Source organism: Micromonospora sp. RTGN7 (genome assembly GCF_033804645.1).
In the GTDB taxonomy this organism is placed as follows: Bacteria; Actinomycetota; Actinomycetes; order Mycobacteriales; family Micromonosporaceae; genus Micromonospora.
This window is the reverse complement of the sequence record NZ_JAPZLF010000009.1, coordinates 223,035-278,909: the sequence shown is the minus strand read 5'-3', so window position 1 is coordinate 278,909 and position 55,875 is coordinate 223,035. Positions and strand designations below refer to the sequence as shown.

General features: G+C 71.9%; 54 protein-coding genes and 1 pseudogene (2 of these 55 running past the window's edge). 20 read left to right on the top strand and 35 right to left on the bottom strand.

Annotation, left to right across the window (positions count from 1 at the left end):
- On the bottom strand, positions 1–356 hold the beginning of the coding sequence (locus SNR22_RS16410) for a cell wall anchor protein (protein ID WP_320067437.1). Its footprint begins 904 nt before the window's first position; only the first 356 of its 1,260 coding nucleotides appear in the window; it begins with the start codon at positions 354–356; its stop codon lies beyond the left edge, outside the window.
- 293 nt (positions 357–649) lie between these two features.
- Complete coding sequence (gene mqnC / locus SNR22_RS16405; RefSeq protein ID WP_320067436.1) at positions 650–1,840, bottom strand: cyclic dehypoxanthinyl futalosine synthase; 1,191 nt, start codon at positions 1,838–1,840, stop codon at positions 650–652.
- 170 nt (positions 1,841–2,010) lie between these two features.
- Between mqnC and SNR22_RS16400 the strand changes: the two genes are divergently transcribed.
- The 3 genes from SNR22_RS16400 to SNR22_RS29390 are packed head-to-tail and all read left to right on the top strand — an operon-like array spanning position 2,011 to position 3,681.
- Entirely contained in the window at positions 2,011–2,175 is a 165-nt protein-coding gene (locus SNR22_RS16400; protein ID WP_320067435.1) for a hypothetical protein, read from the top strand.
- Entirely contained in the window at positions 2,175–2,942 is a 768-nt protein-coding gene (locus SNR22_RS16395; protein WP_320067434.1) for an N-acetylmuramoyl-L-alanine amidase, read from the top strand. The genes SNR22_RS16400 and SNR22_RS16395 overlap by 1 nt, the downstream gene beginning before the upstream one ends.
- 10 nt (positions 2,943–2,952) lie before the next feature.
- Complete coding sequence (locus SNR22_RS29390) at positions 2,953–3,681, top strand: hypothetical protein (protein ID WP_413775647.1); 729 nt, start codon at positions 2,953–2,955, stop codon at positions 3,679–3,681.
- A 273-nt stretch (positions 3,682–3,954) separates the two neighbouring features.
- Here the strand turns inward: SNR22_RS29390 and paaE are convergent, their stop codons facing one another.
- From paaE to paaA, 5 genes are read right to left on the bottom strand one after another with little or no spacing between them, the layout of a single operon-like run.
- Positions 3,955–5,064: a 1,2-phenylacetyl-CoA epoxidase subunit PaaE gene (paaE, locus tag SNR22_RS16385; RefSeq protein ID WP_320067433.1), complete on the bottom strand. Its 1,110-nt coding sequence runs from the start codon at positions 5,062–5,064 to the stop codon at positions 3,955–3,957.
- Positions 5,061–5,537 (bottom strand): 1,2-phenylacetyl-CoA epoxidase subunit PaaD, encoded by a 477-nt coding sequence (gene paaD / locus SNR22_RS16380; RefSeq protein WP_320067432.1) that lies wholly within the window; start codon positions 5,535–5,537, stop codon positions 5,061–5,063. The genes paaE and paaD overlap by 4 nt, the downstream gene beginning before the upstream one ends.
- On the bottom strand, positions 5,531–6,256 hold the full coding sequence (gene paaC / locus SNR22_RS16375; RefSeq protein ID WP_320067431.1) for a 1,2-phenylacetyl-CoA epoxidase subunit PaaC: 726 nt from the start codon (positions 6,254–6,256) through the stop codon (positions 5,531–5,533). The genes paaD and paaC overlap by 7 nt, the downstream gene beginning before the upstream one ends.
- Positions 6,253–6,537 (bottom strand): 1,2-phenylacetyl-CoA epoxidase subunit PaaB, encoded by a 285-nt coding sequence (paaB, locus tag SNR22_RS16370; RefSeq protein WP_320067430.1) that lies wholly within the window; start codon positions 6,535–6,537, stop codon positions 6,253–6,255. Before paaB ends, paaC begins: the two co-directional genes overlap by 4 nt.
- Positions 6,534–7,604 (bottom strand): 1,2-phenylacetyl-CoA epoxidase subunit PaaA, encoded by a 1,071-nt coding sequence (paaA, locus tag SNR22_RS16365; RefSeq protein ID WP_320067429.1) that lies wholly within the window; start codon positions 7,602–7,604, stop codon positions 6,534–6,536. Before paaA ends, paaB begins: the two co-directional genes overlap by 4 nt.
- Before the next feature lie 372 nt (positions 7,605–7,976).
- Here paaA and SNR22_RS16360 point away from each other — a divergent pair, with 372 nt between their 5' ends.
- Together SNR22_RS16360 and SNR22_RS16355 are read left to right on the top strand one after the other, a co-directional pair.
- Positions 7,977–8,936: a hypothetical protein gene (locus tag SNR22_RS16360; RefSeq protein ID WP_320067428.1), complete on the top strand. Its 960-nt coding sequence runs from the start codon at positions 7,977–7,979 to the stop codon at positions 8,934–8,936.
- Entirely contained in the window at positions 8,936–9,880 is a 945-nt protein-coding gene (locus SNR22_RS16355) for a hypothetical protein (RefSeq protein ID WP_320067427.1), read from the top strand. The genes SNR22_RS16360 and SNR22_RS16355 overlap by 1 nt, the downstream gene beginning before the upstream one ends.
- Before the next feature lie 70 nt (positions 9,881–9,950).
- Here SNR22_RS16355 and SNR22_RS16350 read toward each other — a convergent pair whose 3' ends face one another.
- Positions 9,951–10,802 (bottom strand): menaquinone biosynthesis protein, encoded by an 852-nt coding sequence (locus SNR22_RS16350; protein WP_320067426.1) that lies wholly within the window; start codon positions 10,800–10,802, stop codon positions 9,951–9,953.
- Positions 10,803–11,131: 329 nt separating this feature from the next.
- On the opposite strand from SNR22_RS16350, the gene SNR22_RS16345 reads away from it, so the two are divergent.
- Complete coding sequence (locus SNR22_RS16345; RefSeq protein ID WP_320067425.1) at positions 11,132–13,144, top strand: AAA family ATPase; 2,013 nt, start codon at positions 11,132–11,134, stop codon at positions 13,142–13,144.
- Between the two features lie 139 nt (positions 13,145–13,283).
- Positions 13,284–14,048 carry a VOC family protein gene (locus SNR22_RS16340; protein ID WP_320067424.1) on the top strand — a complete coding sequence of 255 codons (765 nt, stop codon included), beginning with the start codon at positions 13,284–13,286 and terminating at the stop codon, positions 14,046–14,048.
- Positions 14,049–14,083: 35 nt separating this feature from the next.
- Here the strand turns inward: SNR22_RS16340 and SNR22_RS16335 are convergent, their stop codons facing one another.
- The 4 genes and pseudogenes from SNR22_RS16335 to SNR22_RS16320 form a co-directional block, all read right to left on the bottom strand.
- Complete coding sequence (locus tag SNR22_RS16335) at positions 14,084–14,902, bottom strand: ABC transporter ATP-binding protein (protein ID WP_320067423.1); 819 nt, start codon at positions 14,900–14,902, stop codon at positions 14,084–14,086.
- Entirely contained in the window at positions 14,899–15,981 is a 1,083-nt protein-coding gene (locus SNR22_RS16330) for an iron ABC transporter permease (RefSeq protein WP_320067422.1), read from the bottom strand. Before SNR22_RS16330 ends, SNR22_RS16335 begins: the two co-directional genes overlap by 4 nt.
- A gap of 41 nt (positions 15,982–16,022) precedes the next feature.
- Positions 16,023–16,958 (bottom strand): ABC transporter substrate-binding protein, encoded by a 936-nt coding sequence (locus tag SNR22_RS16325; RefSeq protein ID WP_320067421.1) that lies wholly within the window; start codon positions 16,956–16,958, stop codon positions 16,023–16,025.
- A gap of 379 nt (positions 16,959–17,337) precedes the next feature.
- A pseudogene (locus SNR22_RS16320) lies at positions 17,338–18,651 on the bottom strand (M14 family metallopeptidase); the annotation flags it as partial.
- Between the two features lie 216 nt (positions 18,652–18,867).
- Here SNR22_RS16320 and SNR22_RS16315 point away from each other — a divergent pair.
- Entirely contained in the window at positions 18,868–20,208 is a 1,341-nt protein-coding gene (locus SNR22_RS16315) for a peptidase C39 family protein (protein ID WP_320067420.1), read from the top strand.
- Positions 20,209–20,330: 122 nt separating this feature from the next.
- On the opposite strand, the gene SNR22_RS16310 is transcribed toward SNR22_RS16315, so the two are convergent.
- From SNR22_RS16310 to mqnE, 3 genes are all read right to left on the bottom strand, one after another.
- Positions 20,331–20,597, bottom strand: a complete 267-nt coding sequence (locus tag SNR22_RS16310; RefSeq protein ID WP_320067419.1) for a DUF4229 domain-containing protein — start codon at positions 20,595–20,597, stop codon at positions 20,331–20,333.
- 69 nt (positions 20,598–20,666) lie between these two features.
- Complete coding sequence (locus tag SNR22_RS16305) at positions 20,667–21,101, bottom strand: hypothetical protein (protein WP_320067418.1); 435 nt, start codon at positions 21,099–21,101, stop codon at positions 20,667–20,669.
- Positions 21,102–21,123: 22 nt separating this feature from the next.
- A complete protein-coding gene (mqnE, locus tag SNR22_RS16300) occupies positions 21,124–22,293 on the bottom strand; it encodes an aminofutalosine synthase MqnE (RefSeq protein ID WP_320067417.1) in 1,170 nt (389 codons plus the stop codon).
- Between the two features lie 241 nt (positions 22,294–22,534).
- On the opposite strand from mqnE, the gene SNR22_RS16295 reads away from it, so the two are divergent.
- Positions 22,535–24,094: a C40 family peptidase gene (locus tag SNR22_RS16295; protein ID WP_413775646.1), complete on the top strand. Its 1,560-nt coding sequence runs from the start codon at positions 22,535–22,537 to the stop codon at positions 24,092–24,094.
- 686 nt (positions 24,095–24,780) lie between these two features.
- On the opposite strand, the gene SNR22_RS16290 is transcribed toward SNR22_RS16295, so the two are convergent.
- Positions 24,781–24,969 carry a hypothetical protein gene (locus SNR22_RS16290; protein ID WP_320067415.1) on the bottom strand — a complete coding sequence of 63 codons (189 nt, stop codon included), beginning with the start codon at positions 24,967–24,969 and terminating at the stop codon, positions 24,781–24,783.
- Between the two features lie 832 nt (positions 24,970–25,801).
- On the opposite strand from SNR22_RS16290, the gene SNR22_RS16285 reads away from it, so the two are divergent.
- The 3 genes from SNR22_RS16285 (at position 25,802) to SNR22_RS16275 (ending at position 29,094) form a co-directional block, all read left to right on the top strand.
- On the top strand, positions 25,802–26,206 hold the full coding sequence (locus tag SNR22_RS16285; protein ID WP_320067414.1) for a hypothetical protein: 405 nt from the start codon (positions 25,802–25,804) through the stop codon (positions 26,204–26,206).
- A gap of 198 nt (positions 26,207–26,404) precedes the next feature.
- A complete protein-coding gene (locus SNR22_RS16280; protein ID WP_320067413.1) occupies positions 26,405–28,366 on the top strand; it encodes a DEAD/DEAH box helicase in 1,962 nt (653 codons plus the stop codon).
- A 98-nt stretch (positions 28,367–28,464) separates the two neighbouring features.
- A complete protein-coding gene (locus SNR22_RS16275; RefSeq protein ID WP_320067412.1) occupies positions 28,465–29,094 on the top strand; it encodes a putative glycolipid-binding domain-containing protein in 630 nt (209 codons plus the stop codon).
- Positions 29,095–29,162: 68 nt separating this feature from the next.
- Here SNR22_RS16275 and SNR22_RS16270 read toward each other — a convergent pair whose 3' ends face one another.
- Together SNR22_RS16270 and SNR22_RS16265 are read right to left on the bottom strand one after the other, a co-directional pair.
- Positions 29,163–30,254: a PLP-dependent cysteine synthase family protein gene (locus SNR22_RS16270; protein WP_320067411.1), complete on the bottom strand. Its 1,092-nt coding sequence runs from the start codon at positions 30,252–30,254 to the stop codon at positions 29,163–29,165.
- Between the two features lie 77 nt (positions 30,255–30,331).
- A complete protein-coding gene (locus SNR22_RS16265) occupies positions 30,332–30,790 on the bottom strand; it encodes an Lrp/AsnC family transcriptional regulator (protein ID WP_320067410.1) in 459 nt (152 codons plus the stop codon).
- Positions 30,791–31,058: 268 nt separating this feature from the next.
- Here SNR22_RS16265 and SNR22_RS16260 point away from each other — a divergent pair, with 268 nt between their 5' ends.
- Complete coding sequence (locus SNR22_RS16260) at positions 31,059–31,325, top strand: BldC family transcriptional regulator (protein ID WP_320067409.1); 267 nt, start codon at positions 31,059–31,061, stop codon at positions 31,323–31,325.
- 124 nt (positions 31,326–31,449) lie between these two features.
- Here the strand turns inward: SNR22_RS16260 and SNR22_RS16255 are convergent, their stop codons facing one another.
- Positions 31,450–32,079 carry a UbiX family flavin prenyltransferase gene (locus SNR22_RS16255; RefSeq protein ID WP_320067408.1) on the bottom strand — a complete coding sequence of 210 codons (630 nt, stop codon included), beginning with the start codon at positions 32,077–32,079 and terminating at the stop codon, positions 31,450–31,452.
- Between the two features lie 125 nt (positions 32,080–32,204).
- On the opposite strand from SNR22_RS16255, the gene SNR22_RS16250 reads away from it, so the two are divergent.
- Positions 32,205–33,173, top strand: a complete 969-nt coding sequence (locus SNR22_RS16250) for a terpene synthase family protein (protein ID WP_320067407.1) — start codon at positions 32,205–32,207, stop codon at positions 33,171–33,173.
- A 3-nt stretch (positions 33,174–33,176) separates the two neighbouring features.
- Here SNR22_RS16250 and mqnP read toward each other — a convergent pair whose 3' ends face one another.
- Positions 33,177–34,091, bottom strand: coding sequence for a menaquinone biosynthesis prenyltransferase MqnP (gene mqnP / locus SNR22_RS16245; RefSeq protein ID WP_320067406.1), 915 nt, complete (start codon positions 34,089–34,091; stop codon positions 33,177–33,179).
- Positions 34,091–35,551, bottom strand: a complete 1,461-nt coding sequence (locus SNR22_RS16240; protein ID WP_320067405.1) for a menaquinone biosynthesis decarboxylase — start codon at positions 35,549–35,551, stop codon at positions 34,091–34,093. The genes mqnP and SNR22_RS16240 overlap by 1 nt, the downstream gene beginning before the upstream one ends.
- A gap of 146 nt (positions 35,552–35,697) precedes the next feature.
- Here SNR22_RS16240 and SNR22_RS16235 point away from each other — a divergent pair, with 146 nt between their 5' ends.
- Positions 35,698–36,570, top strand: coding sequence for an alpha/beta hydrolase (locus SNR22_RS16235; RefSeq protein ID WP_320067404.1), 873 nt, complete (start codon positions 35,698–35,700; stop codon positions 36,568–36,570).
- 41 nt (positions 36,571–36,611) lie between these two features.
- Here the strand turns inward: SNR22_RS16235 and SNR22_RS16230 are convergent, their stop codons facing one another.
- Complete coding sequence (locus tag SNR22_RS16230) at positions 36,612–36,800, bottom strand: DUF397 domain-containing protein (RefSeq protein WP_320067403.1); 189 nt, start codon at positions 36,798–36,800, stop codon at positions 36,612–36,614.
- Positions 36,791–37,579 carry a helix-turn-helix transcriptional regulator gene (locus SNR22_RS16225; protein ID WP_320067402.1) on the bottom strand — a complete coding sequence of 263 codons (789 nt, stop codon included), beginning with the start codon at positions 37,577–37,579 and terminating at the stop codon, positions 36,791–36,793. The genes SNR22_RS16230 and SNR22_RS16225 overlap by 10 nt, the downstream gene beginning before the upstream one ends.
- A 236-nt stretch (positions 37,580–37,815) precedes the next feature.
- Between SNR22_RS16225 and SNR22_RS16220 the strand changes: the two genes are divergently transcribed.
- Positions 37,816–38,109 (top strand): hypothetical protein, encoded by a 294-nt coding sequence (locus tag SNR22_RS16220; RefSeq protein ID WP_320067401.1) that lies wholly within the window; start codon positions 37,816–37,818, stop codon positions 38,107–38,109.
- 139 nt (positions 38,110–38,248) lie between these two features.
- Complete coding sequence (locus SNR22_RS16215) at positions 38,249–38,686, top strand: VOC family protein (RefSeq protein WP_320067400.1); 438 nt, start codon at positions 38,249–38,251, stop codon at positions 38,684–38,686.
- Between the two features lie 64 nt (positions 38,687–38,750).
- Here the strand turns inward: SNR22_RS16215 and SNR22_RS16210 are convergent, their stop codons facing one another.
- On the bottom strand, positions 38,751–38,918 hold the full coding sequence (locus SNR22_RS16210; RefSeq protein ID WP_320067399.1) for a hypothetical protein: 168 nt from the start codon (positions 38,916–38,918) through the stop codon (positions 38,751–38,753).
- A 166-nt stretch (positions 38,919–39,084) separates the two neighbouring features.
- On the opposite strand from SNR22_RS16210, the gene SNR22_RS16205 reads away from it, so the two are divergent.
- Entirely contained in the window at positions 39,085–40,440 is a 1,356-nt protein-coding gene (locus SNR22_RS16205) for a hypothetical protein (protein WP_320067398.1), read from the top strand.
- 80 nt (positions 40,441–40,520) lie between these two features.
- Here the strand turns inward: SNR22_RS16205 and SNR22_RS16200 are convergent, their stop codons facing one another.
- The 7 genes from SNR22_RS16200 to hemL all read right to left on the bottom strand — a co-directional run bounded on the left by SNR22_RS16200 (position 40,521) and on the right by hemL (position 48,210).
- Entirely contained in the window at positions 40,521–41,927 is a 1,407-nt protein-coding gene (locus SNR22_RS16200) for a DUF1996 domain-containing protein (RefSeq protein WP_320067397.1), read from the bottom strand.
- A gap of 138 nt (positions 41,928–42,065) precedes the next feature.
- Positions 42,066–43,046, bottom strand: coding sequence for a c-type cytochrome biogenesis protein CcsB (gene ccsB, locus SNR22_RS16195; RefSeq protein ID WP_320067396.1), 981 nt, complete (start codon positions 43,044–43,046; stop codon positions 42,066–42,068).
- Positions 43,046–44,740, bottom strand: a complete 1,695-nt coding sequence (locus tag SNR22_RS16190) for a cytochrome c biogenesis protein ResB (protein WP_320067395.1) — start codon at positions 44,738–44,740, stop codon at positions 43,046–43,048. Before SNR22_RS16190 ends, ccsB begins: the two co-directional genes overlap by 1 nt.
- On the bottom strand, positions 44,740–45,645 hold the full coding sequence (locus SNR22_RS16185; protein ID WP_320067394.1) for a cytochrome c biogenesis CcdA family protein: 906 nt from the start codon (positions 45,643–45,645) through the stop codon (positions 44,740–44,742). Before SNR22_RS16185 ends, SNR22_RS16190 begins: the two co-directional genes overlap by 1 nt.
- Positions 45,645–46,220, bottom strand: coding sequence for a TlpA disulfide reductase family protein (locus SNR22_RS16180; RefSeq protein WP_320067393.1), 576 nt, complete (start codon positions 46,218–46,220; stop codon positions 45,645–45,647). The genes SNR22_RS16185 and SNR22_RS16180 overlap by 1 nt, the downstream gene beginning before the upstream one ends.
- The gene (locus SNR22_RS16175; protein WP_320067392.1) at positions 46,220–46,867 is read right to left on the bottom strand and encodes a histidine phosphatase family protein; all 648 of its coding nucleotides are present in this window, start codon (positions 46,865–46,867) and stop codon (positions 46,220–46,222) included. Before SNR22_RS16175 ends, SNR22_RS16180 begins: the two co-directional genes overlap by 1 nt.
- A 5-nt stretch (positions 46,868–46,872) precedes the next feature.
- Entirely contained in the window at positions 46,873–48,210 is a 1,338-nt protein-coding gene (hemL, locus tag SNR22_RS16170) for a glutamate-1-semialdehyde 2,1-aminomutase (RefSeq protein WP_320067391.1), read from the bottom strand.
- A gap of 144 nt (positions 48,211–48,354) precedes the next feature.
- On the opposite strand from hemL, the gene SNR22_RS16165 reads away from it, so the two are divergent.
- Entirely contained in the window at positions 48,355–48,690 is a 336-nt protein-coding gene (locus tag SNR22_RS16165; protein WP_320067390.1) for an STAS domain-containing protein, read from the top strand.
- 221 nt (positions 48,691–48,911) lie between these two features.
- Here SNR22_RS16165 and SNR22_RS16160 read toward each other — a convergent pair whose 3' ends face one another.
- Both SNR22_RS16160 and SNR22_RS16155 read right to left on the bottom strand, forming a co-directional pair.
- On the bottom strand, positions 48,912–50,495 hold the full coding sequence (locus SNR22_RS16160; protein WP_320067389.1) for an ABC transporter permease: 1,584 nt from the start codon (positions 50,493–50,495) through the stop codon (positions 48,912–48,914).
- Positions 50,492–51,409: an ABC transporter ATP-binding protein gene (locus SNR22_RS16155; RefSeq protein WP_320067388.1), complete on the bottom strand. Its 918-nt coding sequence runs from the start codon at positions 51,407–51,409 to the stop codon at positions 50,492–50,494. The genes SNR22_RS16160 and SNR22_RS16155 overlap by 4 nt, the downstream gene beginning before the upstream one ends.
- A gap of 62 nt (positions 51,410–51,471) precedes the next feature.
- On the opposite strand from SNR22_RS16155, the gene SNR22_RS16150 reads away from it, so the two are divergent.
- Positions 51,472–51,996 (top strand): helix-turn-helix domain-containing protein, encoded by a 525-nt coding sequence (locus SNR22_RS16150; RefSeq protein WP_320067387.1) that lies wholly within the window; start codon positions 51,472–51,474, stop codon positions 51,994–51,996.
- Positions 51,997–52,081: 85 nt separating this feature from the next.
- Here SNR22_RS16150 and SNR22_RS16145 read toward each other — a convergent pair whose 3' ends face one another.
- Complete coding sequence (locus SNR22_RS16145) at positions 52,082–52,636, bottom strand: two-component system response regulator (protein ID WP_320067386.1); 555 nt, start codon at positions 52,634–52,636, stop codon at positions 52,082–52,084.
- Positions 52,633–55,875: the 3' portion of a HAMP domain-containing protein gene (locus SNR22_RS16140; RefSeq protein WP_320067385.1), read on the bottom strand. It continues 1,125 nt past the right edge of the window; only the last 3,243 of its 4,368 coding nucleotides appear in the window; the start codon falls outside the window, past its right edge — the gene reads right to left on this strand; it ends in the stop codon at positions 52,633–52,635. Before SNR22_RS16140 ends, SNR22_RS16145 begins: the two co-directional genes overlap by 4 nt.

The window sequence follows — 55,875 nt, the reverse complement described above, 5'->3', positions numbered from 1 at the left end:
CCGAAGTCCTCGCTGGTGCCGGCGGCGAGGTCGCCGAGCAGGCAGGTGAAGGCGGTACCCGAGACGTCGCAACCGTCGGGGACGACCACGCCGACCCGCTTGGTCAGGCCCTTCGTCTCCACGGTGACCCGGACGGCCCGGGCGGTCACCGAGGCGCGGGTGTTGTCGACGGTGAACTTGAACGGCTTGGCCTTGGCCGCCTCGACGCCCCTGGCCAGGTTCTGGCTGATCGGGACGAGCGCCAGGTCGGCCTGGTCGTCGGCCTGCGCCGGGGCTGCCACGGTGGCCACGCCACCGCAGGCCAGCAGCGCCACAGCACCGGCACGGGCCAGAGCCGAACGGTGGAACGAGGTCATGGATCCCCCGGGGTTAGGGAAGGGCGCAGGGTTGCGGAACCGAAGAGGGCGGGATGGTTGCCCATCCCGCCCTCCACTGCTGTGCATTATGTGAACGGCCCCCACGGGCCGATGGAGGACGAAACCTCGTCGCGGGGGACGTTAGCGACCCGGGCTGGCCTGCGCGACCCTTCCGGGCAACAGGACGCACACCACGTCCGACAGGCCGAGAAGAACTGTCCGGACCGCTGATCGGCTCACCGGCCGACCGGCCGGTGAACGCTTGCCCAGCGTGCTCGCCGGGGCGCGCTGGGTCAGTTGACCTCGACCAGCGGCAGTGACTTCCCGGCCCCGCCGCCGGGCATGGCGATGGACGAGAAGTGCGAGACCACGCGCTCGTCGGTCGGGTCGTCGGCCGGGGTGTGGTGCACCGCGAGCCGGCGGTAGAGGGTGTCCCGCTGGGCCGGAATGCGGTCGGCCGAGCGGATCATGCCGATCAGCTCGTGCAGGTTGGACCGGTGCCGGGCACCGGCCGAGGAGATGACGTTCTCCTCCAGCATGATCGAGCCGAGGTCGTCCACGCCCATGTGCAGGGCGAGCTGGCCGACGTCCTTGCCGGTGGTCAGCCAGGACGCCTGCAGGTGCGGAACCGTCTCGAAGAAGAGCCGGGCCACCGCGACCAGCCGCAGATATTCCAGGGTGGTGGCCTGGGTGCGACCCTTGAGGTGGTTGTTCTCCGCCTGATAGGTCCACGGGATGAACGCCCGGAAGCCCCCGGTGCGGTCCTGCACGTCGCGGATCATCCGCAGGTGCTCGATGCGCTCGGCGTTGGTCTCACCGGTGCCCATCATCATCGTGGCCGTCGACTCCAGGCCCTGCCGATGGGCCAGCTCCATGACCTCCAGCCAGCGCGCGCCGGACTCCTTGAGCGGCGCGATGGCCTTGCGGGGCCGCTCCGGCAGCATCTCGGCGCCGGCGCCGGCGATCGAGTCCAGCCCGGCGGTCTTGATCCGGGAGATCGCCTCGTCGAGGCTGAGGCCGGAGACCTTGGCCATGTGCAGGATCTCGCTCGGGCCGATGGAGTGGATGACGAGCTGCGGGTACGCCTTCTTGACCGAGGAGAACAGCTCCTCGTAGTACTCCACGCCGTAGTCCGGGTGGTGGCCGCCCTGGAGCATGACCTGGGTGGCGCCCAGCTCGACCGCCTCGCCGCAGCGGCGCAGGATCTCCTCGGTCGGGTGGGTCCAGCCCTCCCGGTGCTTGGGGGCCCGGTAGAACGCGCAGAACTTGCACGCCGTCACGCAGACGTTCGTGTAGTTGATGTTGCGGTCGATCAGGTAGGTGACGATGTTGTCCGGGTAGCGTCGTCGGCGCACCGCGTCGGCCGCCTCACCGAGGGCGTGGAAGGGCGCCTCGGTGTAGAGCAGCAGGGCCTCCTCGGGCGTGATCCGCCCGCCGTCGGCGCCGCGCTGCAGGATGTCGTCGATCTCCCGGCTCACCGTCACGCTTCCGAGCGTACGCCCGCCACCCGCCCCGACCCTCGGGGGTGCGCCGGACCGTGACCCATCCCCCACCCACTTCCCGCCCAGCCGGGGGAAACTGTCCAGGGTTTACCGGGGCAAGGCCGGGTGCGATCGGGGTTACCGAAGACGCATAGAAGTTCTACTATGTCTTCATGATCACTGACTCCCCGGCTCCTCAGAAACACCCGGTCCGGCGACGTACCCTCCTCGGATTGGTCCCGCTGGTGGCCGGCGGCCTGATCGTGGCCGCGACGGCCCCGCCCGCCAGCGCGGCCGACCTCGCACCGGAGTGCCTCGCCGATCTACTGACCCCCTGATGGCGACCATCCCATGGCTCGCTGACGTGCTACGCGGGGCCGGGGTCGCGGTGGTCGAACACGGCAACTGGCTGGGTCGGGTGGCCGGCAGCTCGTTCAACCCGATCGGCGTGCTCTGGCACCACACCGCGTCCACCTCCAGCGCCGCCAATCCGCACCCCGCCCTGAACATCTGCATCAACGGCCGGTCCGACCTGCCCGGCCCGCTCTGTCAGGCGCTGGTCGACTACAACGGCGTCTTCCACGTCATCTCGGGCGGACGGGCCAACCACGCCGGCGCCAGCCGAGGCAGCGGCCCCATCCCGGCCGGCGACGGCAACACCCTGATGGTCGGTTGGGAGATCGACTACAACGGGGTCAACCAGGCCATGACCAACGCCCAGTACTCCGCCTCGGTGCTCGCGACCGCCGCCGTGCTGCGACAACTCGGCCGGGATGCCAGCCACGCCCGGGGCCACCGGGAGACCAGCACCAGCGGCAAGATCGACCCCTCCTTCATCGACCTCGACTCGATGCGCGCCGACGTGGCCCGCCAGCTCGCCGGCAACCCACCCCTCGACCTGACGGAGAACGACATGAAGCTGATCCAGTCCACCAACCGGGGCATCGCGCTGGTCGGCCCCGGCTACTTCCGGTCGCTCAGCAACAACGAGGAGGTGTACGCCGCCGTCGCGCTGGTCGGCAACCCCCTGATCGGCAACGACCGCCAGTTCGACCTGTGGCGCAGCATCGCCTTCGACGGCCAGGTCAAGGCCCCCTCGGCCTGACACCCCGACGATGAACACGTACTCCCGCCGCCAGGCGCTCGCCCTGGCGTCCACCGGAGCCGCCCTGGCCGCCACGGGCGTCGGGCTGTCCCAGGCCACCTCCGGCGAGCCGGCCCAGGCGGCCTGTCCGTCGATCCCGCCGAACGCCGACGACGCCGTCCTGACCGCCGTCTACCAGGTCGCCACCGGCCTGTCTGCCAACGAGCGGGTGCTGCTCGCCGGCTTCGAGGCCGGCTGGGTGGAGTCGCGGATGAACAACCTGCCCTGTGGCGACTCCGACTCGCTGGGCGTGTTCCAGCAGCGCCCCTCCCAGGGCTGGGGCACACCCGCGCAGATCATGAACGTGTCGTACGCGGCCAACTCGTTCTTCGTCCGGGCCATCCCGCTGGCCGCCGCCAACCCCGGCTGGTCAGCCGGGCGGGTGGCGCAGGGCGTGCAGCGCTCCGCCTTCCCGGACCGCTACGACGCCGCGCAGGCCACCGCGCAGGCGCTCATCGCCCGGGCCCGCGGGCAGACCACCCCGCCCCCGCTCGACCTCTGGAAGGACGACATGAGGCTGATCCAGTCCCCCGGCCGGGGCATCGCCCTGATCGGGGCCGGTTACTTCCGGCAGCTCAACAACAACGAGGAGGTGACCGCCGCCGTCGCGCTGGCCGGCAACCCCCTGGTCGGCAACGACCGCCAGTTCGACCTGTGGCGCAGCATCGCCTTCGACGGCCGGGTCAAGGCCCCGAGCTGACGCCCAGACGGGTGGCGGGGCCCGGGGAGGACGGCGGGGTGCTGCTGGTACCCGCCGACCCGCTCCGGCCCCGCCGCCCGGAACCACACTTCGCGCCGGAGGCGGCGACCGCCCGGGAGGCCGGCGTGCCGGTCGCGGTCGTCGACCACGACGCGCTCGTCCGGGGCTCGACCAGGTCGAGGGTCAAGCAGGCGGGACCCGTCAGCGCCGCGACGCGAGCGTTGATCGACGGCGGACCAGTCGATCTCCTCGCTGAACACGTCAGCGCCGGCGTCAGGCGTCGTAGTCGACCGTAAGCGTGTCGGTGACCGGGCTGGACTGGCAGGTCAGGACGTATCCGGCGGCGACCTCGTCCGGTTCCAGGGCATAGTTACGGGCCATCGTCACCTCGCCGTCGACGACCTTCGCCCGGCAGGTCGAGCAAACCCCGCCCTTGCACGCGTACGGCAGCTCGGCGCGCACCCGCAGCGCCGCGTCGAGGACCCGCTCCTCCCGGCCCATCGTGAAAGACGACGACCGGCCGTCGAGCACGATCGTCACCTCCGCCCCGGCACCGGGCCGGTCGGCCGGGCGGCGCGGCGGCGCGGGGGCCTCGGCGACGTGGAACAACTCCGTGTGCACCGCCGACTCCGGCACGCCGCGCTCCGCCAGCACCGCCTTCGCGTCGACCACCATCCCGTACGGGCCGCAGAGGAACCACTCCTCGATCGCGTCGCCCGGCACGATGGTCTCCAGCAGCCGACCCAGCCGCCCGGCGTCGATCCGGCCCGACAGCAGCGGCGACTCGCCCCGTTCGCGGGAGAGCACGTGCACCAGGTGCAGCCGGGTCGGGTACCGGTCCTTCAGGTCCGCCAACTCCTCGGCGAACATCACCGAGTTCGCCGAGCGGTTGCCGTACACCAGGGTGAAGGTGCTGGCCGGCTCGACGGCCAGAGCGGTGGCGACCAGCGCGAGCACCGGGGTGATGCCGGAGCCGGCGACCACCGCGCCGTAGCGACGGGCCCGGTCCGGCGCGAACGCCGTGGTGAAGTGCCCGAGCGGGGGCAGCACCTCGACGGTGTCGCCGCCGCGCAGGGCGCCGCAGGCGTACGCGGAGAACGCGCCGCCGGGGATCTCCCGCACCCCGATCCGCAGCCGGCCGTGCCGGGCCAGGTCGTCGGGCGTCGAGCAGATCGAGTACGACCGCCGCACGTCCTCGCCGTCCTCCCCGACGTGCCGCACGGTGAGGTGCTGGCCGGCGCGGAACGCGAAGGTCTCCCGAAGCTCCTCGGGCACGGCGAAGGTGACCGCCACGGCGTCGGCGGTGAGCCGGTCGACGGCGGCGACGGGCAGCGGGTGGAAGGCCGGCCGGCGACGGACCGGGCGGGTGATCGTGACAGTCACAGCGCCTTCAGGTGGTCGAAGGGTTCGGAACAGGAACGGCAGCGCCAGAGCGCCTTGCAGGCGGTGGAGCCGAACCGGCTGACCTGCTCGGTCTCCGGGGAGCCGCACTGCGGGCAGCGCACGGCGAGGGTCAGCGGCACGACGGCGCCGGACCGGACCGGGGCCGGCGGGGCGATGCCGGCGGCGGCAAGCTTGGCCCGGCCGGTGTCGGAGATCCAGTCGGTGCTCCACGCCGGGCTGTAGACCGTGCGGACCTCGGCGTCCGGGTGGCCGGTGGCGGCGAGCGCGCGCCGGATGTCGGCGCGGATCACGTCCATCGCCGGGCAGCCGGTGTAGGTGGGGGTGATGGTCACCGTGACCCGGCCGGTGGCCGGGTCGGACTCGACCGCCCGCAGGATGCCGAGCTCGTCGATGGTGATCACCCGGATCTCCGGGTCCACCACCGCCGCCGCAGCCTCCCTGGGACCTACCATTTCGCCCCCGGGTGGGCGCGATGCAGCACCTGCATCTCGGTGAGCAGGTACGACAGGTGCTCGGTGTGCAGGCCGTCCCGCCCGCCGGCCGGCGCCCCGCCGCCCGCCGGCCGGGTCAGCGTGGCCTCGGCGAGGATCGGGTCGACGGCGGCGTCGAACTCCGCGCGCAGCACGCTCGGGTCGATCGGTGCGCCCGGGAACGGCGCGAACAGCTCGGAGACGTACGGCCAGAGTTGGTCGAACGCGGCCCGCATCCGGCGGTGCGACTCGGCGGTGCCGTCGCCGAGCCGCCGCACCCAGAGCGAGGCATGGTCGAGGTGGTACGCCGACTCCTTGCGCGCCTTCGCCCCGATCGCGGCGAGCCGCTCGTCGGCGCAGCCGGCCAGCGCGGTGTACAGCGGGAGTTGGTACGCCGACAGGAGGAACAGCTTCGCCATGGTCACCGCGAAGTCGCCGTTGGGCAGCTCGACCAGCAGGCAGTTGCGAAACTCCCGGTCGTCGCGCAGGTACGCCAGCGCGTTCTCGTCCCGGCCGGCGGCCTCCAGCTCGCCCGCGTACGTGAGCAGCAGGCGGGCCGCGCCGAGCTGGTCGAGGGCGATGTTGGCCAGCGCGACGTCCTCCTCCATCTCCGGCGCGCGGCTGGTCCACTCGCCGAGCCGCTGGGCGGCTACCAGGGCGTCGTCACCGAGGGCGAGGGCGAAGTCGAAGGGGCCGTTCACAGGTGGGACACCCCGTCCGGGACCTCGTAGAAGGTGGGGTGGCGGTAGACCTTGTCGGCCGCCGGGTCAAAGAAGGAGTCCTTCTCGTCAGGGCTGGACGCCGTGATCGCGCCGGCCGGCACCACCCAGATGGAGACGCCCTCCTGGCGGCGGGTGTAGAGGTCCCGGGCGTTGCGCAGGGCCAGCTCGGCGTCCGGGGCGTGCAGGCTGCCGACGTGGGTGTGTGCCAGCCCACGCCGGGCCCGCACGAACACCTCCCAGAGCGGGGACTGCTCGGTCATGCGGCTACCTTCTCCTTCTTCTCCGCCTGCTTGGCCGCGTACGCCGTGGCAGCCTCGCGCACCCAGGCACCGTCGGCATGGGCGCGGCGGCGGTGCTCCATCCGCTGCTGGTTGCACGGCCCGTTGCCCTTGATCACCCGCATCAGCTCGTCGTAGTCGGGCTGGGTGTAGTCGTGCGCCTGCCGCTCGTCGTTCCAGCGCAGGGCGGGGTCGGGCAGGGTGAGGCCGAGCATCTCGGCCTGCTGTACGCACATGTCCACGAAGCGCTGCCGCAGTTCGTCGTTGGAGAACCGCTTGATCTTCCACGCCATGGACTGCTCGGAGTGGGTGGAGTCGCCATCCGGTGGGCCGAACATGGCCAGCGACGGGTACCACCAGCGGTCCACCGCGTCCTGCGCCATCGCCTTCTGGGCTCCGGTGCCGTGGGCCAGGGTGTGCAGGATCTCGTATCCCTGCCGCTGGTGGAACGACTCCTCCTTGCAGACCCGGATCATGGCCCGCGCGTACGGCCCGTAGGAGCAGCGGCACAGCGGGACCTGGTTGACGATGGCCGCGCCGTCCACCAGCCAGCCGACCACGCCCACGTCTGCCCACGTCAGGGTCGGGTAGTTGAAGATCGAGCTGTACTTCTGCCGCCCGTCGAGGAGGAGCTGTACCAACTCGTCCCGGCTGATGCCGAGGGTCTCCGCGGCGGCGTACAGGTATAGGCCGTGCCCGGCCTCGTCCTGCACCTTGGCGAGCAGGATCGCCTTGCGCTTGAGCGAGGGTGCCCGGCTGATCCAGTTCGCCTCGGGCTGCATCCCGATGATCTCGGAATGTGCGTGCTGGGCGATCTGCCGGATCAGCGTCTTCCGGTACGCCTCGGGCATCCAGTCGCGGGGCTCGATCTTCTGGTCGGCGTCGATCACATCGGTGAAGTACGCCTCGAGGTCGGCGTCCGGGCCGGAGGGCGCATCGCCCCGCTGCCGGGCCGCCGCCTTCCGCAGCGCCGCCTCCGCCGCCTCCACCTCGCCGAGCAGGCCACCGCCGGGCGTGTCCTCCGGGGCGGAGAAGTCGTTGCCATACATGACACGAGTGTTACAGCTCGCACCTTTCGGCACCAGAGGGTGTCACAGGTTTCCGAAGCGCCTCCCGTCACAAACCGATCACCCTCCGCATTCCCAGAGGTCAGCGACGGGGTATGACATGGGTCACCAGTCAAAGATGAATACCCCCCAAGATGGGCGTACGGGGGCACTATGCCGCCTTCATAGCAAGTTGACAGGCGTCGGATTCTGGCGCAAAGGCTCGCCGGACGTAGACTTTGCCGGTCACACCGATCGGCTGCCGACGATTGCCAGCGCCAGACGGAGGCCAGTTCCCCCGGCCTCGGCGATCACGCCGGCCCCTTCGGAAAACGACCGGGCCCCCCGGCCCTGACATCTGGAGTTCACCCACTCATGCGACCTCGCGTGGCCATGGTGCTCGCCGTCGTGGCGATCCTCCTCGGCAGCGCCATGTTGGTTCCCGCCGCGTACGCCCGGCTCTCCGCCGACGACACCGGCGGAGCCGGCGGGGGTGGCGGAGGCACGGAGAGCGTGGCGGCCCCGGAGCCGGCCGCCCCACCGCCGCCGACCCTGGCCGCCGGCCCGGTCTCGGTCAACTTCTCCGGCGAGTTCTTCGCCTGGGCCCTGCTGGACCGGAGCACCGACACGATCTCCGGCTCGAAGAACCTGGCCTCGGCCAACTCCACCGAGTCGATGATCAAGGTCTGGTTCGCCGCCGACTACCTGCGGCAGTTCGGCGACAAGTCACTGACCGCCGAGCGGCGCAAGCAGATCACGACGGCGATCCGGGACAGCAACGACGACGCGGCAAACGCGCTCTACTCGGCGGCCGGCAAGGCTGCGACGATCAAGCGGATGGTCAGCACCTGTGGGCTGACCGACACCAAGCCCGGCACCGTGCCCGGCTACGTCGGCTGGTGGAGCTTCACCCGGATGTCCCCCCGGGACGCGGTCCGGCTCGGCGACTGCGTCGCCGACGGCAAGGCGGCCGGCGCCAAGTGGACGCCGTACGTGCTGGACGAGATGAGCAAGGTTCGCGGCGGCGTCAAGGAACAGAAGACCCGCTCCGGCGGCGGCAAGTGGGGAATCGTCGACGGCCTCCCCGCCGAGATCAAAGCGCAGGGCCCGGTCAGCATCAAAAATGGCTGGACGCCGCTGAACTACGATGGGAATTGGCACGTCAACTGCCTCGCGGTCACCGAGAAGTGGAGCCTCGCCGTCATGCTGCGCTACCCGCTGAAGAGCGGTCTGGCCTACGGCGCGAAGGTTTGCGCCGGTGTGGCCACCCAACTCATCACCCCACAGCCGGGCGCCGCGCTGAAGGTGCCCCAGCAGCCGGTCGGGAAGCTCTGATGGCGGGTAGGCGCCGGGCCGGCGGCGGGGATGCCTCGCCACTGCGGCTGATCGCCGTCGCCGTCGTCCTGCTCGGGCTGGTGCTGGTATCGCTGCGGCTGCTTCCAGGATCCCCGCTGGCCTCGCCGGCCGTCGCCCAATGGGGTGACCCCTCCGCGCCGGCTGACCGCGCGGCCGGCAACGCGCCGGGCCGCAGTTCACGCTCGGCACCGACCGCCAGCCCGTCGCCGTCGCTGGAGCCGCTGCCGTTCGCCGACAAGCAGATCGACCTCGACATCGAGGGCTGGTACGCCTGGAGCGTGCTGGACACCCGCACCGGGGAGATCATCGGCTCGAAGAACATGGACGAGACCAGCACCACCGCGTCGCTGATCAAGGCCTGGATCGTCGCCGACTACCTGCGCCGGGCCGACACGGCCGGGGAGAAGCCCAGCGACGCCAAGCTCGCCGACGCCACCCGGATCATCCGCGACAGCGACAACACCCGGGCCGAGCAGTTCTACAACTCCGTCGGCCGATCCGCGTCGATCAAGCGACTGATCTCCATCTGCAAGACCACCGACAGCAGCGTGGCGGCCGACGGGGGCTGGAGCCGGACGGACCTCTCCCCCCGGGACACCGCGCGCCTCGGCGCGTGCATTGCCGACGGCCGGGCGGCCGGCCCGAAGTGGACGAAGTGGCTGATCAACGAGATGCAGCTGGTCCGGGGCGCCGGCGACTTCGGCATCCGCAAGGCCTTCCCGGAGGCGGAGCAGAAGAAGATCGCCATCAAGAACGGTTGGATCGACCGGACCAAGGAGCAGGAGATGCACATCAACTGCCTGGCCATCGGCGACAACTGGACGATGGGCGTGATGGTCCGCTACCCGATCAACATGGGCTACGAGTACGGCATGAAGAACTGCCAGAAGATCACCGAGGCGGTACTGCGCTCGGCCTCCTGACGGCAGGCCCCGTGGCCCCTTCACGGCCGGGCCACGGGGTGGCGCTCGGCGCCGCGCGCAGGCCGCGCCGTCAGCCGGCGAAGAACTCCGGGCCGCCCTCGGGCAGGGCCGGGGCCTCGCCGATCTCGGCGGCCCGGCGGGCGAACTCCCGCAGCCCGGCCACCTGCCGTTCGCCGAGCGAGAAGTCCAGCGCCCGGAAGTACGTGGCCAGGGTCTCCGCGTCGAACGGCTCCCAGCGGGCGGCCGCCTCGGCGACCTGGTCCAGCTCCGCCAGGCAGAGGTCGCGCGAGCGTAGGAACGCCTCGTGCACCTCCTTCACCCGGCCAGGGTGGGCGGCGGCGTAGTCGCGGCGTACCGCCCAGACGGCGAAGACCATCGGCAGCCCGGTCCACTCCCGCCAGGCCTGCCCGAGGTCGGTGACCTCCAGCCCCTTGCGGGGCGCCTCGTAGAGCGCCCGCAGCGCCACGTCGCCGATCAGCACCCCGGCGTCCGCCTCCAACAGCATCTGCGTCAGGTCGGGCGGGCAGCGGAAGTACTCGGGACGTACGCCGTACCGCTCGCCGAGCAGCAGCCGGGCCAGCAGCACCCCGGTACGCGAGGTCGAGCCGAGCGCCACCCGACCGTGGTCCAGCTCGGCCAACGGCCGGGTCGACACCACGTTGACCGAGAGCACCGGGCCGTCGCTACCCACCGCGAGGTCCGACAGCAGGAGCAGTTCGTCGGCGTGGCGCAGGTACTCCACGAGCGAGATCGGCCCGATGTCCAGGTCTCCGGCGACCAGCGCGGCGCTCAGCGAATCCGGCGAGTCCTTGCGCAGGTCGACGTCGATCAGGGCGCCGGAGCGCATCAGACCCCAGTAGATCGGCAGGCAGTTCAGGAACTGGATGTGTCCGACCCGGGGGCGGGCGATGCGGTCAGCCATGCTTCGACCGTATCCCCGGGGGCCGTCCAGGGCTCAACCGGCGGCCTCCGGAGTGGCCAATTCCGCATCACCCGGCCCGGGGGCCACCGAGCCCTGGCTGGCGGCGGCCACGCGCTCCGCGCGAGCCCCCCATGATCCTGGCGCCGGGGCAGCCCGGCCAACCGATGGCCCGTCCCGGTAAACCGCCTGCCGGGCAACGGGACGGGGCGTAGACTGTGCGCCCCGCCGACGGCCGCGGTGTCGAGCACCGCAGCGGACGTCCCCGCGCCGGCTCCCGCGCCGGAAACGCGAGCGGCAGCGTTCGTTCCCCGCGCCGAGGAGTAGGTCGGATGACCCTGCACGCCCCCGTTTCACTCGACACCGAACTGGCCTCCGAACGGGCCCACCTGGACGCGTCCCGCGCCGCGCTGGCCCGCATGCGGGAACGGACCGAGGCGCTCTTCGCCACCGGCCACAACGTCGCCGGCGACGCGTACACGGCCGAGATGCTGGGGCGCACCCTGTCCCGCCGCGTCGCCGAGTTGGCCGACCAGCCCCACACCCCGCTGTTCTTCGGCCGGCTCACGTTCGGCGACGAGGAGCACCACGTCGGCCGCCGCCACGTCACCGACGACCTCGGCGAGCCCATGGTCCTGGACTGGCGGGCACCGGTGTCCCGAGCGTTCTACCGGGCCAGCGCCCGTGACCCGCAGGGCGTCACCGTGCGCCGTCGCTTCGGCTTCGACCGCGGCGCGCTGACCAGCTTCGAGGACGAGCGCCTCGACCGGGGCGAGGAGCTGGGCACGGCCAGCCGCATCCTCACCGCTGAGATCGAGCGCCCCCGCGTCGGGCCGATGCGGGACATCGTCGCCACCATCCAGCCGGAACAGGACGAGTTGGTCCGCGCCGACCTGGCCGACTCGATCTGCGTGCAGGGGGCACCGGGCACCGGGAAGACGGCGGTCGGCCTGCACCGGGCGGCGTACCTGCTCTACCTGCACCGGGAGCGGCTGCGCCGCTCCGGGGTGCTGATCGTGGGGCCGAACCGGGCGTTCCTGTCGTACATCGCGGCGGTGCTGCCGGCGCTCGGCGAGGTCGAGGTCGAGCAGGCGACCGTGGAGGACCTGATCGCCCGGGTGCCGGTGCGGGCGGTCGAGGACCCGGCGGCGGCGATCCTCAAGCACGATCCGCGGATGGCCGAGGTGCTGCGCCGGGCGGTCGAGTCGCGGATCGCCGCGCCGACCGAGCCGATCATGGTCTCCGACGGGTCGTTCCGCTGGCGGATCGGCCTCGACCCACTGCACCGGCTGGTCGAGGAGACCCGCCGGGAGGGGCTGCCGTACGCCACCGGGCGGGAGCGGGTCCGGGCGCGGGTGGTCGGCCTGCTGCAACGCCAGGCCGAGGCACGCCGGGCGGAGTCGCCGGGCGACCCCTGGTTGCGCCGGATGGGGAAGTGTCGCCCGGTCACCGACTTCCTGGACGCGGCCTGGCCGGCGCTCACCCCGGAGGGGCTGGTGCACACCCTGCTCGCCGACCCGGCGGCGCTCGCGACGGCGGCCGACGGCGTGCTCACCGACGCCGAGCAGGCGCTACTGACCTGGGCGAAACCGGCCCGTACCCCGAAGGCGACGAAGTGGACGGCCGCCGACGCGGTGCTCGTCGACGAGGCCGCCGGTCTGCTGGAACGCCCCACCGGCTTCGGGCACGTCGTGGTCGACGAGGCCCAGGACCTCTCCCCCATGCAGTGCCGGGCCCTTGCCCGACGCAGCGAGCACGGCTCGGTCACCCTGCTGGGCGACCTGGCGCAGGGCACCGCCCCGTGGGCTGCCCGGGACTGGCGGGAGTCCCTGGCCCACCTGGGCAAGCCGGACGCGGTGGTGGTGCCGCTGAGCATCGGCTTCCGGGTCCCCGCCGCCGTGGTGGCGTTCGCCAACCGGCTGCTGCCGGCACTCGCGGTGGACGTGCCGCCGGCCGAGTCGCTGCGCCGCGACGGCGCGCTGGACGTGCGTACCGTCAACGACCTGGTGGCGGCGACGGTGGCCGAGGTGCGGGCGGCGCTGACGCACGACGGCTCGGTCGGCGTGATCGCCGCCGACGACGCGGTGGACGGGCTGCGCGCGGCGCTGGCCGCCGCCGGCATCGACACCGCGACCGCCGACGACGTCGAGACTGCCACGCGCGTCACGGTGGTGCCCGCGACGCTGGTCAAGGGCCTGGAGTACGACCACGTGGTGACCGTCGAGCCGGCCGCGATCGTGGCCGCCGAGCCGCGCGGCCTGCACCGGCTCTACGTGGTGCTCACCCGGGCGGTCTCCCGGCTGACGGTGCTGCACACGGCCCCGCTCCCCGCCCCGCTGGGGTGAAAGGAAGGGCACCTTCCTAACGCCCCGCGCTCGCCGGGTCGGGGCAGTTCGTCCCGTTCCGATCCGTTCGGCGGGGCCGCGGTGCCAGAATGCGGGCAGGGCGTCCCGCCGGGCCGCCGCCGCAGGAAAGGGGATCAGCGTGAGCAGGGTCCCACCGGGCACGCCGTGCTGGGCTGATCTGGCAACCCCGGACCTGGCGAGCGCGCGGCGCTTCTACCCGGAGCTGTTCGGCTGGACCGGCCGGGTCGCACCCCAGCCGGAGGCCGCCGGGTACACCACCTTCCTGAGGGACGGCCGGTCGGTCGCGGGCGCCGGGCCGCCGGGCACCCCGGACCAGGTGCCGATCTGGTCGACGTACGTGGCGACCGACGACGCGGACCTGGCCACCACTCGGGTGGAGGCGGCCGGCGGGCAGGTGCTGGTCGCCCCGTTCGACGTGTTCGACCAGGGCCGGATGGCGGTCTTCGCCGACCCGGCCGGGGCGGTGTTCAGCGTCTGGCAGCCGATGGCCCACCCCGGGGCGGAGCTGTTCGACGTCCCCGGAGCGATGAGCTGGAACGAGCTGGTCACCCCCGACCCGGAGGGCGCGAAGGTCTTCTACGAGCTGGTCTTCGCCTGGCATCCGGAGGAGCGGCCGATGGGAGCGGTCACGTACACCGGGTGGCGACTCGGCGATCGGATCGTCGCCGGCATGACGCCGCCGTTGGCCGACGACTTCCCGGCCGACCTGCCCGCGTACTGGACCGTCTACTTCGCCGTGACGGACGCCGACGCCACCGCCGCCCGGGCCGCCGAGCTGGGCGGCACGATTCTCGTCCCGCCCCACGACATCTCCCGGGGCCGCCTCGCCGCTCTCCGAGACCCGCAGGGCGCGCTCTTCTCCGTCATCGCCTTCGCCGACTGATCCCGGGCGGGCGCGTTAACAGGGTGCCCTTCCACTCACCGGGGTCGGACGGGGACCACGAGGGGGCCGTGCTCGCCGGGGAGGACGCGAACCGAGGCGCGGTAGTGCCGCGCCAGCAGGTCCTCCGTGAGCACGTCACGCGGCGGTCCGGCGGCGGCGACCCGGCCGGCGTCCAGCAGGACCATCCGGTCGGCGTACTCGCCGGCGAGGGAGAGGTCGTGCATGGTGGCGAGGACGGTGAGGCCGTGCTCGCGGCGGAGCTGGTCCACCAGCTCCAGCACCTCCTGCTGGTGGCCGATGTCCAGGGCGCTGGTCGGCTCGTCGAGCAGCAGCAGGGTGGCGCCCTGAGCGAGCGCCCTGGCCAGGAAGACCCGCTGCCGCTCGCCGCCGGAGAGGGTGGACAACTCCCGGTGGCCGAAGGCACCGAGGTCGAGGCCGTCCAGCACGTCCCGCACGGCGGCCAGGTCGGCGGCGGATTCCCGGCCCAGCGCCGGGATGTACGGGGTTCGGCCGAGCAGGACGTAGTCGAAGACCGACATGCCGGCCGGGACGACCGGGGACTGGGCGACGGTGGCCACCACCCGGGCCCGGTCGCGGCGGCGTAGCGCCTCGCTCGGCGTACCGAAGAGGGAGATGGCACCCGGTGCGGGCAGCAGGCCGCCGACGGCGCGCAACAGGGTCGACTTGCCGGCGCCGTTCGGGCCGATCACGGTGACCCAGCCGCCCGCGGCGACGGTCAGGTCGACGCCGCGCAGGATCGGCGCGCCGTCCAGGGTGATGTGCAGGTCCCGCACCTCGACGGCGGGCGCGGCGGAGCCGACGGTCGTCGGGCGGAGGGCGGGCGGGGCGCTCACGTCAGCATCCGGCGGGTGGTGCGCAGGACCAGGACGAAGAACGGGCCGCCGAGCAGCGCGGTGACCACGCCGATCGGGATCTCCGCGGGGGCGGCGGCGGTCCGGGCGACCACGTCGGTCAGCGCCAGGAACGCCCCGCCGAAGAGCAGGGAGAGCGGCAGGATCACCCGGTAGCTCGACCCGGCGAGCAGCCGCACGGTGTGCGGGACGATGATCCCGACGAAGCCGATCAGCCCGGACGCGGAGACGGCCGCGGCGGTGCCGAGCGAGGCGGCGGCGATCAGCAGGTACCGGGAGCGCTGCGGGTGCAGGCCGAGACTGATCGCCTCGTCGTCGCCGACGGAGAGGACGTCCAACTCGCGGCGGTGCAGCAGCACCACGATGGTGGTGAGCAGGAAGTACGGCAGGATCAGCCGGACGTCGTGCCAGCCGGCGGTGGCCAGCCGCCCGAGCAGCCAGGAGTAGACCTGCTGGATGGTGTCGGAGTTGCGCTGGAGCAGGTACGTCTGGCCGGCGGAGAGGAATGCGGAGACGGCCACCCCGGCCAGGATCAGCGTCGCCGTCGAGCCCCCCCGCCCACCGGCCGCCCCGAGCAGGTACGTCATGGCGACCGCGCCGAGCGAGCCGACGAACGCGGCCAGCGGGATGGTGATCGGCAGCCCGGTCAGCGCGCCGCCCGCCCCGGCGCCGAGGGCGATCACTGCGGTGACGCCCAGCCCGGCCCCGGCCGCCACCCCGAGCAGGTACGGGTCGGCCAGCGGGTTGCGGAACACCCCTTGGTAGCAGCCGCCGGCCAGGGCGAGCAGCCCGCCGACGAGCAGCCCGAGCACCACCCGGGGCAGCCGCAGCTCGGTGATGATGGCGATCTCGCGTTCGGTCAGCCCGCTGTCGAGGCGCACCCCGGGCAGCAGGTTGAGCAGTTCCGCGGCGACGCTGCCAGGGGGCAGGCTGACCGGGCCGAGGGAGACCCCGGCGACGAGCGCGACAAGCACGGCGAACACCCCCGCGGCCAGCCAGCCGGGCCGCAGCCCGGCCGGCTGGCCTGCGAAGGAAGGGCTCCTTGTTAACGCTTTATGCATAGGAAGGTGCCCTTCCTAACGTCCCTCGCCGCGGGACAGTCTCACGCCGGCACCTTGGCGACGGCGTCGACGACGGCCCGGAGCAGGTCGACGACGCGGGGGCCCCAGCGCGAGGCGATGTCGTCGTCGAGCGGGACGACCTGGTTGTTCTTGACCGCGGTGATGCTGGCCCAGCCGCTGCGCGCCTTCACCGTCTCGGCGGTCTGCTTGCAGCACTTGACGTCGGCCAGGAAGACGAAGTCGGGGTTTGCCTTGACGATGATCTCCTGGGCGAGCTGCGGATAGCCCCCGAGCTTGCCGTCGGCGTCCGCCGGGTCGGCGATGTTCTCCAGGCCGGCGAGGGCGTAGATCGAGCCGACGAACGTCTTGCTGGTCGCGCTGTACAGCTCCGGGTCCAGCTCGTGGTAGTAGGTCAGCTTCGTCGGCCGCTGCGGCAGGTCCTTGGTGAGCTTGGCGATGTCGTCCTTCATCCGCCGGACGACGTCGGCCGCCTCGGTGGGGTGGCCGGTCAGCGTGCCGAGGTCGGTGAGCTCCCGGTAGGTGTCCTCCAGCGTGACGGCCGCCGGGGTGAGCAGCACCGGGATCTTCAGCGCGGTGAGCTGTTCGACGATCTTGTTCCGGTTGTCGGAGACCACCACCAGGTCGGGGGCCTTGCCGGCGATCGCCTCGGCGTTCGGCTGGAAGCCGGACAGCTCGCTCTTCGGTGCCTCCGGCGGGTAGTTCGACTGGTCGTCGGCGGCGACGACCTGCTTGCCTGCGCCGATGGCGAAGAGCATCTCGGTCGCGGTCGGCGCGAGCGAGACGATCTTCTCGGGGCGGCTGTCGAGCGTGAGCTTGCCGACGGTGGCCGGGAAGGCTACGGCGGCCGAACTGCCGGCGACGGGGACGTCGTCGGAGCTCTTCTCGGCGCAGGCGCCGAGCGCGAGCGCGGCCACCGCGAGGGTCGCGGCGAAGAGCCTGGGGGTACGTCGGAACACTTGTCCTCCTGTCGGTCGAGGAGCGTGGTGCTTCGCCGACAGGGGCCGTGGTGCGGACGCCCGTCCGCGAGGCGCCCTTCCTCGAAGGCGCGTGTCGCGACCGCTCCGCAGTCGACCTGGCTCAGCCACACACGTCGGCGTCGGCCGGCTGGCCGACGCCTGGGTCGACGCCGGCCCGGGAGGGGCCGGACGCCACGGGTGGGGCATCACAGTTGCGGGACAGCGCCGGGTTCGCACCGGCTTCGCTGCGGAATGGTCAGGTGCCACGGTAGCGCACGCCCGACGCGCACCTCGCTGATCCTGGGCCGATCGCCTTGCGTGCTCGCCCGGACACGGGGCGGGGGCCGGTGTGGACCCCGCCCCGCAGGGACGGTCAGGCGCAGTACTGCGTCTGCTTGTTGATCACCCGGTACGGGCAGTCGGCGTACTCGGAGAGCAGCAGGACCGCCTCCTTGTTCCGCGAGGTCTGGGCGGGAATGATCTCGTCGGGCGGGTAGAAGCCGCCGCCGGAGCCGGACGAGCCGGGGTACATCTCGAAGGTGTACGCCCAGATCTTGTGCGTCGCCCACATCCAGTCAAGGCTGTCGCCGTCGGTGATGTAGAGGTCGCTGGACTGCTCCGGGGTGTACCCGTTGGTGGCCGCCATCTGCTGGCCGAGCGTGGCGAAGGTGCTGTACTGGTCGGCGGTCATCCCGGTGGTCGTGTTCGCCGTGGTGTAGCCGAACGGCCAGAGCACCAACTGCGAGTACGTATGGAAGTCGATGTTGGCCTTGATCTGCTGCACCCCGCCGACGACCCGGCCGTTGACGAAGTCGCGCAGTGCCTTCGTCTCCGGCGCGGAGAAGGCGGACGGCCCACGGTAGGTCAGCGACGACGTGCTGCCGGACGAGCCGCCGCAGCAGCCCCACTTGTAGCCCCAGTTGCGGTTCAGGTCGGTGCCGACCGCCGTCGAACCACTGTTGGGCTGCCGGTTCTTCCGCCAGGACCGGTACGCGCCGGTGGCGATGTCGTACTCGCTGCCGTCGGGGTTGACCGTCGGGACGATCCAGATCTCCCGGGAGTTGACGATGCTGGTGACCCGGGAGTCGGTGCCGTAGCTGTCGGTGAACATGTTCAGCAGGTAGATCGCCATCTCGACGGTCAGGTGCTCGCGGGCGTGCTGCTGGGAGTTGAACAGGATCTCCGGCTCGGCCTCGTCGGTGTTGACGTTGTCGGAGATCTTCACCGCCATGAGGTCGCGGCCCTCGTACGACTTGCCGATGCTGATCTTGCGCGCGATGGTCGGGTGGTCGGCGACCACCTTGTTGACCGCGGCGGTCAGCTCGGCGTAGTCGTGGTAGTTCGAGTCGGCGGACGGGAAGCCGTTGATGCCAATGTCCCCGGGGGCGGCCGGGGCGACGTCCTGTTCCAGCCGGAAGCCGAGCTGCCGGATCGCCGCCGCCTCGTCCGTGGTGGCCGAGACGTGCAGGATGCCGTGCTCGCTGGAGTCGATGGCGGCACCGGTGCGGGCCACCGCGTTGCGGTCGGCCAGGGTGCGCGGGCCGAGCACCCGGTACTCGGCGGCGGCCGGCTCGGCGGTGCTCTCCGGGGCCGGTCGTGCAGAGACCGGGCCGGTGGCGACGGTGAGGCCCAGGCCTGCGGCGGTGGCGAGCACCAACGCGCGACGCAGGCGGACGGGGGTGCGGAAGGCCATGGATAAACCTCCTGAAATACAGGGAGACCCACTGTGTAGTCCACACTTCACCATCCGTCACATGGTCATATCAATATCTTTCACTATGTGATCCATCCCGACCTGATCGTCCCATCGGCAATGGTTTTCCATCCGTCAACATCTGGCGAAACTTCCCTCCAAGCGGGATAGTGACCGGCAAACACCCCCCGACCCGCCTCACCTCGCGGAGATCCCATGGTCAGCAGAGCCCTGCGCGCGGTCGCCCTCGTCGGCGTCGCCGCGCTCGCCCTCGTCGGCACGACCGTCCCCGCCCACGCCGGCAACAAGTTCCCCGCCGTCGCGCACGACGAGCAGATCACCTTCCAGGAGTGGTCCAGCCACCCCGACTGGCGCTCCGGCGACCACCGGGGCACCCGGGCCGTCCCCGGTCACCGCACCGGCCTCACCATCGACCGGCCCGCCGGCACCACCGAGTTCACCGACGAGCACAGCGGCACCACCGCCAGCTGGGAGTACGCCACCTGGACGTCGCCCACCACCAAGATCGGCTTCGACGCCACCGAACTGGTCGCCTCGTGGAACGCCGAGACCCCGGCGGGCACCTGGATCCAGATCGAGCTCCAGGGCACGTACAACACCGGTAACCAGACCCCCTGGTTCGTCATGGGCCGCTGGGCCTCCGGCGACCAGGACATCAAGCGGGCCACCCTGGACGGTCAGGGCGACCCGTTCTCCAGCGTCTGGACCGACACGTTCGCCATCGACGACGCCGAGGCCGGGGTGCTGCTGCGGTCGTACCAGCTGCGGCTCAACCTGTACCGCAAGCCCGGCCAGACGGCGTCGCCGCAGGTCCGGATGCTCGGCGCGATGAGCTCGAACGTTCCGGACCGGTTCACCGTGACGCCCAGCAAGGGCGGAATCGCCTGGGGCACCGAGCTGGCCGTCCCGGCCCGCTCCCAGATGATCCACAAGGGCAACTACCCCGAGTGGGGCGGCGGCGGCCAGGTCTGGTGCAGCCCGACGTCGACCACGATGGTGCTCGAGTACTACCGCAAGCTGCCGTCGGCGCAGGACATGTCCTGGATCACCCCCGGCTACGTCGACCCGCAGGTGGCCCACGCCGCCCGGATGACCTGGGACTACGAGTACGAGGGCTCGGGCAACTGGCCGTTCAACACCGCGTACGCGGGTAGCTTCTCCGGCATCGACGCCCGGGTGACCCGGCTGCACTCCCTCGACGAGGTGGAGCGGTTCATCAAGGCCGGCATCCCGGTGATCACCTCGCAGTCCTTCCTCGGCACCGAGCTGGATGGCTCGAACTATGGCACCGCCGGCCACCTCTTCGTGGTCGTCGGCTTCACCGCCGACGGTGACGTCATCGTCAACGACCCGGCGTCCTCGTCGAACGCCGAGGTGCGCAACGTCTACAAGCGGGAGCAGTTCGAGCAGATCTGGCAGCGCACCAAGCGCTACCGGGCCAACGGCACGGTAGCCGGCGGTTCGGGCGGCATCGCGTACCTGGTCAAGCCGGCGAACCGGCCCTGGCCCAAGGTTCCCGGCTCGACGAACTGGTAGTCAGCACGGCCGATCGGGGAGCCGTCGACGCCGACGGCTCCCCGATCACCACCACCGCACCGCCACCACCGCCGCCGCACCACCGCCGCCACCGCCGCACCACCGCTGCACCACCGGTCGGGTCAGCGCCCGTCTTCGGACCGCTCGTCGTCACCGGCCAGCGCGGAGCGTAGCCGCTCCTTCTCGGCCCGGCGGCGCTCGGCCGCCCCGGCCATCTCCTCGGCCATCTCGTCCCGCCAGCCTCGGAGCAGGAAGAACGAGAGCGCGGCGGAGAACGCGAGCGCCAGCATCAGCTGCAGAAAGATGTTCATTCCGGCCGGCCAGAGCCCCGCGAAGACCACCACGAACAGCCCGATCCGGCCCAGCGTGTACTTGACCGACGCGCTCACGTTCGCACTCCGTTCTCCGCCGCCTCGCCGGGCGGAAGGTTCAGCCGCCGGTTTACCGGGCGGGAGGGTTCAGCCCGTCCGGCGGGCCAGCCAGCGGACGCCAGGAAACCACACCACCGCGTACAGCACGGTGAACGCCGCAGCCGCGAGCCCGCCGGCGACCAGCGACGGCAGGCCGTCGGTCAGACCGGCCACCAGCAGGCCGCTGACCACGGCGAGCGCGACCGCCACCAGCGCGGCCACCACCCGGGCCGCGCCGAACTCCCAGGCCCGGAAGTCATCCCAGTACAGCCAGGCCGGCAGGATGATCGCCAGCCAGCCGTTGGCACTGCCGAAGTCGCCCGCGCCGACCGTGGAGAGGCCCCAGTCGAACAGCAGCAACGCGAGCAGGCCGATCACCAGGCCGGCGAGGCTCACCCCCAGCAGATCGCCAAGGGTGGCGACTCGTCCCTGGGCATCGCGCCGGGGAAACCCGCCCTGGTCCGACTGACTCGACTCGCTCATGACCTGTCAGGGTACGGGCCGGTCAGGCCCAGACCTGCTGCGGCTCCGACCGACGCTCGGCCAGCGACCCGGGGGCGTCGTACTCGCGGACGACCTCGTAGCGGGTGTTCCGCTCGACCGGGCGGAAGCCGGCGTCCCAGATCAGGTGCAGCAGGTCATCCCGGTGCATGGTGTTCGGGGTGCCGTACGAGTCGGCATCGTGGGTGATCTTGTATTCCACGACCGAGCCGTCCAGGTCGTCCACCCCGAAGTTCAGCGAGAGCTGAGCCACCGAGAGGCCGTGCATCACCCAGAAGTTCTTCACGTGCGGGATGTTGTCGAAGAGCAGCCGGGAGACCGCGAACGTCTTCAGCGACTCGGCCGGCGAGGCCATCGTGGTGCGGGCCTGGATCCGGTTGCGGACCTTGCCGTCCGCCGAGTCGACGAAGTCGTGCTGGTAGCGCAGCGGGATGAAGACCGCGAAGCCACCGGTCTCGTCCTGCAACTCACGCAACCGCAGCACGTGATCCACCCGGTGCCGGGGCTCCTCGATGTGGCCGTAGAGCATCGTCGCCGGGGTCTTCATGCCCTTCGAGTGGGCCAGCGCGTGGATCCGCGACCAGTCCTCCCAGTGGCAGGCGTGGTCGACGATGTGCTGCCGGACCTCCCAGTCGAAGATCTCCGCACCGCCACCGGTCAGCGACTCCAGGCCGGCGTCCATCAGCTCGTCGAGGATCTCGTCGGCGCTCAGGCCGCTGATCTTCTCGAACCACTGCACCTCGGTCGCGGTGAAGCACTTGAGCTTGACGTTCGGCAGCGCAGCCTTCAGCTCGCGCAGCACCTTCGGGTAGTAGCGCCAGGGCAGCGTCGGGTGCAGGCCGTTGACGATGTGCAGCTCGGTGAGCTGCTCGTCCTCCATCTCCTTGGCCTTGCGGACCGCCTCGTCGATCCGCATCGTGTACGCGTCCTTCTCGCCGGGCTTGCGCTGGAAGGAGCAGTACGCGCACGACGCCGAGCAGACGTTGGTGAGGTTCAGGTGCCGGTTGACGTTGAACATCACCCGGTCGCCGTTGAGCTCGGTGCGCCGGTGGTGGGCCAGCCGGCCCAGCCAGGTCAGATCGTCGCTGTCGTAGAGGGCGATCCCGTCTTCACGGGTCAGCCGCTCCCCCGCGTACACCTTCGCTTCGAGCTCGCGCTTGAGTCCGGCGTCCATCGATAGCCACGTCCCTTCCACCTGCGGTCCGGTCGAGCCTACGTCGGATCGCCGACCGGCCTTCCCCCGGTCGACCCGCAGCGACGTACCTCACCGAACTCTCAGCCGCTTGTTACCCCGTACCGCATCGACATCTTTGCCTCTGTGCGGTAAGACAGGGTGGGACGGTCCACACTCGGGCCCGTCACCGCCGCCGCGCCACCCGAGCGCGGCACACTGACGCCAGACGGGGAGCGGAATGGTGCAGAACCAGCAGAGCCGACGCCAACGACGGAGGCCCCCGCTGTTCTCCCCGGTGCTCCGGCCGATGCTCTGGTCCGCCCTGCTCAGCGCGGTGGCCACGGCCGCGCTCGCCACCCCCGCGTCCGCCGATCCGCTGCTGCCCAACGTCGTCCCCGACACCGGCTCCCGCCCGGTTCCGGCCGGCGGGCTCCAGTTGCCCGGCGTGAACGGCCCCGGCGCGGGCGGGCTTCCCGGCGCGGGCGGGTTCCCCGGCGCGGGCAACCCCGGCCTGCCGACGACGCCACTGGGCAACGGCCCGCTCGCCGCCGCGATCGGCGCCGCCGAGGCCCAGGTGGGACTCCTCGGCGACCAACTGCTCGGGCTGCGCCAGACCCGCACCGAGGCGGAGGCCCAGCTCACCATCGCCACCCAGGGCCTCAAGACCGCCCGCGACGCACTGGCCCGCGCCCAGGAGGGTGCCGACACCGCCGCCGCGGGCGCCTTCAAGGCCGCTGCCGCGCTGCCGCCCGGCAGGTTCGCCCGGGACCTGCACGGCCTCGACATGCTCACCCGGATCAACCGGGGTGAGCAGGCCGACGGGGCGACCACCGGCGCCGCCGGCGAGCTCTCCCGATCCCGCGCCGCGGAGCAGGTCGCCTACCAGGCGTGGACGGCCGCCGACGCCAGGGTGCGCACCGTCCGGCAGCAGTACTCCGCCGTGGAGAGTGTGCTCCGCACGCAGGAGGTGAGTCTGCTCAAGCTGCGCAAGGACAACGCCGCGCAGCTCATTCTGCTGGAGCGCCAGCAGGAGGCGATCGAGCAGCAACTCGGCGCCTCCTACGTCCAGGGGCAGAGCGCCAGCGGCCTCACCGCGAGCCCGGTCGCGCTGGCCGCGGTGCGCTACGCCCTGGCCCAGCTCGGCGACCCGTATGTCTGGTCCGAGGAGGGCCCGAACGCCTTCGACTGCTCCGGCCTGATGTGGGCCGCATACCGGTCTGCGGGCTACTTCCAACTGCCCCGGGTCTCCCGCGACCAGTACTACGCGACCCGCGGCCGGACGGTGGGCCAGGAGGCCCTGCTCCCCGGCGACCTGCTCTTCTTCGCCTCCGGCAGCAGCTGGACGACCATCCACCACGTCGGGATGTACATCGGCGGCGGCAAGATGGTCCAAGCACCGACCACCGGCCAGACGGTGAAGATCTCCACGGTCGGCTGGTCCCGGCTCTACGCCGCGACCCGGGTCGTCGGGGCGGTGCCCGGCTCGCCCGCGCCCACACCGACCACGCCGTCCACCCCGAGCACCCCGAAGCCGACGAAGACCCCGCGGCCGACGCTCCCCCCCAAGCCGCCGACCACACCCAAGCCGACGAAGCCCGCGACGCCGAGCCCCTCCGCGTCTCCGTCTCCGTCTCCGTCGCCGTCGCCGTCGCCGTCCGACCCGTCGCCGAGCCCATCGCACTCGCCGTCGGCGGAACCGTCGGAAACCCCGTCCCCGCTGCCGGAGCCGACCACCCAGTCCAGCAGCCGGCCGCCGAGCGACAGCGCCTCGCCGAAGGCGTCGACGAGCGAGGCCGACTGAGCCCAACCGTCCGCTCCGGCTGTGCGGCTGGGCGGGAATGTGGCACCGTGACACCCAGACACTTCCCGCCCGACGCCACGGGTTCGGAGGCGAACGTGGGCACGGAGGACGACCATGGGCGAGCAAGAGGTTCCGGCGGGGACGGCCGACCCCGGTTCCATGCCCGGCCCCACCGGCCGTACGGCCGATCCGGCGGGCGCACCGATCGACGTCAGGTCGGATGATGGCCCACCGGTGGCGGTTGGCCCGGCCGGGTCGGCCGGACGGGCGGCGGTGCCGTCCGTGGCCGTCCGGGCCCGAGTGAGCGTCGCCAGCGCCGCCCCGCCCGAGGGGGTGCCGCTGCCGGCCACCGGGAGCGGCGGGACCACGTACCGCGCGGGCGTGCCGTCGACCGGTTCCGTCCCCGCCCCGGCTCCCGAGCAGCCGTCGGCGACGCCGCTGGATCAGCGCCGCCCCGTCAGGCCGGCGACGCCGTCGACCTGGTCGGGTTTCGCCACCGGCGAACGTCACCTGACCGCACCCGGAGCGGGGGACGGGACACCGGCCCCGGCGACCGCCGACGGGTCATCCCCGATTCTGGCCGGCGATGCCGTCGCAGACCGCGACGATCGCCCCGGCGCCGGGGCGACCACCCCGGCGAACACCCGTCCGGCGCCCACCGTGCCAAGGCAGCGCAAAGGCGAGGATCACCCCGTCGACCGCGCTGACGCCTCGTCCCCCGCCGGGTCCGCGACCGCCCGCGCCAGCGTCTCGGTGCCCGGCCTGAACCGGATCTCCGTCGACGAGGCGCGCAGGGCAGCCGGGATGGCGAGCCTCGGGGGTGCCGGGTCCGCAGCTTCCACCGGGGCCGGCGGGACGGCGTACGGTGCCGCCACGGTGTATCGGTCGGCCCCAGTGAATCCCGAGCCGCCCGAGCCGGCGCAGCCCCCGGAGCCGGCCGAGCCGCCGGCGCCGCCCACCCCGGCGCCCGAGCCCGCCCCAGCGCCCGTGCCGCCCCTCCCGGAGCCGAACCCGCCGACGCCACCTGCGCCGGGCCCCACCCCGCCGTCGCCGAACCCGCCGGTCCCCGAGCCCACGCCACCCGTGCCCGGGCCGTACCCACCCGTGCCCGGGCCGTACCCACCGGGCCCAGGGCCTCTGCCGCCCGTGCCGGGACCGGTTCCGCCCGTGCCCAGCCCGGTACCACCCATGCCCAGGCCGCCGGCCCCGCCCTCCGGGCCGCCGATACCGCCGCCGCCCGGCCCGATGCCGGCGCCGCCCTTCCCACCGCCACCGCTGACCTCGGCCTCCGCTCCGGCGTCGCCTCCCACTTCGGCGTCGGCCTCCGCTCCGGCGTCATTCCGCCCCGCACCGCCGGCCTCCGCACCGCCAGCCCCGGCCTCCGGCGCGGGCTGGCCGGCTCCCGCGACGGGCACCCCGGGTCCCGGCGTGGGTGGTCCGCCCCCCGCGACCCGGCCCATGTACACGCCACCCGTATCCGGACCGCCCGCGAACCGGCCGGTGTCCGGCTCACCCTCGGGATGGGCGGCCGGTCCCGCCGCTCCACCGGTCCCGACCGAGCCCTCGCCGTCGGCCGCCACCACACCGCCGCCGGTCGTCCCGGCTCCCGCCCTACCCAGTTGGCCACCACCGACCGATCCCGTCCCGCGCCGGGACAGCCCGGCGGCCCGCCCAGGCGGGTCGACGCCAGGGGCACCGGTTTCCGGCATGCCGGCCTCCCCGAGCGCACCGACTGCCGGTCTGTACGGCGCGGCTCCGACCACCGCCTGGCCGGCGGCGTCGACGAGCGGGACCCCGGGGGTCAGTACCCCGGCCGGGGTCTCCGGCCGGCCTGATCCGCGGACCTCCGACCTGGCCAGCACGTACGGGACCGACGGGCCGGGGTTCGCCACGGTCGCCCTGCCGACGGGGAACACGATCGACAACTCCGGTTCCCTGACCGGGCACATCCTCGCCCAGGGCTGGACGGACGCCCCGCCCCCCCGGTCGAGCACCGCCAAGGTGGTCGTCGTCCTGACCGCGTCCCTCGGGCTGCTCATCGCGATCGGTGTGCTGCTCGTCCTGGTCGCCGGCGACGCCATGGACGGGCTGGTGGGTGGCCTCCTCAAGTAGTGACCCCGGCCAGGGATGGTGAGCCCGCCCACTACCGAGTGGCAGTGGGGGTGGCGGGTTTGCCGTGTCGCCGTACACTTGTCGTGATCACTGACCTGGCGCGCACAAGACGCGCCCATGGGCGATCTTGCGGGCGATCCGGCGGCGTTCAGCTGCGGCAGGCCATCGCGAAGATGCGCCCCGCCCGAAAGGTATTTCTTGACCACCTTTGCTGACCCCGGCACGTTCCTGTCCGCCTCCGACTCCGCGGCCGAGAAGAGCCTTCCGACCGCCCCCGGTGACGTCACCCTCGCCGCCCCCGAGCCCACCGCCGACGCGATCGAGGCCGTCGACGCCGCGCCGGAGGCCGACGCCGACATCGACTTCGGCACGCTCGGGCTGCCCCAGGCGCTGGTCCAGGCGCTCACCCGGCAGGGCATCACCACGCCGTTCCCGATCCAGCAGGCCACCGTCCCGGACGCCCTCGCCGGCCGGGACGTCCTCGGCCGGGGACAGACCGGCTCCGGCAAGACCCTCGCCTTCGGCCTCCCGCTGATCGCCCGGCTCGCCACGCGCAACCGGGCCCGCCCGCTGCACCCGCGGGCCCTGGTGCTGGTGCCCACCCGGGAACTGGCCATGCAGGTCAACGACGCGCTCGTGCCGCTCGGCAAGGCCGTCGGCATCTTCCTCAAGACCGCGGTCGGCGGCGTGCCGTACGACCGGCAGATCGACGCCCTGCGCCGGGGCGTGGAGATCATCGTGGCCACCCCGGGGCGGTTGGGCGACCTGATCAACCGCGGCGTCTGCAACCTGGACGACGTCGAGGTGACCGTGCTCGACGAGGCCGACCAGATGGCCGACATGGGCTTCCTGCCGGAGGTCACCGACCTGCTGACGAAGACTCCTGCCGACGCCCAGCGGCTGCTCTTCTCGGCCACCCTGGACGGTGACGTCGACTCGCTGGTCAGGCGGTTCATGACCGACCCGGTCACCCACTCGACCGCTCCGGCCACCGCCGCCGTCTCCACCATGGCTCACCACATGCTGCTGATCCCGCCGCACGACAAGTTCGCCGTGACGGCCTCGATCGCGGCCCGGTCCGGCCGGACCATGTTCTTCGCTCGGACTCAGCTCGGCGTGGACCGGCTGGTCGAGCAGCTCGCCGCCGTCGGCGTACGGGCCGGTGGGCTGCACGGCGGGAAGACCCAGCGGGTGCGCACCAAGACCCTGGCCGATTTCCGCGAAGGCCGGATGAACGTGCTGGTCGCCACCGATGTGGCCGCCCGGGGCATCCACGTCGACGGGGTCTCCCTGGTGCTTCACGTGGACCCGCCGAAGGACCCGAAGGACTACCTGCACCGCGCGGGGCGTACCGCCCGGGCCGGTGAGTCCGGTGCGGTGGCCACCCTGGTGCTGCCGAAGCAGCGTCGCACCACCCTGGCCATGATGGAGAAGGCCGGCGTCGCGCCGGCGGAGACCCGGGTCCGGCCCGGTGACGCGGCGCTGGCCGAGCTCACCGGCGCCCGCGAGCCCAGCGGCGTGCCGGTGCGCGAGGAGCCGTCGGCAACGCGCCGGTACGGCGACCGGCCCTCCGGCCCGCGCCGGTTCGAGGGCCGGGGCGAGCGTCGCTTCGGCGACCGCGACGGTCGGGGCGAGCGCAGCTCCGGCGACCGGCAGGACCGGTTCGGCGGGGACCGCCGGTTCGGCGACCGGCCCACGGGCGACCGACCCACCGGTGAACGCCGCTACGGCGACCGGCCCACGGGCGACCGACCCACCGGCGAGCGCCGCTACGGCGACCGGCCCACCGGCGACCGACCCACCGGCGAGCGCCGCTACGGCGACCGGCCCACCGGCGACCGACCCACCGGTGAACGCCGCTACGGCGACCGGGACGCGCGGCCCGAACGCCGTTACGAGGACCGGCCCACCGGCGAGCGCCGCTTCGGCGACCGGCCCACCGGCGAGCGTCCGTTCGCCGACCGGGATGACCGGGGCGAGCGCCGGTTCGGGGACCGGCCGCAGGGCGAACGCCGCTTCCCGGAGCGTGGTGAGCGTGGCGGGGACCCCCGCACCGGTGCCGCACGGGGCGGTTTCCGGTCCGAGGGGCGCGGAGGGGACGACCGGCCGCGCGAGGAGCAGCGCGGATACGGTGGACGGCCGCCGGCCCGTACCCACTGATCTTGACGACGACCGGAACGCCGCCGCGGAGCCCACGCTCCGCGGCGGCGTTTCCGCATGCGCTGCCGACGCCTGCGTCGTGGCGTAACGTCCGGTTCATGCCGACCATGCCGAAGTCGCTGTTCTGGGCCCGGACGGACACCGCCGGCGCGGAGCACGCCCTGTTCGACGAGGGGCACGGGCTCAGCGTGCGGGGCGTCGCGGTTGCCGTCGACCCGATCTCCTACACCTGCCGCTATCAGCTGACCACCGGGCCGGACCGGGTGACCCACCGGGTCGAGATCGAGGTGGAGGGGGCTGGCTGGCAGCGGGGCATACGGCTGGAACCGGCCGGCGACCGGTGGCGGGTGACCACCTCCGAGCAGGGCAACCTGGATGCCGCGCTGCGGGCGGCCGGGCACCCCCCGGCCGGGCTGCCGGGAACTGACGACCCGGATGGGCTGGCCGACGCGGTTGACGTCGACCTCGGCGGGTCACCGCTGTTCAACACCCTTGCGGTACGCCGGTTGGGGTTGGCCGCCGCGGCGCCGGAGACGACACACCGGATCACGGTGGCGTGGGTGCTGGTGCCCAGCCTGACGGTGGTCCCCGCCGAGCAGGTCTACACGGCGCTCGGCTCGGGCCGGGTCCGCTTCGCCAGCGGCACCTTCACCACCGAGTTGGAAGTCGACCCCGACGGCTGGGTGCTCCGTTATCCGGGCCTGGCCGAACGGGTCGCCCCCCGCTGACGCCACCGCCCACCCGAGGCGGGCGCGTACCGGCGTCGCTCTCCCGGAGCCGATCCTTCCGCTCAGGCTCAGGCCGGCCAGGCGCCGGTGGCAAGGAAGCGGTCGATGGTGGCCAGGTGCGGGGCGAGGTCGAGGCCCTGCCCGGCGACCCAGTCGTCGGCGTAGTACGTGTCGGCGTACCGGTCCCCGGGGTCACAGATGAGGGTGACCACCGAGCCGGTGCGGCCCTCGGCGAGCATCCCGGCGATCAGCCCGAACGCGCCCCACAGGTTGGTGCCGGTGGAGCCGCCCACCCGCCGACCCAGCAGCGCCGAGCCGGCCCGCATGGCGGCCAGGGAGGCCGCGTCGGGCACCTGGACCATCCGGTCCACCACGGCGGGCAGGAAGGACGCCTCCACGCTGGGCCGGCCGATGCCCTCGATCCGGGAACCCCGGCCGGTGTGCACCGACCAGTCGGCGGCCAGCCAGGCCGGGTAGAACGCCGAGTTCTCCGGGTCGACGACACAGAGCTTGGTGGGCAGCCGGCGGTACCGGGTGTAGCGGCCGATGGTGGCGCTGGTGCCGCCGGTGCCGGCACCGACGACGATCCAGGCCGGCACGGGGTGCCGTTCCAGCGCAAGCTGCGCGTAGATCGACTCGGCGATGTTGTTGTTGCCCCGCCAGTCGGTGGCCCGCTCGGCGTACGTGAACTGGTCCATGTAGTGCCCGCCGGAGGTCTCGGCGAGCCGACGGGCCTCCAAGACCACCTTCGCCGGGTCGTCGACCAGGTGGCAGCGCCCGCCGTGGAACTCGATCTGGGCGATCTTCTCGGGTGAGGTGGACGCCGGCATCACCGCGATGAACGGCAGCCTCAGCATCCGGGCGAAGTATGCCTCGGAGACCGCCGTCGAACCGGAGGACGCCTCGACGACGGTCGTCGCGGGGCCGATCCAGCCGTTGCAGAGCCCGTACAGGAACAGCGAACGGGCGAGCCGATGCTTGAGCGAGCCGGTGGGGTGCACCGACTCGTCCTTGAGGTAGAGGCCGATTCCCCACTCCCTGGGCAGCGGAAACGGCAGCAGGTGGGTGTCGGCGGACCGGTTGGCGTCCGCCTCGACCGAGGCGATCGCCTCCGTCACCCACATCCGGCTGGTCTCGTCGCACCGGTCGAGATGAGTCATGCCCGGAAACCTAGCAAGCGGGTCAGCCCCTGCTCGCCGTCGGTTCACCGCTGGTGGCGGCGCTCGCACCACCCCGGTCAGACGGTGGACGGCCCGATCGGCTGGGGGCGGTTCTCCCACTTGGTCGACAGGGCGATCCCGGTGCGGGTGGAGGCCACCCCGGGGGTCCGGTTCAGTCGGACGATCAGTTGCTCCAACTCCGCGATGGTGCCGACCCTGGCCTTGAGCAGGAACGACTCGCGCCCGGCCATGAAGTAGCAGGACTCGATCTCGGGCATCCGGCGGAACGTCTCCAGCACGTCGTCGCTGTCTCCGCCGGAGTCCTCGACGATCCCGATCAACGCGGTCACCCCGAGGCCGATGGATTCGGGCTCCACCTCCGCCCGGTACGCCCGGATCACCCCGCTGCTCTCCAGCTTGCCCACCCGTTCGTGCACGGCCGGGGCGGAGAGGCCGACCTGGCGGGCCAGCTCCGCGTACGAGAGTCGGGCGTTGCCCTGCAACAGCTCGACGAGGCTCCGGTCGATGGCGTCCACGGATTGTGACCCTAGTCGTTCGGGCGTAACGTCCGGCGCGCGGCATGCGTTGCACATGACAGTAGGTGATCGCTCACAGACCCTCAGTCAAGGGAGAGCTGCGCCGGTAACATTTACTAACTCCCCACTCAGTGCTTTTTTCGCGTTTGGCGGACAGGCCAGGTCGCTGGTGCTGTAATTGCCATACGTCCCTCATGACGGCTCTGGGCTCGCACCGGCCGGGGGCAGTGTGTTCAGCCGAGGGCTTCGTCGACGCGAGGAGGGGGCTGTGGACACTGGAGATCGCCTGCTGACACCGGGTGAGGTCGCCGCGCTGTTTCGGGTGGACCCGAAGACTGTCACGCGGTGGGCAGCGGCCGGCCGGATCGGCAGCATCCGAACTCCAGGCGGGCATCGCCGGTTTCGGGAATCCGAGGTGCGGGCTCTGCTGGAAGGGGAGGGCATGCTGGACGAGGCGGACGACATGGGGAAGACCCGTAACGTCGGCCCCCCGGCACCCACCGGCCCCGGCCCGGCCAACGCCGGGATGTATTGACCAGGTGCACTGACGGGGCACGCGGACCGGCCCGCCCGGTCCGCGTCCCAACACCAACGTGCGCTCGAAAATGCGACCGACCGCCGACCTGCGCTCAAGAAGGCAGCCGACCGCCGACCTGCGCTCAGGAGCGGCCGGCGCCCAGTTCGCCGGACCAGCGGCGGAACAGGGTGTGCGGGACACCGAGGGCGTCGAGCACCTTACCCGCCACGAAATCGACGAGCTGCTCGGCGGAGGCGGACGCCCCGGCGCCGTAGAAGCCCGGGCTCGCCGGCAGCACCACCGCACCCGCGTCGTGCAGGGCGATCAGGTGTTCCAGGTGGCTGCGGGTCACCGGCGTCTCGCGGGGCACCACCACCACCGGCCGGCGCTCCTTGAGGTTGACCTCCGCGGCCCGCTGCAACAGGTCCTTCGAAAGCCCGATCGCGATGCCGGCGCAGGCCGCCGTGCTGGCCGGCACGACCGCCATCCCGCGTACCCGGTAGGAACCGCTGCTGGGGCCGGCGGCGAGGTCACCTGCGGGCCAGTGCAGCAGGTCGGCGCCGCCCAGGTCGCGGCCGAGCCAGGCCGCCAGGTCCGCGCCCCAGTGTGCGTCGCGGAAGGCCCGTCCGGTCTCGTCGAGGATGGTCAGCCGGGCGGCTCGGGAGACCACCAGGTCCACCGGCTCGCCGGCGTCGAGCAGCCCACGGATGACCGCCGCCGCGTACGGCGTGCCCGACGCTCCGGAGATCCCGACCACCCATGGTTTCCGCATGCCGTCCAGACTGCCTGGTCATGCCCGGCTGTCGTCGGCCGCCCTCGGACCCCGGCCTCCCACGGGCGGTTTCGACCTGCCATGCTGCCCGGTGGGCGAATTACGCCGCCTGGGAGGAAGCGGTGATGACCGACGCAGTCCTCTGGTCGCTACGGTCCGACTGCCCGATCCCGGCCCGGCTGTCCCCGCACACCGAGCGGGTGCAGCGGTGGCTCGACGAGCAGCTGCCCGGCCTCGGACTGCCGCTGGACGGCCCGGCCCTGGATCGGCTCTCCCGCGCGGGTTTCGCCCGGTACGCCGGGCGGCTCTACCCGTCGGCCGATGAGCTGGACCTGCGTGCGGTGGCCACCCTGTTCACCTGGTTCTTCATCGTCGACGACGCCTGCGACGGGCCGGGTCGGCTGCCCTCCGACCAGATCCGCGCGCTGCGCGAAGGGACGCTGTGGCTGCTGCGGGAGGGCACCCGGGCCCGGCATCCGGGGCTCACCGGCCCGCTGCGCCGGCTGCTGGTCCGCGCCTGGCGGGAGCCGCGCCGCAGGATGCCGGCCCGCTGGCGGCTGCGCTTCACCGACGCGGTCGGCCACCACCTGCACGGGACCTGGCGGGAGTCGGTGGAGAAGACCGCCGGCCGCCCGCCGGACGTGGCCCGCTACCTGGAGCTGCGCCGGGCCACGTCCGCGGCGTACGTGTCGTACCCGTTGATCGAGTTCGTCACCGGCCGGCCGCTGCCCGACGCGGTGTACTTCCACCCGCTGCTGCGTCAGGTCGCCGATCTCGGCAACGACCTGCTCTCCTGGTACAACGACCTCGCCTCACTGGAGCGCGACCGGGCCGGCTCGGGCGGGCACAACCTGGTGCTGGCGCTGGCCGCCGAGCGGGGGCTGCCGGTGGACGCGGCGGTTGACGCGGCGGCGGAACTCTGGCGGGCGGGGATGCGCCGCTTCGTCGCGCTCCGCGCGAGCGTGCCGTCGTTCGGCCCAGCACTGGACGTGGCCGTCACCGATCACCTCGACGGGATCGCCGATGCCGTCCGGGGCACCATCGAATGGACCCTGGAGAGCGCCCGCTACCCCGTCCCCGCGCCGCCGGACTGATGGTCAGGAACGCAGGCCGAGCCGGACCACCAGGTCGAGCAGGGCGAAGACGAACAGCGCGATGCCGACGAACCCGTTCGCGGTGAAGAACGCCCGGTTGACCTTGCTCAGGTCGGTCGGGCTGATCACCAGGTGCTGGTACCCGAACGCGACCGCCGTCAGGGCCAGGCCGATCCACCAGAGCCAACCGAACCCGACCAGCGCCCCGAACCAGATGAACGCCGCGAACGTCACCACGTGCGCGACGGTGGAGGCGTGCAGGGCGAACCGCAGCCCGTACCGGGCGGGCACGCTGTGCACGCCGATCTTCCGGTCGACGTCGGCGTCCTGGCACGCGTAGATCAGGTCGAAGCCGCCGATCCACAGTCCGACGGCCGCACCGAGCAGCCAGGCCGGCCAGGAGCCGGCGAGGGTCCCGGTGACGGCGAGCCACGCACCGACCGGGCCGACCGCCTGGGCGACGGCCAGGATCGCGTGCGGCCAGTTGGTGAACCGCTTGCCGTACGGGTAGACGACCAGCGGGACCACGGCGAGCGGCGCGAGCGCCAGGCAGAGCGGGTTGAGCAGGGCGGCGGCGGCGAGGAAGACCACCAGGGCGACGGCCGCGCCGGTCCAGGCCGTCCGCACGCTCACCGCACCGGTGACCAGTTCCCGGTTCTCGGTACGCGGGTTCCGCGCGTCGATCCGGCGGTCGAGGATGCGGTTGGCGGCCATGGCGAACGTCCGCGCCCCGACCATCGCCACGGTGATCAGCAGCAGGTCTGCCCAGCGCACCCGGCCGCCGTTGACCTGCATCGCGGTCAGCGCCGACAGGTACGCGAACGGCAGCGCGAAGACGGAGTGCTCGATCGCGACAAGCTTGAGGAAGGACTTGACCCGGTTGGGGCGCTCGGCGGGCTCCGTGACGGCGGCGGTCATCAGATCCCGTACTCCTTCCAGCGCTTGTCGACCAGCGAGACCACCTCGGGTGCCATGGTCATTCCCTCCGGCCAGTCCCGGTTGTATCCCTCGGTGGGCAGCTTCCGGGTGGCGTCGACGCCGGCCTTGCCGCCCCAGAACTGCTGGTACGACGCGTGGTCGAGGTGGTCGACGGGCCCCTCGGTGAGCAGCAGGTCGCGGGCGTAGTCGACGTTGCCGAAGGCGCGGAACGCGACCTCGTTGTAGTCGTGCACGTCGCAGTCCTCGTCGACGATCACGATCAGCTTGGTCAGCGACATCATGTGCGCCCCCCAGATCGCGTTCATCACCTTCTGGGCATGCTTGGGGTAGCGCTTGCGGATCGACACGATCGCGCAGTTGTGGAAGACCCCGGCCGCCGGCAGGTCGTAGTCGACGATGTCCGGGATGAGGAACCGCAGCAACGGCGCGAAGATCCGCTCGGTGGCCTTGCCAAGGCCGTGGTCCTCCTGCGGCGGCTGGGAGGTGACGATCGAGTGGTAGACCGGGTCGCGCTGCATGGTCATCGCCTCGATGTGCAGCACCGGGAACGGCTCGACCGGGGTGTAGAAACCGGTGTGGTCGCCGAAGGGCCCCTCGGGCAGCCGCTCGCCGGGCTCCAGGTAACCCTCCAGCACCACCTGGGCGTGCGCCGGCACCTGGAGCGGCACGGTCAGGCAGTCGACCATCTCCACCCGTTCGCCGCGCAGGAACCCGGCGAACAGGTATTCGTCGATCTCGGCGGGGAGCGGGGCGCTCGACGCGTAGCCGACCACCGGGTCGCAGCCGATCGCCACCGCCACCGGCAGCCGCTGCCCGAGCCGCTCGGCGACGGCGTGGTGTGCGGTGGAGTTCTTGTGGATCTGCCAGTGCATGCCGAGGGTGTTGCGGCTGTGCTGCTGGAGCCGGTACAGCCCGAGGTTGCGCTTGCCCGTCTCCGGGTGCTTGGTGTGGGTCAGCCCGAAGTTGTGGAAGATCCCACCGTCGCCGGGCCAGACCTGTAGGCCCGGCAGCCGGTTCAGGTCGACGTCGTCGCCCCGGTACACCACCTGCTGGCAGGGGGCGGTCCTGACCTTCTTGGGTGGCATCGACTTGAGCTGCATCACCTTGCCGAGGCCGCCCATCATGCCGGAGAAGCCCATCGGCAGCTCCGGCTTGAGCATCTCGCCGATCCGGTTGCCGATCTCGTCCAGCGACTCGACGCCGAACGCCATCGCGGTCCGCTTCTCGGTGCCGAAGAGGTTGATCGCCACCGGCATCTCGCCCCGGGTGGGCCGCTCGAAGAGCAGCGCCGGCCCGCCCTCCCGCACCGTCCGGGTGACGATCTCGCTGATCTCCAGCGTCGGATCGACCGGGACGCTGACCCGGCGCAGCTCCCCCGCCCGCTCCAGGGCCGCGAGGAACTCCTTCAGATCGCCGTACGGAAAGCCACGAGCCGCCATGCCTGCCAGTCTCCCGCACCACGGGAGACGCCGCCCACGCCGGGTGGGGGCCGGGCGGTGTGCGTCTCCCCACCCGGCCGCCGCTCGTTGGTGTGGATGGCGGCGGGACGGGTGGTCAGGTCGCCGACATCGAGACGGGGGCAGCCATGGGCGGCGGACGGGTTCCGGCGGGCTTCACCGAGCAGCGGGTCCAGGTCGGTGCAGTGGGGATCAACTACGTCCGGGGTGGCCGGGGGCCGACTGTCGTGCTGTTGCACGGGTACCCGCAGTGCTGGCGGATGTGGCGCGGGCTGCTGCCGGAGCTGGCCGCCTCGTACCAGGTGGTCGCCCCCGACCTGCGCGGCTTCGGCGACAGCGACGCGCCGCCCGGCGGATACGACAAGAAGACCCTCGCCGCCGACCTGCACGGGCTGCTGACCGGCCTGGGCCTGACCGGTGACATCCGGCTGGTCGGCCACGACGTGGGCACCATGGTCGCGTACGCCTACGCGGCTGCCCACCCCGACGAGGTGTCGCGGCTGGTGCTGACCGAGGCGCCGATCCCAGACGAGAGCATCTATGCGTTCCCGGCGCTCAGCACCGCCGGGCCGGGGGTGTGGAACTTCGGCTTCTTCAACATCGCCAACGGCCTGCCGGAGGAGCTGGTCGCCGGCCGGGAGGCCCTCTGGGTGGACCGCTTCACCGACGCGCTGATGGTGCAGAAGGGCAGCATCAGCGCGGACGACATCGAGGAGTACGCCCGGCACCTGAGCGACCCGGCGCACCTGCGCGCCAGCTTCGCCTACTTCCGGGCCTTCGGGCAGGACGTCGCGGACAACGCGGCGTACCGGGAGAGCCCGTTGCCGATGCCGGTGCTGGCCGTCGGTGCCGGGGCCAGCCTCGGCGGGCAGGTAGCCGAGCAGGTGCGCCGGTACGCCCGCACGGTCGACGGCCATGTGGTCGAGGAGAGCGGCCACTGGCTCTTCGAGGAGCGGCCGACCGAGCTGGCCAACCTGCTGCTGCCCTTCCTGCGCGGCTGACCCCGCACCCCCGCCAGTCGGCCAAGAGCGCGGTGTGAGGGTCAGCGGGCTCGGGTCAGGGTCACGAAGGCTCGCCAGGCGGCCGGGCCGAAGGTCAGCACGGCGCCGTCGCGGTCCTTGCTGTCGCGGACGGCGACCACGCCGGGAAGGTTGTCAGCCACCTCGACGCAGTTGCCGCCGTTGGTGCTGCTGCGGGTGCTGGTGCGCCACCGCGCGCCGGTCAGCTCCATGACTGTGCCACCTCCGCCAAGAGATCAATAGACTGCCGGGGCGGGAGCGCCTCACCCTGGATCGAATCCCAGGCCGACCGGACCGCCAACACGTCCTCGGTCTGGTCGATCACTTGGCCCTTGAGCTGATCGTCCAGATAGACGACGTCCTCCCCGGTGGGCAGCGTAGCCAGGACGAAGGCCCCGGCGACACCCGGATACGCGCCGACCTCGGCGGGGACGACGTGCAGCCGCACCCGGGGGTGCTCGGTGGCCACCTTCACCAGGCGCAGCAGTTGCTCGCGCATCACCAGCGGGCCGCCGACCGGGCGGCGCAGCACATGCTCGTCGAGGACCGCGACGAGCTGCGGCGGGCGCTCCCCGGCGAGCACCGCCTGCCGCTCCAGTCGCGCCTCCACCCGCTGCTCCACCTCCGGCTCGTCGAAGAGGCCGACGCTGCGGAAGAGCGCGCGAGCGTAGGCCGCCGTCTGGAGCAACCCCGGCACCACCGTGTTCTCGTACGACCGGAGCACGGTGGCCTGCCGCTCGTTGGCCTCCCACTCGCGCATCCACTGCGGCGACCCGAACCGGGCCAGCATCCGGCCGAACGCGCCGCCGGTGTCGAGCGCCACGTCGACCAGCGCCCAGAAGTCCGGCGGCGGCTTACGCGCCCCGGTCTCGACCATCGCCACCGTCGACGGCGAATAGCTGATCGCCTTCGCCAGGTCCTCCTGGGTCATCTTCCGGGCGGCCCGCATGTGCCGCAGCTCCTCGATCAGCACCCGTAAGCGCTCGTCCATCCGCACGTCTCCTCACCAGCACGTTCCGCGTTCCTCACCGCCCTCACCGACAACCCCTCCCGGCACACAGGGCGACCGTTTGCGTTCCCACCGTAACGGAGTCCTGGTCAGACTGTGCACAACGGAACCGCCCGGATCCGCCCGGAAAGGACGGGCGCAACCGTGGAGGGGCCGTCCGGCACGTCGGCGACGGACGGCCCCTCCTCCAGGCCACCTGCCGAGCAGAGGAAGGCGCGATGACCGGTTCCGCGCAGCCCATCCGACCCCACGTCCCGCTTCGCCCGCTCTGGATCTGCCGGGCCTGCGGTGCGCCGTGGCCCTGCGGCACGGCCCGGCTGACCCTGCTGGCCGACTACCGCAACAGCCGCATCGCCCTGGCGATTCACCTCGCCGGGATGATGTACGACGCCGTCGAGGACCTGCGCCTGCTCGACTCACGCGACGTGCCGAGACCCGAAGGGCTGCATGCGCGCTTCCTCGGCTGGGCGACGCTGCGCACACCCCGGCACCCGCAACCCCCGGCCGCCTGACGACCGTCTCGGCCCTCCGCAGCGGTGCGAGCGGGGCGTGCCGCCATCCCGTCTGCGGCGGCAAACTCAAGTAGAACTTGAGTTTCAGACCGAACTCGGCCAGCCTCGATGTGACGTTTGGCAGGTCTACGGTGGGGCGATGTCCGAACAATGGTCGTTGACCGTCGACTGCGCCCGCCCGCGCGAACTGGCTGCGTTCTGGTGCCTCGCGCTGGGGTACGTCCCGGCCGCTCCTCCGGAAGGGTTCGCCACCTGGGCGGCATGGCAGATCCACTGCAAGGTCCCCGAGGACGAGTGGGACGACGGTGCCTTCATCGAGGATCCGGACGGCGTCCGACCCGGCATCTCGTTCCTGAAGGTGCCGGAGCCGAAGATGGTCAAGAACCGCATGCACTTCGACATCCACGTCGGCGGCGGCCGGCAAGAGCCGTTCGAGGTTCGCTGGCCGCGAGTCCAGACGGTGGTCGACAAACTGGTGGCGGCGGGCGGTACCGTGCTCCGGATAGACGAACCGGACGGTACGCCTGATCACGTGACAATCGCCGACCCAGAGGGCAACGAGTTCGACGTCCTATAGGGCGTGTCGACGTACAGCCGGGCGGCGTCAACCAGGGCGGCGTCCGTCGGTACGCCGTCCTCCACTAGCAACACCAGGTCAACGAGATCCCTGTCTTGCCCTGGCGACGACGCCCGCTCACGACGCCGAGGGTCGCTCCCTCCCGCTGGTCGGAGGCGAAACGGGTCAGCTCGGCCCACTCCGCGTCCCGGTCGAAGATGCCCACCGGCTTCGGCAGCGCCATCACGATCACCGCATTTCTTATAACTACAGTTCTTAGAAGTGTAGTTATACATCCTGCGCCGCGCGGCACCGACGAGGCGGGAAGTGTCACCCCCGGTGCCTAGGATCAGGGCACCGAGCCGGCCGGCGGGCACGACCGCCGATTTCCGGCCCGGTTTCCCTGACGAAGGAGATCGATGGGATCTGTGCGCGTTCCACGCGGCTGGGCAGCCCGCCTCACAGCGGCAGGGTTGGTCGCGACGACCGCCGTGGCCGGCATCGCCGCCCCGGCGGCAGCCGAGGACGACCCGGGCTGGGTCAGCGCCTGGCTCGGTGACACCACGATCGGGGCGGCCGGCGCACCCGGCCGGACCGCCGAGCTGAGCCTGAGCAGCACCGGGGCGACCGACCCCCGGGTCAGCTTCGACCTGACCGGCCTGGCCGGCGTCGCCACCGCCGCCTTCCCGAGCTGGTGCACCACCTCGGCCAGCACGGTGACCTGCCCGATGCCTGCGACGGCGACGACCGACGAGTGGGGCACCGTCAACGGCACGGTGCCGGTGGTGCTCCGGGCCACGGCGGGAGCCGCCGATGGTGCGTCCGGGACGCTGAGCTACACCGTCGCCGCCGACCAGATCGAGCCGACCACGCAGCAGGCCACCGTCACCGTGGCCGCCGGCCCCGCCATGGTCGACCTCATCGACGCATACGTGCCGGGGCCGGCGGTGGGCGACACCGTCCACGTGCCGGTGGCGGTCACCAACGGCGGCAACCAGCCCGTCGAGGACCTGCGGCTGACCCTGCGCTTCTCGGTCGGGCTCAGCCCGGCGGCCTACAAGAACTGCCGCTACGGGACCGACCCCTTGCTACTCACCACGGTGATGGTCTGCACCGTGCGCGGCAGTTTCGCCCCGGGCCAGCGCTACGAGTTGCGCGGGGGCATCGCGACCACGGTCACCCCGGCCGCCCTCGGCGACAAGCGGGCCCTCCAGTTCGTCGAGCCGCTGGCCACCGCCGGTCCACTGCCCGCCGGGGTGAAGCTCACCCGCCGGGAGGCGGACCGGCGGCTGCGGCTGCGGGCGGCCGGCGAGCCGGTGGACGTCCTGGAGTCCGGGCAGGACAACGCCTGGGGGCAGTACTACCTACGCAACATCCGCGGCGCGTTCGACGTGGTCGCGCTCGGGGCCACGGCCGCCGGAGCGATCGGCGACACCGTCCGGGTCCAGGTCGGCATCCGCAACGACGGCCCCGGCGTGCCCGACGACAGCGCCTCCGGCGGTGGCGCGGCCAGCTTCCGGTTCGTCCCGCCGGCGGGGACGACCGTGACGGGCCACTCGGCCTGCTGGCCGAGCGGCGAGGAGGAGGACACGCCCATCTACTGGTACTGCGGGAAGCCGGGGCTGATCTTCCGCGCCGGAGAGACCTTCACCGTGACGTTCGACCTGCGGATCGACGGCCCGATCGGCGCGGCGGGCGAGGTGCAAGTCAACAACCCGTACCCGCGTACCGACGACACTCCGGCCAACGATGTGGCCGCGGTGACGCTGAGCTGACCGCCGGCAAGGGCTGCTGAAGGGGGCCCTGGTTACCGGCCAGGGCCCCCTTCAACGTTCCGTTCCGGCTGGACGTCCGTTCAGAATGTGCCGGCCGTGTTGCACTTGGCCTTCTGGACGATGCAGTCCTTGACCCGGTGGCCGAGTGCCGCGTTGTCCCAGGCGAAGAACGAGTCGCCGTGCATCGACGAGGCCATCCCCGAGGCCAGCGTGAAGCCGTCGGCGCTGCCGCTGGTGGGGTAGGCGAAGACGAAGGAGATGTTCGGGATGGCGACCGGGAACGCGCCGCTGCACGTGCCGTTGGTGGAGTAGGCGACGTGCGACTTGTGGTCCGGGCTGTCCAGGTGGACGCCGTCCCAGCAGTCCTGGAACACGAGCTGGTAGTTCAGGTTGGCGGTCGGCGCACAGCGCGGCCAGTTGCCGTCGGCGCTGCGACCGATCTCGCCACCGGCGCCGGCGCACCAGAACTGGTTGGCCGCTCCCGCGGGGGTCGGCACCTGCTTCTTGGCGTCACCGGCGATCATCCGGAACCCCTGCGGGAACGGGACGGTCTTGGTCGGGTCGGCAAGGCGCGAACCGTAGTACACGACGAAGGTGCCACTCGGTTCGAGGGCGACGCCGTGCTCGTACAGGGTGGGCACCCAGTAGGCGGACTTGTCCTGGGTGGGCCCACAGCTCGTCGCGGTGTTGGCGAACAGGGACTCGGTGGTGGTGTTCGCGTCGGTGCTGCGGTTGCCGAAGAAGCTGTGCATGTGCGACGCGCCCGGTAGGCCCGGGAAGACGATCGGGTCGTCCTTCTTCGAGTGGCTGTAGGTGCACGTGGCGTTGAACTCTGGGACCCGCACGATGCCGGCGGGCACCGGGTTGATGGTCATGGCGTTGAACTCGGCGAGTTGGGTGTTCCACTTCGCCTGGTCCATCTTGAGCCAGCCCGCGCCGGCCGGGCCGGTGGGGCTGGGGGAGGCTGGGCCGCCCCCGGTGCCGAAGACCTGGAACTCCCACAGTGACGTGCCGTACTGGGTGGCGCGCTTGGTGGTGTTCAACCGCACGTACCGCCCGGAGCCGCTGACGGTGAGCGTCTGGACGTTGCCGGTGCCGTTGGCGGTGGTGTTGATCGTCGTCCACGTCGAGCCGTTGGCGGACGTCTGGACGTTGAAGTTGGTCGCGTAGGCGCTCTCCCAGTTGATGACCACGCGGGTGATGGTGGCCGTGGCACCCAGGTCGACCTGGAGCCACTGCGGGTCGCTGAACGCGCTCGACCAGCGGGTGCCCAGGTCACCGTCGACGGCTGCGGAGGCGGGCGTGCCACCGTTCTCGGTCGACGACGCCGTCGCCGGCCGCCCCTGTGACAGCGGGATCTCAGCAGCGTCGGCGCTGCTCAGCGCCTGAGTGGTGAGGACCGTGCCGGCCAGTGCGGTAAGAGCGACGCCGACCATCACGGTTCTCAGTCGCAATCGATGGCCGGGGCGGGGGGCCAACCGCTGCATGGGTTCCTCCTTGATGTCGTTTACGTTACGACCTCGCGAAAGAGCGCTCTCTCAGAGCCCCACTGTGGGCCGAATGTCGAAACATGTCAATGGATTGAGGGATCTGGGCGAGCCGACCGGCCGCTCACAAGGGCCGGGTCACTCCACCCCGGCGTACGAGTGCAGGCCGGTGAAGAAGAAGTTCACGCCGAAGAGGTTCATCAGCATGGTGAGGCAGCCGAGGATGGCGAGCCAGGTGGCCACGTTCCGCCGGACGCTCGGGGTGGCCCGGGCGTGCAGGTAGCCCGCGTACACCACCCAGGAGATGAACGCCCAGGTCTCCTTCGGGTCCCAGCCCCACGGCCGCCCCCACGCCGCCTCCGCCCAGATCGCGCCGGCGATCACCGCGAAGGTGAAGACCGGGAACGCGAAGGCGTGCAGGGTGAAGGTCAGCCGTTCCAGGCCGGCCGCCACCGGCAGCCGCTTCGCCAGGGTGTACGGGAAGCTGCGTCGGCCCCGCTCGTACCCGTTGCGCAGGAGGAACGCGATCGCCGGCACCGCGCTGAGCAGGAAGATGCCGGACGAGAAGCTGATCGTCGACACGTGCACGATGAACCAGTACGACCTGAGCGCCGGCATCAGCGGCACCACCTCGACGTACAGCTTCAGCTCGGCGAACGCCAGCAGCAGCACCATGACCAGGGTGAGGAAGAGCCCGAGACCGCGCAGCGACGGGCGCTTCCAGAGCACGCCGAGCCAGGCCGCCGTCCCGATGAACGAGATCGTCAGCACGAACTCGTACATGTTGCCCCAGGGCATCCGGTCGGCGGCGATGCCGCGGGTGACCGTGGCCGCGAGGTGCAGCGCGGCGGCGAGCACGGTGAGCACGACCGCGAGGCGGCCGGCCAGCCGGGCACCGCCCGTGGAGCGGTCGACCTGGGCCGGCGCGGCGGCCGGGGCGTCGGACTCCCCGGTCGTACCGCCGGCTGCGCCGACCCCCGCGCCGACCAGCTCGCGCGCGGGCGCGGCCGGTGCGACGGCCCGGGCGTTGCCCAGGGCGTACTCGACGGCGTGGCAGATCATCGCGACCAGGTACGCCAGGATCGCGAACGTGACCAACTGGTCGGAGAGTGCGGACATCACTCGGCTCCTTCTCGCGTCCCGGCCGGGCCGCCTTCGTCGCGCCCCGCACCGGCCGGACCGCCCGGCCTCCCGCCGCCGCTGACCGCGGCGACGAGCTGCGCGAACTCGTCGGCGAACCCTGGATAGTCGGTGCGCGGCAGGCCACCGGCCTCCACCAAGCTACTACCGCCCGTCGGAGATCCACTGGCCGGGTCGCCGGGCGGCGTCGCGGCACCCGGCGCCGGGGTCCCGGCGCCCGGCGTCACCCGGAACCAGACCCGGCGGCGCCGCCCGAACAGCGAGCCCATCAGGCCGACCAGCAGCACCGCCGAGCTGCCGAGCAGCACCGCCGAGCCGGGGTCGTACCGCACCGAGATGGTGATGTACGGCTTCGTGCCGACGAACTCCAGCACGCTGCCGTCGTCAAGCGTCCACTTCTCGCCGACCGCGAGCTTCTTGTCGCCGATCTGCTTGAGCTTGCCGTTGGTGACCTGGCGCTGGTCGAGCTGGTACACCGAGCCGGGGATGCCGGCGTCCATACCCAGGTTCCCCCGGTACGCCACGAGCACCACCGCCGGGTTGCCCTCGGTCGGGAACTCCGACCGGTTGAACGGGCCCTGCTGCGGGGCGGTGGGCAGGTAGAGCCCCTCGAAGGCGACCTGAAGGTTCGAGTCCCTCTTGCCGGTCTTCGGGTCGACGTTGACGTCCGGGAACGCGGCCAGGCCCTCACTGGTGAGGGTGGCGTCCCCCGAGGTCAGGAACGGGAGGTCGCTGGTCTGGGTCTTGCCGTACCGGTCGGTGTAACGCAGGATCGGCGCGTACCCGTGGCTGAGCAGGTAGACGTTGGCGTCGCCGAGGCGCAGCGGCGAGTTGACCGAGAAGGACTCGCTGCGGGTGGCCCCGCCGGACTCCTCCACGTCGACCGTGGCGCGGTAGAACTCCGGCTGCCCCGACTCCAGGAACCGCGCGTCGAAGTCGGTCAGGGTCAGGCAGAACGGCGGCAGGTCGGCGCTGTCCACCCGGGGGCCGAGTTCGGCCTCGGCGTACTGCTGGCGGGTGTTGCAGAACTGGTTCTCCGCGCCGGCCACCAGCAGCTTGTTGCCGTGCCAGCCGTACCAGGAGCCGAGGGCGACCCCGAGCAGCACGACGATCAGGGAGGTGTGGAACAGCAGATTGCCGGTCTCCTTGAGGTATCCCTTCTCGGCGGAGACCTCGGTGCCGCGTACCACCACCCGCCAGCGGCGGCGGCGCAGCTCGGCGGCGACGGCCTCGACGTCGGTGGCGACGCCCGGCAGCGCGACGTGCTGGGGCAGCCGGTCCAGGCGCTTCGGCGCGGCCGGCGGCTTCATCCGCAACGCGCGGAGGTGGTCGCGCAGCCGGGGGATGATGCAGCCGATCAGCGAGGTGAAGAGCAGCAGGTAGATCGCGGAGAACCAGACCGACCCGAACACCTCGAACGCGCCGAGCCGGTCGAGCTGTGGGGCCAGCTCCGGATGCTCGACGAAGTACTCGTTGACCTTCTCGATGTTCACCCCGCGCTGCGGCAGCACCGAGCCGGGAATCGCCGCGACGGCGAGCAGGAAGAGCAGGATCAGCGCCGTACGCATGCTGGTGAGCTGCCGCCACGAGTTGCGCAGCAGCGCCAGGAGCCGGTTGGACCGGCGGCGGGGTGCCTTGGCCGGGGGTGCCGGCCGGTCCTCGACAACCGTCATCAGATGCTCACCTCGCCCACGCCGACCGTCGTCTGCAACCAGATCACGAAGTTCGTCCACCCGCCGGTGACCAGCGCGAGGCCGATCAGCACCAGCAGCGCGCCGCCGACCCGGGTCACCCAGCGGCTGTTGCGCCGCACGGCGCGGAACACCCCGAGCAGGCGGTGGAAGCTCAGCCCGAAGACGACGAACGGTATCCCCAGCCCGAGGCAGTACGCCACGGCGAGCACCACGGCCCGGTCGGTCTGCCCGCCGGGGGCGGCCATCCCGAGCACTGCCGCGAGCGTGGGGCCGGTGCAGGGCATCCAGCTCAGCGCGAAGACCGCGCCGAAGACCGGGGCCCCGAGCAGGCCGGCGGCGGGCAGCCGGTTGATCCGGAACTCCCGTTGCAAGCCGGGGATCACCCCGACGAAGGCGAGCCCGAGCACGATGATCAGCGCGCCGGCGCCGATCTCCAGCGCCCGCTCGTACTGGATGAGGACCCGGCCCACGCCGGCGAAGAGGATCGCGGTCGCGGTGAAGACAGCGGTGAAGCCGGCGATGAAGAGCAACGTCCCGGCGAGCACCCGCCCCTTGACCGCCGCCGCCGTCCGGCTCCGTTCCCCGGCCGCCTGTCGTACGGCGACGCCGCCGCCTGCGGTCGCGCCCGCTTCGGCAGTGGCCTCCCCCGGGCCTGGGGCGTTAACCCGGGGCCCCTCCGCTACCGGAGGCGTTAACGGGGTGCCCTTCCTTTCGGAGTGGCCCTCCAGGTCGGCGCCGGCCAGGCCGGTGACGTACGACAGGTAGCCGGGGACCAGCGGCAGGACGCACGGGGAGAGGAAGCTGACCAGGCCGGCGAGCGCCGCCGCGCCGATGGCCAGCAGCAGTGGGCCGCTCTGGGCCAGGTCGTGGAAGGTCTCGCCCATCAGCGGGAGCCCTCGGGGGCGGGCTGCTCGGCCGCGATCCGCTCGACGACGGGCCGCAGGCGTTCCTGCGTGACCGCGGAGCGGATCACCACCGCGACCTTCCCGTCACGGTCCAGCACGACGGTGGCCGGGATGGTGGTGGGCGAGATGTCGAAACCGAGCGCGAGCCGGCTCGGCGGGTCGAAGATGCTCGGGTAGGTTACCCGGCCCTCCTCGAACGCGATCGCTTTGTCCCGGTTGTCCTGCACGTTGATGCCGAGGAAGGTCACCCCGGACGCCTTGGTGGCCTGGTAGGTGGCCTCCAGGTCGTCCGCCTCGGCCCGGCAGGGGGCGCACCAGGATCCCCAGAAGTTGACCACGACCACTTGGCCGCGGTCGTTCGTCACGTCGTAGCTGCCGCCGGTGAGCAGCTCGCCGGCCAGCTTCGGGGCGGCGGACCGCTGGTCGGGGGCGCACTCGATGACGCCGTCGGTGTTCGCGCAGCGCTCCTCCTGGCTGCCGGAGGAACAGCCGGCCAGCGCCGCCGTCGTCGTCACGGCCGCGAGGAGCCCCACGATCCACCTCCGGGCTGGCATCAGGCCCCCTTGGCCGTCCGGGCGGTCGGCGAGGTGGCGATCAGGTGGGCGGCCGGCTCGTTGTAGCCGATCCCGACCACCTTGGCGCCGTCGAAGTGGAACGAGGTCAGGCTGGCCAGGCCGCACTGCCGCTTGCGCGGGTCGTGCCAGAGCCGCTTGCGCTCGACGTGCCGGCGCAGCGTCCAGATGGGGAGCTGGTGGGAGACCAGCACGGCCTCGCGCCCCTCGGCCGCGACCCGGGCGGCGTTCAGGGCGGCGAACATCCGCTCGGCGATGGCCTGGTACGCCTCACCCCAGGACGGGGTGACCGGGTCACGCAGCACCCACCAGTTGCGCGGGTCGCGGAACGACCCGTCGCCTGGGGAGACCTTCTTGCCCTCGAACCAGTTGGCGCTCTCGATCAGCCGTTCGTCCGCCCCGATCGGAAGGCCGAACTGCTCGGCGATCGGCTCGGCGGTCTGCTGGGCTCGTTCGAGCGGGCTGGCCACCACGTGCACCACGTCGCGGTCGGCGAGCCCCTGGGCCGCCGCCTTGGCCATCTGCACGCCCAACTCCGACAGGCGGAAGCCGGGCAGCCGGCCGTAGAGGATCTGGGCCGGGTTGTGCACCTCCCCGTGCCGCAGCACGTGAACCACTGTCTTGCTCACCGCTGTTACCTCCCGTGACCCGCCGCTGCCGCCGCGTTCGCCGCCGTCGGCAGGGCGGCGGCGATCTGCTCCAAGGCGGCGTCGTCGATCGCCGCCGAGACGAACCACGACTCGAACGCGCTCGGCGGCAGGTAGACCCCGTCGGCCAGCATCGAGTGGAAGAACGCCTTGAACCCCGTGACCTGCTGGGTGCGCGCGCTGTCGTAGTCGACCACGTCGGCGTCGGTGAAGAAGACGGAGAACATGCTGCCCGCGTACGACAGCCGGTGCGGAACCCCGGCGGCGGCCAGCGCGTCGGAGGCGAGCTTGCCCACGACGGCGGCGGTGGAGTCGAGCCGGCGGTATACCTCGTCGTCGGCCAGCCGCAGCGTGGTCAGGCCGGCGGCGCACGCGAGGGGGTTACCGGAGAGGGTGCCGGCCTGGTAGACCGGGCCGGCCGGGGCGAGCCGCGCCATGATGTCCGCGCGCCCGCCGAACGCCGCGGCCGGCAGCCCACCCCCCATGACCTTCCCGTACGTCCACAGGTCGGCGTCGGAGGGGTCGAGGCCGTGCCACCCGGAGCGGGAGACCCGGAACCCGGTCATCACCTCGTCGACGATCAGCAGGGCACCGTGCGCGTGGGCGATCCGGGCGAGCTGGGAGTTGAACCCGTCGCGGGGGGCAACCACGCCCATGTTGCCGGCCGCCGCCTCGGTGATGATCGCAGCGATGTGCGGCCCCTCGGCGGCGAACGCCTCCTCCACGGCGGCGACGTCGTTGTATGGCAGCACGATGGTCTCGCCGGCCGCCGCTCCCGTGACGCCGGGCGAGTCGGGCAGGCCGAGGGTGGCCACGCCGGAGCCGGCGGCGGCAAGCAGGGCGTCGACGTGCCCGTGGTAGCAGCCGGCGAACTTGATGATCTTCGAGCGGCCGGTGAAGCCCCGGGCCAGCCGGATCGCCGACATGGTGGCCTCGGTGCCCGAGTTGACCAGCCGGACCTGCTCGACCGGGGTGCGGTCGACGATCTCGGCGGCCAACTCCACCTCGCCGGGCGTCGGGGTGCCGAAGCTGGTGCCCCGGGCGGCGGCGGCCTGGACGGCGGCGACCACCTCCGGGTGGGCGTGCCCGAGGAGCAGCGGGCCCCAGGAACAGACCAGGTCGACGTAGCGCCGGTCGTCCGCGTCGTAGAGCCAGGGCCCCTCCCCCCGGACCATGAAGCGCGGGGTGCCGCCGACGGCGTGGAACGCGCGCACGGGGGAGTTCACCCCGCCCGGCACGATGGCGCGGGCACGGGCGAACAGGGCTTCGGAGGCCGGCGCGTCGGCAGGGTAGCGGCCGAATCCGGCGGAAGAATTGTCGGTCACGATGGGGCCATTGTGTCAGCGCCCGACGGCGAATCGGCAGCCACCCCTGGCCAGGGTTACCGGGCTCACCCGGAGCGAACCGGCCGGACGGCGCGGCGGCCGCCTCAACGGGCCGTGGGGCCCGGTTCACGCTAGGCTGACCGGGTGGATCGTGCCGAACTGTCCATCACGGTACACCGGACGGGTGATGAAGTCGTACTTCGCCTCGCCGGTGAGATCGACATGCTCACGGCCACCCAACTCTCGACAGTCGTCAACGAGGTGCTCACCGATCCGCCCTCGCGGATCGTCCTCGACCTGGGCGGCGTCACCTTCTGCGACTCGCAGGGGCTGGGCACCCTGGTCGTGCTCAGCCGCAAGGCCAGCCGCGCGCAGAGCCTGCTCGTCCTGACGAACGTCGGCGACTTCCTGCTCCGCGTCCTGGACATCACCGGCCTCCGCTCGGCCCTGATGATCCGCAACGGCGCCCCCACCGACTGACCCACCCCCACCCCGCCCGCCCCACCCCACCCGGCCCCGCCCGGCCCCACCCGGCCCCGCTCGGCCCGGTGATCATGAAGTTATTGTCGATTCGTGCCCGAAATGTCGGCAATAACTTCATGATCAACGCAGCCGAGACCGGCGGGGCACGGGCCGGTGGGGGTGGGGGTGGGGATCGGTGGGAGTGGGAGTGGGGTGGGGTCGGGAGGGTGGGGGTGGGGTTAGGTGGGGAGGTCGCGGTGGCGGAAGGCGAGTAGACCGAGAGTGGCCAGGGCGGCGGCCGTGGCGGTCAGTGCCAGCAGCCCGGTGACGGGGACCGGACCGCCCAGCACCTGCGGGGTGTGGGTGAACGGGGACAGGTCGAGCAGCCACTGGCTCAGCTCCAGCACCGCGCCGAGTTGGCCGAGCAGCAGGCAGGCGGCGAGCGCCGACCACGCCGCCCCCGCGTTGATCCGGGGCGCCAGGCCGAACAACAGCACCGCCAGGCCGACCAGCACCCAGACCGCCGGCACGTGGGCCAGCGCCGCCCCGGTCAGCCGCGGCGTCGCGCCGGCGATGTCGGAGATGCTGAGGCCGTAGGCGAGCCCGGTCACCAGGCCGGTCACGCCCAGCATCACCGCCGGGCCGAGCAGGGCGAAGGACAGGTGGCTGAGGAGCCAGCGGGACCGGCTCACCCCGGTGGCGAGCACCGGCTCGGCCCGCTGGGCCGTCTCCTCGGCCCGCATCCGCAGCGCGGCCTGGATGCCGTAGCCGGCGGCGGCGAGCGCGACGATGCTCAGGGTCGTCCCGAGGTACGCCTCGGCGATCCCCGTCGAGCCGCCGAGCCGTTCCATCATCCGAGCCACCGTCTCGTTGCCGTCCACCGCGTCCCCGGCCGCCTCGGCGGCACCGCCGAGCACCGCGCCGAGGGCTGCCGCGCCAACCGTCCAGCCGAGCAGCGCTACCCGGTTCAGCCGCCAGGCCAGCCCCCACGGGCCGCCCAGGGCGGGGCCGGCGCCGGCCGGTCCGAGCTGCGGCGGCAGTACGCCGGCCCCGAGGTCCCGCCGCGCCGAGAGCCGGAACGCCAACGCGCCGACCAACGCGCTCCCCCCGGCGAGCAGCAGCAGCGGCCACCAGCGCTCGCCGGCGTACGGGTGGGTGCGCTGGGCCCAACCCAGCGGGGAGAGCCAGCTCAGCCACTCCGTCCCGCCCGCGTCCCCGGCGAGCCGGATCAGGTACGCCACCGCGAGCGCACCGATGCCCAGCCCTCGGGCGCCGCCCGCGCTCTCGGTGAGCTGGGCGGCGAGGGCTCCCACGGTGGCGAAGACCCCCCCGGCGAGGGCGACCGAGAGCCCGAACGCCAGGGACCCGGCCGCCGGCAGGCCGGCGGCGACCAGCCCGCCGGCCACGAGCAGCCCGAGCAGCAGATCGGCGGCGTACGTGACGAGCAGCGCGGCGGCGAGTCCGGCGTACCGGCCGAGGACGGTGGCGCCGAGCAGTTCCCGCCGGCCCGCCTCCTCCTCGGCGCGGGTGTGCCGGACGACGACGAGCAGACTGATCAGGCCGACGATCAGGTGCAGCAGCCCGGACCGCTGGGCGGCGAGCGCGCCGACGCTGTCGCCGTATGCGGGGCCGAGCAGCGCCACGATCGACGGGTTGCCGGCGGTGCCGGCCGCGTACTCGGCGCGCTGGGCGGCGGTCGGGTACAGCTCGGCGTACGTGGTGGCGTAGCTGGCGGGCAGGATCGCGATCAGCAGCACCCAGAGCGGCAGCAGCACCCGGTCCCGGCGCAGGATCAGCCGGACCAGGTGCCGGGTGCCGGTCACCGGGTCACCTCGGCGGGAGAGCCGGTGGAGGCCGCCGAGCCGTAGTGCCGCAGGAACAGCTCCTCCAGCGTGGGCGGCCGACTGACCAGGCTCCGTACGCCGAGCTCGGTGAGCCGGCGCAGCGCGGCGTCGAGCGCCGGGGCTTCCACGTCGAAGCGGACCCGGTCGCCGTCGGACCGCAGGTTGTGCACGCCGGCCAGCTCGGCCAGCCCGTGCGGCGGCCCGGACAACTCGGCGTCGACGGCCGTGCGCTGGAGGTGGCGCAGCTCGGCCAGCGTGCCGGTCTCCACGGCGCGGCCGTTGCGGATGATCGTCACCCGGTCGCAGAGCGCCTCGACCTCGCCGAGGATGTGGCTGGAGAGCAGGACGGTGCGGCCGTCGGCGCGGGCCCGGACCACCCAGTGCTGGAAGACCTCCTCCATCAGCGGGTCGAGGCCGGAGGTGGGCTCGTCGAGGATCAGCAGCTCGGCGTCGGAGGCGAGGGCCGCGACCAGGCCGACCTTCTGCCGGTTGCCCTTCGAGTAGGCCCGGCCCTTCTTGCGCGGGTCCAGCTCGAAGGCGGCCAGCAGCTCGTCGCGGCGGGCACGGTCGATGCCGCCGCGCATCCGGCCGAGCAGGTCGATCACCTCGCCTCCGGTGAGGTTGGGCCAGAGGGTCACGTCGCCCGGGACGTACGCCAGGCGGCGGTGCAGGGCGACAGCGTCCCGCCAGGGGTCGCCGCCGAGCAGGCGGACGGACCCCGCGTCCGCCCGCAGTAGGCCGAGCAGCACCCGGATGGCGGTGGACTTGCCCGCGCCGTTGGGTCCCAGGAAGCCGTGTACCTCACCAGCGCGGACGGTCAGCTCCAGCCCGTCGAGCGCCCGGGTCCGGCCGAAGGTCTTCACCAGGCCGGTCACCGTAATCGGAGTTTCCATACTTCAGAAGCTACAGTCGTTTCACAAAGTTGTGAAGACTGTGGAAGCTGAGGCACGATCAGATGCCCGACGACGCCGAGGAGAGCCGGATGATCACCGCCGACCCGCCCCGCCGCAACGACGAGGCGGTCCACCTCTTCGTCGAGCGGATGGCCATGGCCTTCGCCGAGGTCGGCTTCCCCCGGATGGCCGCCCGGGTGCTGTTCACGGTGATGAGCGCGGACGATGCGCTGACCGCCGCCGAGATCGGCGAGCGGCTCGAGGTCAGCGCGGCGGCGGTCTCCGGCGCGGTCCGCTACCTGACCCAGTTCGGGATGCTGGTCCGCGAGCCGGTGAAGGGCTCCCGCCGGGACCGCTACGGGCTGCCGGACAACCCCTGGTACGAGGGGACGATCACGAAGACCGGCCTCTACAAGAACTTCATCGACATCGCGGACGGAGGGGTCGACGCCCTCGCCGGTGGGAGCACCCCGGCCGGCGAGCGGGTCGCGGAGATGCGCGAGTTCTTCGTCTTCGTCCAGGAAGAGATCGACTCGCTCGGCGAACGCTGGCGGGCCCGCCGTGCCGCCACGGGCCACGGCGGGTAGGGCCGGCCGTTGAACATCCAGGGCGCGTTCGCGTACGCCGAGTCGTTCATGGACCTCTAGGCCCCGGCGGGCCGGCCGCCCCGGCTCAGCGGGTGCTGCCCCAGCGGGCCTGCTCCAGCAGGTCAACGGCTCGGCTTCGGGCCTCCGGGCCGTCGGCCCGGAGCAGGGTGGTGGCCTCGTCAACGGCGTCGGTGAGCGTGCGCCACTGCGTCTCGCGCTCCCGGACCAGGTCCGACTGGGCGGCGAGCTGCCGGGTCTTGACCCACAGCTCGACGAAGACCGACACCTTGGCCCGCAACACCCACGGATCGAAGGGCTTGGTCAGATAGTCGACCGCACCGACCGCGTAACCGCGCAGGGCGAGCTGGGCGTCCTTGTCGGCGGCAGTGAGGAAGATGATCGGCACGTGCCGGGTCCGTTCCCGCCGCTTGATGTGGCTGGCGGTCTCGAAGCCGTCCATGTCCGGCATCTGCGCGTCCAGCAGGATCACCGCGAAGTCGTCCACCAACAACTGCTTCAGGGCCGCCTCGCCGCTCTCCACGGCAACCGACTGCACCGGCAGACCCTGGAGGATGGCCTCCAGGGCCATCAGATTTTCCCGCCGGTCGTCAACCAACAGCGCCTTGGCCGTCTGAGTCACGCTCTCTCCTCGCCTTGGCTGCCGCTCACCCAGGATGCCATCAACTCGATGAGCTGGTCCAGGTCAACTGGCTTGGTGATGTAGTCGCTACCCCCCGCCGCGAGCGCGGACTCGCGGTCCCCCGGCATCGCCTTCGCGGTCAGGAAGACGATCGGAAGGTCGGCGAAGCGGTGGTTGCGGCGAATCTGCCGGGTGGTCTCGTAGCCGTCCTGGTCGGGCATCATCGCGTCCATCAGCACGAGGTCCACCTCCGGATGCTCGGCCAGCCGGCGGACACCGTCCGCACCGTTGTCCGAGTACAACACGGTCATACCGTGCAACTCCAATGCGCTGGTCAGGGCGAAGACGTTCCGCACGTCGTCGTCGATGATCAGCACGGTGACACCCGCCAGCTGGCGGGTGGCCGGCGTCTCTACCGACTGCGGCAGCTGCGGCGCAGGCAACAGCAGCGACGAGGGCAGGCCGGCCCGGGCCGGCGACGGCGGCGCCGGCGCGACCACCGAGTCCGGGGCCAGCACGTCCGGTACGTACAAGGTGAAGGCCGAGCCCTCCCCGGGCACCGAGCTGACGATGATGGAGCCGCCGAGCAGGCGGGCCAGGTCCCGGCTGATCGACAGCCCCAGCCCGGTGCCGCCGTACCGGCGGCTGGTCGTCCCGTCCGCCTGCTGGAACGCCTCGAAGATCAGCGACAGCTTGTCGTCCGAGATGCCGATGCCGGTGTCGACGACCGTGAAGGCGATCACCTGCCGGGCGTTGATCAGCGCCGGCACGTCGAAGACGACGTGCTCGGACGCCGGGGCGATCCGCAGCGTCACCGTCCCGCTGTCGGTGAACTTCACCGCGTTGGACAACAGGTTGCGCAGGATCTGCTGCAACCGCTGGGCATCGGTGACCAGCGCCGGGGGCAACTCCTCGGCCACCCGGACCTGGAAGTCGAGGCCCTTCTCCTCGGCCTGCGGGGCGAACGCCTGCTCGACGTACCCGCGGATCTCGACGAACCCGACCTCGGTCGGCTCGACGTCCATCCGGCCAGCCTCGATCTTGGACAGGTCGAGGATTTCGTCGATCAGGCGCAGCAGGTCCGAACCGGAGTCGTGGATGGTCCGGGCGAACTCGATCTGCTTCGGACTGAGGTTGCGCTCCGAATTCTCCGCGAGCAGCCGGGCCAGCAGCAGCAGCGAGTTCAGCGGCGTACGCAGCTCGTGGCTCATGTTGGCCAGGAACTCCGACTTGTACGCCGAGGCCCGGGTGAGCTGCTGCGCCTTGTCCTCCAGGCCGAGCCGGGCCAGCTCGATCTCCCGGTTCTGGGTCTCGATGTTCGCCTTCTGGTCGGAGAGCAGCTGGGCCTTGTCCTCCAGCTCGGCGTTGGTGCGCTGCAACTCGGCCGACTGTTCCTGGAGCTCGTGGGCGAGCCGCTGCGACTGGGCCAGCAGTTCCTCGGTGCGCCGGTTGGCCTGGATCGTGTTGACCGCGACGCCGATGGTGAGCACCAGCCGATCCAGGAACGACAGGTGCAACCCCGAGAAGGCGGCCACGCTGGCGAACTCGATCACGCCGAGCAGTTCGCCCTCGAAGAGCACGGGGAGCACCACCAGGTCGGCGGGTGGAGTGTCGGCCAGCCCGGAGCGCAGGGTGATCCGGCTGTCCGGGGAGGCGCTCACCCGGATCGTCCGGCGGGAGAGCGCGGCCTGCCCGACCAGCCCCTCACCGGGGCCGAACGTGACGTCGTGCCCCCGGGCCACATAGCCGTACGAGGCGGTCAGGCGCAGCCGCATGCTGCCGTCGGAGGTGTCCGCCAGGAAGAACGCGCCGAGCTGCGCGTCGACGAGCGGGGTCACCTCCATCATGATCATCCGGCAGACCTCACCCAGGTCCCGCTGCCCCTGGAGCAGGCCACCGATCCGGGCCAGGTTGGAGTCCAACCAGCCCTGCTCGGCGTTCTTCTTCGTCGTCTCCCGGAGGGTGACGATCATCTGGTTGATGTTGTCCTTCAGCTCGGCGACCTCGCCCTGGGCCTCGACCGCGATCCGCTGGGTCAGGTCGCCCCGGGTCACCGAGGTCGACACCTGGGCGATGGCCCGCAACTGGGTGGTGAGGGTGGAGGCGAGCTGGTTGACGTTCTCGGTGAGGTCCCGCCAGGTCCCGGAGACGCCCTTGACCTGCGCCTGCCCGCCCAGCTTGCCCTCGATGCCCACCTCCCGGGCCACCCGGGTCACCTCGTCGGCGAACGAACTGAGCTGGTCCACCATCGTGTTGACCGTCGACTTCAACTCCAGGATCTCGCCCTGCGCGTCCACGGTGATCTTCTGCGACAGGTCGCCCTTCGCCACCGCCGTGGTCACCGACGCGATGTTGCGCACCTGCGACGTCAGGTTCGACGCCATCGAGTTCACGTTGTCCGTCAGGTCCCGCCACGTACCGCTGACGCCCTTGACCTGCGCCTGGCCGCCCAGCTTGCCCTCCGTGCCCACCTCCCGGGCCACCCGCGTCACCTCGTCGGCAAACGAACTGAGCTGGTCCACCATCGTGTTCACCGTCGACTTCAACTCCAGGATCTCGCCCCGGGCATCCACGGTGATCTTCTGGCTCAGGTCGCCCTTCGCGACGGCGGTGGAGACCTGGGCGATGTTGCGGACCTGCGCGGTCAGGTTCGACGCCATCGAGTTCACGTTGTCCGTCAGGTCCCGCCAGGTGCCGGCGACCCCGCGCACCTGCGCCTGGCCGCCCAGCTTGCCCTCCGTGCCCACCTCCCGGGCCACCCGCGTCACCTCGTCGGCGAACGAACTGAGCTGGTCCACCATCGTGTTCACCGTCGACTTCAACTCCAGGATCTCGCCCCGGGCATCCACGGTGATCTTCTGCGACAGGTCGCCCTTCGCCACCGCCGTGGTCACCGACGCGATGTTGCGCACCTGCGACGTCAGGTTCGACGCCATCGAGTTCACGTTGTCCGTCAGGTCCCGCCACGTACCGCTGACGCCCTTGACCTGCGCCTGGCCGCCCAGCTTGCCCTCCGTGCCCACCTCCCGGGCCACCCGCGTCACCTCGTCGGCGAACGAACTGAGCTGGTCCACCATCGTGTTGACGGTGTTCTTCAGCTCCAGGATCTCGCCCTGGGCGTCCACGGTGATCTTCTGGCTCAGGTCGCCCTTGGCGACGGCGGTGGAGACCTGGGAGATGTTGCGGACCTGGCTGGTGAGGTTGCCGGCGAGCTGGTTGACGTTCTCCGTGAGGTCCCG

Coding starts and splice junctions, on each gene's coding strand:
- SNR22_RS16185 (WP_320067394.1), bottom strand. CDS start 45,645: ATGGGCGAGACCTTCCACGACCTGGCCCAGAGCGGCCCACTGCTGCTG.
- SNR22_RS16395 (WP_320067434.1), top strand. CDS start 2,175: ATGGCGACCATCCCATGGCTCGCTGACGTGCTACGCGGGGCCGGGGTC.
- SNR22_RS16150 (WP_320067387.1), top strand. CDS start 51,472: ATGCCCGACGACGCCGAGGAGAGCCGGATGATCACCGCCGACCCGCCC.
- SNR22_RS16305 (WP_320067418.1), bottom strand. CDS start 21,101: ATGAGCGAGTCGAGTCAGTCGGACCAGGGCGGGTTTCCCCGGCGCGAT.
- SNR22_RS16215 (WP_320067400.1), top strand. CDS start 38,249: ATGTCCGAACAATGGTCGTTGACCGTCGACTGCGCCCGCCCGCGCGAA.
- paaB (WP_320067430.1), bottom strand. CDS start 6,537: ATGACCGAGCAGTCCCCGCTCTGGGAGGTGTTCGTGCGGGCCCGGCGT.
- SNR22_RS16250 (WP_320067407.1), top strand. CDS start 32,205: ATGACCGACGCAGTCCTCTGGTCGCTACGGTCCGACTGCCCGATCCCG.
- mqnP (WP_320067406.1), bottom strand. CDS start 34,091: ATGACCGCCGCCGTCACGGAGCCCGCCGAGCGCCCCAACCGGGTCAAG.
- ccsB (WP_320067396.1), bottom strand. CDS start 43,046: ATGTCCGCACTCTCCGACCAGTTGGTCACGTTCGCGATCCTGGCGTAC.
- mqnE (WP_320067417.1), bottom strand. CDS start 22,293: ATGGACGCCGGACTCAAGCGCGAGCTCGAAGCGAAGGTGTACGCGGGG.
- SNR22_RS16285 (WP_320067414.1), top strand. CDS start 25,802: ATGCCGGCCTCCCCGAGCGCACCGACTGCCGGTCTGTACGGCGCGGCT.
- SNR22_RS16255 (WP_320067408.1), bottom strand. CDS start 32,079: ATGCGGAAACCATGGGTGGTCGGGATCTCCGGAGCGTCGGGCACGCCG.
- SNR22_RS16270 (WP_320067411.1), bottom strand. CDS start 30,254: ATGACTCATCTCGACCGGTGCGACGAGACCAGCCGGATGTGGGTGACG.
- SNR22_RS16240 (WP_320067405.1), bottom strand. CDS start 35,551: ATGGCGGCTCGTGGCTTTCCGTACGGCGATCTGAAGGAGTTCCTCGCG.
- SNR22_RS16200 (WP_320067397.1), bottom strand. CDS start 41,927: ATGCAGCGGTTGGCCCCCCGCCCCGGCCATCGATTGCGACTGAGAACC.
- paaD (WP_320067432.1), bottom strand. CDS start 5,537: ATGGTAGGTCCCAGGGAGGCTGCGGCGGCGGTGGTGGACCCGGAGATC.
- SNR22_RS16235 (WP_320067404.1), top strand. CDS start 35,698: ATGGGCGGCGGACGGGTTCCGGCGGGCTTCACCGAGCAGCGGGTCCAG.
- SNR22_RS16345 (WP_320067425.1), top strand. CDS start 11,132: ATGACCCTGCACGCCCCCGTTTCACTCGACACCGAACTGGCCTCCGAA.
- SNR22_RS16190 (WP_320067395.1), bottom strand. CDS start 44,740: ATGACGGTTGTCGAGGACCGGCCGGCACCCCCGGCCAAGGCACCCCGC.
- SNR22_RS16205 (WP_320067398.1), top strand. CDS start 39,085: ATGGGATCTGTGCGCGTTCCACGCGGCTGGGCAGCCCGCCTCACAGCG.
- SNR22_RS16360 (WP_320067428.1), top strand. CDS start 7,977: ATGCGACCTCGCGTGGCCATGGTGCTCGCCGTCGTGGCGATCCTCCTC.
- SNR22_RS29390 (WP_413775647.1), top strand. CDS start 2,953: ATGAACACGTACTCCCGCCGCCAGGCGCTCGCCCTGGCGTCCACCGGA.
- SNR22_RS16220 (WP_320067401.1), top strand. CDS start 37,816: ATGACCGGTTCCGCGCAGCCCATCCGACCCCACGTCCCGCTTCGCCCG.
- SNR22_RS16315 (WP_320067420.1), top strand. CDS start 18,868: ATGGTCAGCAGAGCCCTGCGCGCGGTCGCCCTCGTCGGCGTCGCCGCG.
- SNR22_RS16275 (WP_320067412.1), top strand. CDS start 28,465: ATGCCGACCATGCCGAAGTCGCTGTTCTGGGCCCGGACGGACACCGCC.
- paaA (WP_320067429.1), bottom strand. CDS start 7,604: ATGTATGGCAACGACTTCTCCGCCCCGGAGGACACGCCCGGCGGTGGC.
- SNR22_RS16180 (WP_320067393.1), bottom strand. CDS start 46,220: ATGCCAGCCCGGAGGTGGATCGTGGGGCTCCTCGCGGCCGTGACGACG.
- SNR22_RS16350 (WP_320067426.1), bottom strand. CDS start 10,802: ATGGCTGACCGCATCGCCCGCCCCCGGGTCGGACACATCCAGTTCCTG.
- SNR22_RS16400 (WP_320067435.1), top strand. CDS start 2,011: ATGATCACTGACTCCCCGGCTCCTCAGAAACACCCGGTCCGGCGACGT.
- SNR22_RS16330 (WP_320067422.1), bottom strand. CDS start 15,981: ATGCATAAAGCGTTAACAAGGAGCCCTTCCTTCGCAGGCCAGCCGGCC.
- SNR22_RS16355 (WP_320067427.1), top strand. CDS start 8,936: ATGGCGGGTAGGCGCCGGGCCGGCGGCGGGGATGCCTCGCCACTGCGG.
- SNR22_RS16230 (WP_320067403.1), bottom strand. CDS start 36,800: ATGGAGCTGACCGGCGCGCGGTGGCGCACCAGCACCCGCAGCAGCACC.
- SNR22_RS16225 (WP_320067402.1), bottom strand. CDS start 37,579: ATGGACGAGCGCTTACGGGTGCTGATCGAGGAGCTGCGGCACATGCGG.
- SNR22_RS16155 (WP_320067388.1), bottom strand. CDS start 51,409: ATGGAAACTCCGATTACGGTGACCGGCCTGGTGAAGACCTTCGGCCGG.